We start from the raw sequence: 42,363 nt of genomic DNA, 5'->3' as shown, positions 1-42,363 counted from the left end.
AACGGGTTCTCGTCCTTCGTCGCGAACTGGCAGGTCGAGTGCAGCGCCTTCCCATCCACCGTCTCGGACAGTGACTTGCCGACCGGCAGGTCGCTGCTGTCATGAGCCCAGAGCACCACCGGGTTCTTTCGGTAGTTGCTGAGTTGCCAGCCCGACAGGGAGATGACGTCGTTCTCCCGGTCTTCGGAGGCGGTGGAGATGACGAAATCGACGGTGCGCGCCGCCTCGTCGGTGATCTTGGTACCGAAGGCGCCGGTCTTCACCAGCACCATGCCGGACGTGTCGGCGGCGGATTTGGCCGCGCGCTTGAACTCGCCGGCCTCAACCAATTGGGGCTTGGGCATTGAGGTTCCTCAGTCTTGCAGGTGGGGCAGCAGGATCTCGGCAACAGCCGCGGCAATGTCGCTCACGGACATGCCTGCCGCGCCGGCTGCCGCCAAGTCGCTGTTGGGCGCGGTGTTGACCGGATAGAAGAATTTTTCGCCATCCGCGTACGGGTTGAGCCCGATGCGCTCGCGGATTTCATTCGGGTTCACCGCCGCGCAGCTAAAGCCCTTCGACATCGCTTCCAGCAGGCTCTTGAGGTCTCCGCGCTCCAAGTTGGAGATGTCATGTTCGAAGAAATACTCGTCGTCATCGTCTTCAAGCAGCAGGTCCCGGTCACAGCTCTGGGCGATGTTTGCGAAGTGCTCGTTCAGGGTGAACTTGATGAAGCCGAGCGTCATCTGCTCGATGCCCGTTCCCCAACTGGTGGATTTCGTCGTGGCTCCGAGAAGGTGCGGCGGAACGCCATAGATGCGGCCAATGTCTTCGACCTGGAACCCGCGCAGCTCCAGCCACTGGGCTTCGTTCGGCGGGATTCCGATGCGCTCATACTTCGCGCCGTTGGCCAGCACGGCCGTTCTATGGGCGTTGGCTGGGCCTGAGTAGTTGACCGCCCACTGAGCCGCGATACGGCGCTGGGCGTCCTCACCGAGCTGCCCTGGCACAGACAGCACGCCGGACATCGCAGCGCCGTTTGCGAAGAACTGGCTACCGAACTGGCGCGCGGCGATGGCGTCACCGATGGCCTCGGCATGCACGGCGATGGGCGACATGCCAAGGTACGGGTTCACCGCACCCCAGCGGAGGTGAAACATGTTGTCGCCGGTAACGCGGAACCGTTCGGTGCCGTACCAGATGCTGAATTCATAGATCGGCGTGCCGTCGAAGGCTCGATAGACCCGGACCAGCGACGGATGAACCGGTAGAAGCGCCACAACGCGCCCACGCCCATCCCGCTGGATGAAGGCGTAGGAGTTGCCGTGCTGCAAAAGCCACGTCATCAGCAGGCGCCAGAACTCCAGGCGCGTCATCCATCCATTCGGGCGACGGCACACGACCCGGTAAAGAGGGTGCTTGATCGCCCGTTCCTTGCCGTTGCCGACACGGCGGTAGAGCATCAGTGGCGCCGTCGAGATCGTGCCGGACACCAGCGAGATGCTGCGCCACACCGAGGTCACCCGCATGGCCGTCTCAGCGTTCACCACCGGCCCAGCCGTGGACCCCGAACCCATTCCCGCAAACGCGAATCCAGCATGGAGGCCCGTCTGCACAGCCGGTGGAGCGGCGGGCACAGCCGGCGCTGCCGCCCTCACCACCCGCGACGGAGCGGCGACACGGATGCGTGGAAGCTCGGTCATGTGTCGTTAGCCCGCGAAAATGAGGTCTTGGGTTTCGTAGGGCGACAGCCGGCAATGTTCCGGTGGCTGCGGATTGCGCGACATCAGCGTCACCGCGTCGAAGGTCGCCATCAGAGGGTCGATCTTCCCGGCCCCGGACGCCTGCTTGGTGATCATCACCGCGTTACCACGCTGCTCGGACTTCGCATTGCCCACGGCCCAGGCCATGATCGGCTGGTCGCAGTGGACGAGCGTGAGGTCGACCAGCTTCCTCTCCGCCGTCTTGATTGCTCCATTGAGCGTGTAACCCTGCGAGACACCGACGACGCGGTTCTTGCCGGTGGAGTCCTGCTCCCCACCAATCCCCTTATCCGCCGCAGCATCCACGATGGCCCCGACGCCAGCGGGGTCCAAGCCGACCTGCGCCAGTAGCCCCGCATCATCGACTTCCTCGAGGATGCTCACGAGCTGCTCCACGTCGTCCGGAAGGCTGTCGACCAGCGTCAGGTCGCCGGTCTTCACCATGTCCATCAGCGTGGACGCCTCCGCCTTGCGCAACTCCAGCACCGACTTGTGCGCCCAGGCGTGCACCCAAAGCAGCCATTCGCGGGTCAGGCGGTCCCGGCCCAGCAGGGCAAGCGCCAGGAGGTCATCGAGACCGCCGCCGTCGATGCCGGCCACGACCACGTCCGACCGCCGCAGGATTTCATCCTTGGTCAGGCTCGGATCACCGGCCAATTCCCAATGATCGGCGCCCACCCAGCGGTTGGTGCGCAACCGCAAACCGACCTCGACATTGAAGTGCTGGGACGCCAGCAGCGCGAGTTGCGCAGGGCCTTCGCGCTCGGCCTTCACCAATTCGTTGACCAGGAAGTCAAGTCGAACCGATCGGCCCATGTTCGGGTTGACCAGCGGCCAGTATTCCGACTGCTTCCAGCCGTTCCCATCCTCGCCCATAAGCCGGTCCGGCAGCTCATAGATCACCGGCAGGAGCGGCAGCTTCAGCTTGCCGTCACGGACATCACGCGCCGTCGCCAGCTCCGACTTGAACACTCCAACCGGCGGCTCCTTCGACTGGGTCGAAATCTGGATCATGAAGCCGTCCGGCCGCGCCGCCAGCGCGCCCCGGATCTCGACGAAGATGTCAGCCGCCTTTGGCTTCTTCGCGAACACGTGCGTCTCATCGACCAGGATGCCGGTCGACTTCGATCCGGTGATGGTGTCGGTGTCGGCCGCTTTGATCTCCAGCGTCGCCTTGCTGTTGCGGTGCGTGATTTTCCGAAGATGCTCCTGCGGGTGGAATATCTTCTTCAGCTCCTCGTCCGCATCGATGATGCCCGCTGCTTGCTTGAAAGCAATGTCGGCAATCTTCTTCGTTGGAGCGATCAGAAGAAATTCCGCGTTTGGTCTTCGGTTGACGATCAGAGCGACCACCATCAGGGCGGCGGCGTACGAACTCTTCCCATTTTTTTTGGGGACCAGGAGAAACACTTCCTGGATCATCCGCCTGTTCGTCGTCGTGTCATACGACCCAAACAGCGTTTCCACGATCCGGCGAAACCAGTCGCCCGCCCCTTCGGCCATCGTCGGCGTGCCGATCACGTCGGGCAGCCGCAGGCGGTTGAAGATTCGCAGCGCCCTTTCCGCCTCCATCTGAAACAGCGGCAGTTCCGGTACCAGAGCCTTACCCAATAGCAATCGCTGCTCCCAATCCGGGCAGGACGTGTCCCAGACCGATGCAGCGACCATGGGATCGGACATCAGTTCACCCGACCGTTGAACGCGAGGTCGTCACCCCACTCGGTACCGGTCCCAGCCGTGACGGCAGCCTCCTGCGCCGCCTGCTTCTTGCCAACGGACTTCGGCTTCGTCGTCTTCACCGGCTTCTCCTCCGGCTCGTCCCCGAAGTTCGGGAAGCTCGGAACGTCCAGGCCAGCCACCTTCACCCACAGGCGCTGGGCACTGACGTTTCCAGACAGAGCCTGCTTGTAGATTGCCTGGATCACTGCCGCGTTGCGCTTGGACTTGCCGGTCTTAAGCTCCTGGGCGAAGTGCTTGCGAAGCGTGCCTCTGGCGATGTCCAGCGCCGCGGCGATGTCCACCTCAGACACCTTCGCCGCAGCCAGGATCGAAACCTGCCGACGTTGTGCCGGCGTCGGCTTGAACTCCGGACGAGCCATGACCGAACTCCGGATTCCTGTCTAAAAATCAACCGGCCGAAATTCTCAGGACGATCGGAAAAATTCTCCGCATGACACCCAGACCGGTTGGGCCCCCAAGCCGCCCTGGAGAATTGACCCCCTTACCCCCTCGGGCCAGGCCGGTACACCGTGGCCATCCGCTGCGCCCTCGCCTGTGCGGTCTTGGCGGCGTGGCACCCTCCCCGCCCACCATCCGCCCGAGGCCTGCCGTTGCCCCCCGCACGAGCACACAGCAGCTCAATGTTCGCGGGGTCCAGTTCGGCGCCGCCATCCTTCCGCTCGACCTTGTGGTCTCCGATCAGCTTGACCGAGCCGCCGTCGTCCTCGTGCGTCTTGCCACAGCGCTCGCAGCGACGCCCTCGGGTGCGGATCAGGCTGGCCACGAGCTTGCGCCACTCGATCGACAGGTAGAACCGGTCGGCTTCCTTCGGCGGCAGGGCGGCAACGCTCACATCGAGCTTGGCAACGCGCGGCGGCAGGCAGGAGAGGCGTCTTCCCATGACCGGCAACCTCCAGAAATGACAAAGCCCCGCCCGGATCTCTCCGGCGGGGCTGTGACACGAATAGCTCGTGTAGGCTGTCTACCCCTTTTTCGCGGAGCCCGTCAAGCCCCTTCACCCCATGGGCATGTAGGCGCCTTGAACCCAGTCAGTCGGAACTCCCTCAGCGGCACGCCCACGAGCTGCCCGAGCAGCATCATCATGCCGGCATGCCACTCTGCGTAGGTTTCGTTGACAGCCCGGATCTCCGTCAGGCTCGGTTCCTCCACGAGGGGGCACCAGCGCACGAACACCCGACGCTGACCGTCCGTCCCATAGTCGAACCGAAACCCGCGCTCAGCGGCATCGATCTCGCTGCGCCCGTGACGGTCCACAATCGGTCGCCCGGCGGCCATCATGCGCCGCGCAATCACCGACCGCTCGGGTGTCGGCTCCCATTCGCCCTCAATCCGGCATCTGTTCCCCCGCCCTGCTCCCGACTTGGCGGGCATCGCCACCAGCCGCTGCTTCCCGCTCTCGAAGTCCGGGCGATACCCGGCGCGGGCGTAGTGCAGCACCAGCCCCCTCCGACGCAAATCGCGAACACGGTTGACCGCGGCCATGACCGCTTCTGCGTCCGGATGGGTGCGGCTCGACAGCGTGCGGAGGAGGCCTCCGCCATCGACCTGGCAGCCGAGGTTGCCTCGACGCAGCATGGTCGCCACCCCGTCCGTCGAGACCAGCGGGCGGCGGCTCAGGTGTGGGTCAACCTCCCGCTCGATGTCGAACAGACCAACGTCGTCGCAGTCGGCGCGCTGGGTCTTCACAGCCCAGATCACTAGCGTCTCCAGGTCCACTCGGCGGGCCGTCGAGCTGGCGCTCATCGCGCACCCCCAGCCTGCGCAGGCTTGGCAACCACGCTGACCTCGACCGACTGCGCGCCCCAGGCGGTGCGCAGCTTGTCGGTCAGGTTGGCGACGATCCAGTCGTGGACGTAGCGCGTCGGTGCCTCGACGGTCACCACGCCGTCGCACTCGGCGACCCGGCATGGCGCAACCCAGGACGAGAACTCCTGCGCCGTCAGGTGCCCGGCATACGGGGTCGGCGGTTCCGGCAGTCGGCTCCCTCCCCCCGACGCGCCGCGACCGGGCCGGGCGTTGGCGATGGCCGACCGGACGTCGGCGTCGAGGACGGCGCGCAGGCTGCGGGGCGGCCCACCGTCGCGATCGGCCAAGCGCTTGAACTGGCGCTGGACCTCCGCAGCCGCGGCGTCCGCCGCCTCGGCGGGCTTGAGCCCACGGGCGGTTCCGGCGTTGATCCAGTCCGCCAGCAGTTCCTCGTCAGCCGGCGTCAACGGCCGGTCGGGCAGGTCGAACCAGCGCTCGTACGCCTCGGCCACGGAGCGGCGGATGGCGCTGACCGCCTGGGAAACCCCTGGATCATCGCCATCGGCGGGCGGGCTGGGCTCGTCTCGCGCGGGTGCGCGGGGCCTGCCAGCCGAGGATTCTACGATTCCAGTACTAGACTCCCGTCCCGTCCCGTCCCGTCCTGTCCTGTCGCGCGCAACTGTTGGGACCTCGTTACGTTGGTCGTTACGGTCATCGTCACGTTGCGCGTTACGTGCATCGTCGGCGGCATCGTCACGATCATCGTTACGGGTTTCGTCGCGGCCCTTTTTCCGTGCTTCAGTGGCCTTCTTTGTGCGGTCGTGACGTTTGGTCAGAGCCTCCCATGCGCGCATGGCATCTTCAGCGAGAACCCGGTGATAGAGCCTGCCGTCGCTACACAGGACGAACCCGCGCAGGGCCATGTCCTTGATCTTGGCCCAGCGCTGGGGCGACACGCCGGCGAAGCTCGCCAGGATGGTCGGGTTGTTGGGAAGGCTGGCCGCCGGCCGCTGTTGCCACGCTCGGCACCAGAGGGTGACCGCGGCCTTGAACTCGTCACCGCTGGACAGGGCCAGCAGCTCGGAGGAGAGGACGCGTCGCGTGTCCAGCATAAAGCCGTCGAGCTTCGCGATGTCGACCTCTGCCGGAACCAGAGGATGGGGAAGGTTCTCGGTCATGATCACGCTTCCTCCAGCTCGAAAATCCGCAAGCCCCGGACCTGCGCCCGCATCAAGGCCGCGTCATCGGGCAACGGATGGAACCCACGCCGCGCGAAGGCGGCCGGATGGGCGGTGCGGACCAACACGAAGTGGTCAGGCGCGGCGCCGTGGCGGATCTGCGTCAGCGCCGCATCGAGGAGGCGCCCACCCACGCCGTGCCCCTGATGACGGGGCGACGTGCCCCAATAGGCGATCTCCCAGCCCAGCGCCGAGATGAAGGCGGAGCGGTAGGCCACCACGCCGACGATGTCGCCGTCGACCACCGCCACCAGCACGTTGGAGCCGTGCGGGCAGATGGCAGCCGTCGCGTCGTAGAGCATCCTGCGCAGGGCCGATTCGCCGTAGCGCGAAGGCACCGTGCCGTCCGTCCGGCGGTGGCAGGACTGGAGGAGGTCAATCACCTCCGGCACGTCGTCGCGGGTCAAGGCGCGGATGGAGACGTTGCGGGTCAGCGCGGTCATGGCTCACCTCACCAGCAGCGGCTGCACGGAGCCGTCGCCATAGATCATGTCGAGGGGGACGTCGCCGGTCGGTTCGTCGGGAGATTCACCCATGCAACCGCATGAGCCAAAGTCGGTCTTGTCGAAGCCGCCGCCTGCCTCCAAACGCAGGCGGAACGCCTCCAGCGTGAGCGTCCTGGTCACGCCACCGCGCCGGTCCTTCAGGATCGACACGTCTCCCAGGATCAGCCGGATTGCCTTCTCCTTCGCCTCGTGGAAGGCGTAGACGGCTGGCCTCGTGCGCAGCAGCAGGGCAAAGAATGCCTGCCCGGCCTTGATGCAGAAGCCGCCGCAGTTGTTGTGTGGGAACCCGAGCCGGTACAGTTCGACCGCAATGCCGAGCGCAAGCAACTCGGAGTACAGATCCACCTTCCAGTCCGCCGGCAGGAAGGGCGCCTCGCACAGCGGGGCCTCGCACCGATACCCGGTTCGCGCGTAACGGGCCTGCGCCTCAATGAACCGATGCTCCTCCGTCCAGTCCATGCCCAGGTAGACGGTAGTCACCGCGGGGTCACGGTTGGCCTTGAGCCAGCGGTCGGCGACGTCCCGCTTCAGTTCCTTGCTGCACAGATCCACGCGGCTGTTGCCCAGGAACTTGCGCTCGAAGAACAGCGTCCAAGGATCGCGGCCATCGGCAAGCCAGACGAGCTGCGGCACAGCCAGAGCCATCGCCTGCCGAATTTCTTCCAACTGCTGGGCGCGACGGGCCGGGTCTTCGTGATACTCCGGCAGAGCATCGATCAGGGTCAGGATATGGGCCGCCGAGTTCGAGCCCTGCCGGTCGAACGCCGTAAACGCCGTAAGCGCGAGCAGCTTGTAGCAGTCCCGGTGCTCGATCAGCGTGTCACAGAACAGCAGCGTGAGGTGGTCGGTGCCAACGCGCTGGACGAGCCGTTGGACGGCCTTGAAGGTGCCGCCTCCACCGCTCGCCATGAAGACGTGCTGATCCGGACCGAAAATGCCGGAGAAAAATGGATGGGCTTGGGCGCGGGTCACAGCCCACCTCCCGCCAGCCGGCGCCGGGCCGAGGTGGTGAGGTCCACCGCAAGCGCCAGGGCGTCGAGCGGCTCCAGTTCGACGCCCTGCAGTTTGCCGTCGGCGCCGATCAGCGCGAGCACCAGCAGCTTACCGGGAACGTCGAGGATCACCGGGCGCGCTGCCGGTTCGGTCTGAGTTTCGCGGTGCATCACACCACCTCCAGCAGGCTGTCGGCCGGCGGCGTCGGGCGGCGCCGAGCCGCCGGCTTGGCCGATGTCGTCGCCTTCAGCTTCGCCGGCAGGGCCTCAGCCTCCATGAGGTCGAAGAGGGACGGCATGGACACCTCCCGCTCCATGGCCTGGAGGTACTTCACGCCGTCGAGGAAATAGCCCGTGTGCAGCTCGGACGCCCGGCCCCGACGCTTCAGCTTCAGCGCGCGGTAGGGCACCGTCATCAACCCGCCGAAGGGGTCGAACACCTCGTCGCCGGGGTTGCTGTAGCGGACAATCAGCCGGTCCACGATGTCGAACTGGAGCGGGCAAACGTGCATCTCCAGCCCGCGCTTGGACTGCTCGCCGTTCAGCGTCAGCATGCGATTCACGTCGTGCCAGATCGCATCCGACCAGCTGCCCGGCGCGAGGCTCATGAAGCTGCTGGGCAGGGCGCCACGCGCCGCTAGGGCCTCGCCGATCCGGACGTGGGCCTCGAAGTCGTAGACCGCCTGCAGGGTCGCATCGGTGAAGGCCTTCGCCAGCACGTCCGGCCCGAACCCCTCCAGCTCCTCCGCGGTCAGGAAGCGGTTTCCGCTCGACCGCCAGAAGGCGTGCGCGTCAACCTGCCAGCGGGCGAGGCTGTATTCCTCCAGCGTCTTCGTCACCGGGGAGTCCGCGTAGCCCTTGGATCGGTCGCTCTGCGGCTTGCGGAAGATCAGCACGTATTCAGGGCACCCCTGCCCCATCTTCGTGCCGTCCTTGCGAAGCTCCTTATACGTCAGGCGATAGGTCTGGTTGTTCTCCCGCACCACGTCGGTCAGGACGATGTGCATGCCCAAGTAGTCGAAGCCGTGCCGCATGTAGTGGAAGATCGCCTCGGCATGGAACGGGCTGACCGTAGGCACGCCCTTGCCTGTGACATTGCCGAAGACGATCCGGTCCTTGACGTGGATGCAGGCCAGCCGGCCCGGCTGCAGGACGCGCAGCAGCTCCGGGGTCAGGTGGTCCATCTGCTCCCAGAAATGGCCGTTATTGTCCGTGTGGCCGAAGTCGTTGTAGCTGGCCGTGTATTCGTAGTGGTTGCTGAAGGGGATGGACGTCACGATCAGCCCAACGCTGTCGGTCGCCATGCGCCGGGCCTCGTCCACGCAGTCGTTGTTGGCGACGGTCCAGCCCTGGCCGGACACCTCCAGCCGCTCGACGCCGATGGAGCGCGTCAGCGCCTCGACCATGGACAGGCTGTTCAGCCCATGCTGTTTGATGATCTCGCTCATCTGGTCCGCCAATTCGTTATGGCGCGCCCATTTGGCCTGGAGGTCCCGGACGATCTCGCGCTCCGTCTCGGTGTGGATGATGTCGATCTCCACGGTGCGGGGCTGGAGAAAGCGGTGCAGCCGGTGGACGGCCTGGATGAAGTCGTTGAACTTGTGGGAGACGCCGGCGAAGACGGCCCAGGCGCAGTGGCGCTGGAAGTTGCAGCCGCTGCCGGCGATGACGGGCTTGGTGGAGAGCCGGGCGATCCGACCCTCGCTGAAGTCGATGATGGCGGCCTCGCGCTCGTCGAGATCCTGCGTCCCGTAGACGGACCGGAGTTCGTTGGTTGGACGCACCTCAGGAACTTCACAGCCCGGCAATGCTTCCAGAACGAGAAGGCCGCCCTTCGTCCAACCGGCTTTCGTCCAGCCGGCCATCTGGAAGCAGTATCCGGGATTGGCGGACCGCACCTTGCGGGGATCGACGTAGGTGTAGAGCCGTTCGCCCGGCCAACGAGCCCACGCGATTGCCATTGCTTCGCGGATCAGTTCTGACGACGTGCCAGACCCTTCGTTGCGGAAGACCGCGCAGTTGATGCCCTGCTGCCCGGAGTCGTCGATGAACTTCCGCCAGACGAAGAGGGCCTTACGGTCGCGGGAAAGCAGAACCGTCTTGAAGCCGGGGCCAGCGAAGAGGTTGCGCTCGCGACCGTCTGCATACCGATGAGCGGAATAGTGCCGCTCGTAGAGTTCGATGCCGGTCGGATGGCCGTCGCGGAACTCGTCCCACATCCCGAAGGATCGGATCGGCAGAGCCTCCTCGATGGCGCGCCGCTCGGCCTCAAGGTCGTGCCAGATCACGACGTGATCGTCCGGGCGCGCCTCGATCAGGTCGCGCAGCTTGGCGATGCGGGCCGGCAGGGAGTCCCGCCGCTCCTTCGCCTCGCTGGCCAGCCCGACGGCGCCGGCCCGGAACAGGATGCCCTGCCCGTCCCGCTCGTAGCCGGCGGCGGCGATGTCGCTGGGCACCTCGTGCCACCGCACCACCAGCTCGGGCAGGTCATAGCCTTCGTCGCTGAAACCCAGATCCGATGGCCGCTGAAGGAAGATCGCCCAGCTGTGCAGCCAAGCCCAGAACTCCTGCTCCTTGTGCGGGAACAGGGTCAGGTCGTTGGCCTGCTCGCTGTTGCGCTGGAACCATCGCGTCAGAGCCTGCCCGGTGTCCATGATGCCGAGGAAGCCGGCATAGTGGATCAGCTCCTTGTACCGGTTGGGCGACGGGGTGGCGGTCGCGACGAAGCGGAACCGAACCCGGTCGAACAAGGTCAGGAAGGTCTGGTAGGTTTTCGAGCCGAAGGAGCGCAGCACGCTCGCCTCGTCCAGGCTGGCCGCGGTGAACTCGTTCGGGTCGAGCTTGCCGTCCCGGACCGTCTCGTAGTTCGTGATGTAGAGGCCGTTGGCGTCCGCCTCGTCGATGGTGCGGATGAACCGAATGGAGATAATCCGCTCCGGATGCCCGGCCTGCCACCGGCGCAGCGCGGTGCGCTGTTCGTCGGTGAAGGCGGGATCGTCCCCGGTGTTCAGCTTGTGCACGTCCTGCATGAACTCCAGCCGGACGCCAAGCGGGGCGACGACAAGCCCCCGCCCGCCGGCACGGGCCAGGATCAGGCGCAGCACCTCCAGCTGCATGACCGACTTGCCCAGGCCGAACTTGGCGAAGATGGCCCGGCGACCGCCCTGGACAGCCCAACGGACGATCGCGCGCTGATGCGGCTTCAGCAGCGGGTTGATTTCGGCATCGTCCACGGTGAAGCCCATGGCGACGGCCGTCTTGATCTTCCGCTCCAGGAAGGAGCGGTAGGCGTCGGGGACCATCATGTCCGCCTCCGGTCGTTCTGCCGTTCGCGCATGCGGAGGGTCGCGTGATGAACCCATCCCGGATTGAAGCCCCTCACCCGTGCGATGCGGCGAAGGTCCATCTCGTTGGTGGCGATGCGTTCCAGGTCTGAAAGCGTCATGTTGCGGATCATGCTGTCGGCCAGGGTGGACAGCAGCGGCACGGCGGGCCGGTCCCAATAGCGGAACTCGTGGCGACAGCTCGGGCAGAACGGGCCGGGGGCGAAGCGGCGGTGGCACTTCGGGCACCGGATCGTGCGGTGGACCTGCGGGACCAGCCCGCTCTCCAGCGTCCACACCCGATCGGCCTCCGGTAGGCCGTGGAGGTCGACGTTGCCGGCGATGTCGATGATGCAGGCGCGGGTTTTGCCGTGGCAGATGCGCAGGACGCGCCCGACCTGCTGCATGTACTTCAGGACGCTCTTAGTCGGGCGGAGGAGGATCGCGCCGGCGACAACCGGAACGTCGGTCCCCTCGCTGACGATCTCGCAGGAGGTCAGGACCTGATAGCGGCCCGAAGCCAAGCCCTGGATCGCCGCATCGCGGGCGTCGGGGTCCATGTTGCCATCCACCGAGACGGCCTGCCAGCCGGCGGCGCTGAACTGCGCGGCGACATAGCGGGCGTGATCGACAGAGACGCAGAAGGCGATGGCCGGCTCTCCCGGCATCCGGGCGGCATACTGGTTGACCGCGAGCCGAGTCACCGCGTCGTTGTTCATCACCCGTTCGAGGTCGGACGCGACATAGTCGCCCCGGCTGATAGTCACGGACGTCAGGTCGGGGGTCCAAGGCGCCCAGACCTCTGCCAGGCACAGCCACTCGGGGGTCAGTTCGGCCACGGTCGGGCCCCGCACCACCTCATCGAAAAGGGCGCCCAGCGGCTTGCCATCGCCGCGGAAGGGGGTAGCGGAAACGCCGACCCGCTGCGCATTGATCAGCATCTCCAGCAGGGCCTGCCAGCCGGGCGCCACCGTGTGGTGGGCCTCGTCGATGACGACGAGGCGGATCGTGCGCAGCCAGCCGGCCAGCCGCTTCTTGCGGGCTTTCAGCGTGTCGATGGAGCAGACGTGGACCAGCGCGAGGGGGTCCGGATCATGGTCAGGATCAACCACCGAAGCCTTGATGCCGACGCGGGCCAAGGTGCGGACGGACTGGTGCAGAAGCTCGCGGCGGTGGACGAGGAAAACGACGGGCCAGCCGAGGTTGACCACCTCACGGATCACGCCGCGCACCACTACCGCCGTTTTGCCGCCGGCTGTTGGGAGCACATAGAGGGTGCCGAGAACGCCGCGCGCCAAGCACGCCAGGATCTCGTCCGCGTTCTTCTGCTGGTAAGGGCGGAGCTTCATGCGCCCCTCCGTTGGCCGGGCCGGGGCTTGCGGGCGCGCGGAATCCAATCGCTCAGATGCTGCACGGCGTCGGCCGGGACGGCGTCACGGCCGACGCGCTCAACCTCCAGCGACCAGATGCGGTGATCACGCGGCTTACGCGGCATGACCTCGCGCGACGTCAGCACGAGATACGAGGTGCGCGCCCGCGGCCCCTGCGGAACGACGTACGAGCCGGGCAGCGGCTGGACATCGGAATGGTAGGTGATGCGTGGGAGCTTCATGCCGCACCTGCCAGCATCAGCGTCGCCTTGTAGACGGCGACCTCCACCCGCGGGCGGGCCGGATCGACGAACCCTTCCTCGTGCTTCAGCCGAATCTGACGGTCGTTGACGATCAGCCGCTTCTCGACGCGGGCCTTGCGCTCCTCGCCCTTCCCGATCCAGGTCGTGCGGTTCTGCAGGGCGTCGTAAACGAGGCTCCCGTCCAGATCGGGCCGGCGGCTGGCGTAGAAGATGCGCAGGAAGACACCCACGTCCCCGTCGTAGGGTTCTTCCAGCTTCGGGACATGCAGGCCGGCGGTCGATTCGAAGGCGAGCGCCTTGTCGCCCTTGCGCAGAGCCGCGCGCCCACCGAACTGGACGATCTCGCGGCTATTCCCCTTGGCGGCCGGTTCGCCGGGGATGACGAACCGGGCCAAGAAGTCGCCCCAGACCCATTTCTGTTGCGGGGCTGCCATCGGATCAGACCGCCGCGAACATGTTGGAGTCCGTCGGCGCCGGCCGCGGGGCCGACAGCAGGCGTCCCATCGCCAGCGTCTTCGCGACGGTGATCAGCTCGGCGCGCGGCACGTCGCCCAAGCGGTCGGCGAAGTAGCCGTTGATCTGGTTCGCCCAGGTCTCGCCCGAGTTCGGACCCGGCGCGTCGACCAGCGGCTGACGCTCCTTCAGGTCGAACATCACCCACTGGCCGGTGGCGCCGTCCTGCTGCACGCCAACGCGCCCCTGCTCGGGGTCCCAGGCCTCCGGCTCGACCTCGGCGGTGGCCTCCGCCTGCACGGTCTCATCGTCGCCCTGCTGGTCGGTCTCACCCTGTTCATTGGCAGGATCGACGGCCCCGTTCTCCGCATCGACCACGCCCTGGTCATCGAAGTTCGGCTCGGTGGCGTCCGCCTCGCCCTGCCCTTCGGTGCCCGCGGCGGCCTCAGTCGCCTCGCTTCCGGTTTGTTCCTCCACCGGAACCTTCGCGGCCGGGCGCTCGTGCTTCGGTTCGGCCCCGGCCTGCTGGTCTCGGTAGCCGGCCTCGATCTTCGCCTTCGGCTCACCGCGCCGTCCCTTGGTCAGCACCTCCAGCGGCGTGCCCGCGGCGGCACCGTCGAAGCCGAAGAAGTAGGCCTCGATACGCTGCTGCTTCGCGCTACCGGTGAACTTGACCTTCTCGACGGTCGGGGCGGCGGGCGCCTGCTCCTCCGCATCCGGCGCGAACTTGCCCTCGAACACTACGCCGAAGCTGCCCTCCGGATCGGCGAGGCAGGGGTGCACAACGTCACGGATCTGCGCTGGGGACAGCATCTCGTCCGCGGCGGCCTGCGCGGCGTTGAGCGCGTCTGCACAGCGGGCGACCAGCTCGGCATCGGCGTGGCGGAAGACGACGATGCCGCCCTCGTCCCCACACATCACCGCATGGTCGCCTGTCTCCAGGCTCTCACCGGCGAAGAAACGCGACGCCCAAGCGGCACCGGCCACCCGGCCGCGCTCCCACAGCCCATACTCCGGCGTCTCGGCGTCGTGCGGGTTGGCGTCGGGACCGTGCCCTTGCTTGCCGGCCGTCTTGCCGTTGTTGAAGGCGAAGCCCGCGCCTTCGGGCATGGCCTCTGCGGCGACCAGCGGCGGCGGGTCTTCCGAGACCGGCTCGTCGGCGGGCGCCTGGGGCGGGGCCTCGGCCACCGGTGCGTCGGACGAATCGGACTCGTCCGCATCGTCCATTTCGGGCGGCGGAGCCGGCGGTTCGACCTTGGCAAGGTTGTCGCTGGCCTGCTGCAGCGCCTTCTTCACCGCCGGCTTGATGCTGGTGGTGAAGCCGAACAGGTCGAGCTTCACCACATCGCCCAGCAGCGCGTGCATGGCGACGTGGAGCTTCTTGATGCGCTTTTGCCGCTGGGCATCATCGTCCAGGTGACGGATGCCGTGGCAGAGCCGGAAGATGTCGAAGTCGATGCCGGTGGCCTTGATGAGGCCCTTGGCTTCCTTGATCGGCGCGCGGGCGGCTTCCAAGGCCTCCTGCGCATCGACCAGATCGCTCGACGCTTGTCGGAGCGTGTCGGCGACGTCTTCGTCCGCCATGTTGGTGGGGTTGTCCTTGGCCTTGCGTGCCATGGGTGGACTCCGGTTCAGAGGGTGGGGGAACGGAGGCGGGCTGCCTGCATGGCCCACGCCTCATCGACGACCTCAGCCGGCCAGAGGCCGTACTGACCGGGCAGCGCGCGCCCGACCGCGGTCGTCTCCTCGATGATCATCAGTTCGCCCTTCATGCAGGCGATGCGGCGAACGATGCGAACAGGTCGCCCCAGCAGAAGCACGACAGCGCCCAGCGGCGCCTGCACGGCGACCTGCTGGACGATGGCGGTTGGGGCTGGGGCGAAGGGGGTGCGGATCACGTCACCCGACCTTCATTCCGCCACGGCCGAGGCCGGGCGCGGAAACGCGAATGTCTTCCAGGTAGGTGTCGGACTTGGTCCGCCCGTAGACGCGGGCATAGTGGTGCGCGCACCAGGACGAGCCCGGCTGGTGCGGTTCGGCTTGGCAGTAGGACCAGCTATTGCCGGGCTGACCGACCTCGTCTTCGATCCAGCGGCAGCCGTGCGGTTCCTTCGGGTCGAGTGCCGGGGGCTGGTGATCCTGCTCTACGGAGGCCGACTTCGCGCGGCGCCCGTGCGTGATGCGGCGCTTGTGGCCGCCAACGCCGGTGCCCTTCGTGATGCCCAGGCGCTGCGCGCGCCCAGCCACCACATTGCGGGTGGTGCCCAGCGCTTCGGCGGCCTCCTCATATGTCATGCCTTGGTCGATCAGCAGGGCGCGTAGACGGTCCGGGTCGATCTCGGCGGCGAGGCCAGTCCTCAGCTTGCGCGCCGGCCGTTTAGCCGAACCGTCGCTTCCACAGCCGCATCCGACATCTCGCCCTGCGGCGGGATGCCCAGTAGGAAGTGCAGCCGGTCCCGCAGGAAGCCGTTTGCGGCGAACACGCGGGGAACGAGCGGGCACGGCTGCGACAGGCGATCCAGCGCCGCATCCGTCCGCGTCCGCGGGCTGAAGCTGTCCAGCGGGCGCGTCGGCGGCGATTTCATCATGCGGCGCTTCCTTCTGCTGGCTGGCCGGCTCGCGGCCCTGGTCACTCTGCGGCGGGCTGCCCAGGGAATCGGTGGGGGTGGGGCGGCTCGATTGGCCTTGCTGATTCACCGGTTCGACCGCGCCAACGGCCTCTCCGACCTCCCGCAGCGGCGGCACTTCATCGAGCCCTTTCCCGACTATGGAAAGAGGCTGCCCCGTCGCTTCTCCAGGCACGGCTGCGGTTCCGGCATTTTCGCCGCTGGCGTTGCCGCCAGCCTTGGGCGCCCCGGACGGCGCCGTCTGTGCCACGGCGAGCACGCCGCGGATCTCCCGCACCGTCGCGCCGAACCATTGCGCCAGGGTCTGGACCTTTACGCGCTTGTCGGCGTGGTGCTTGATGGTCGCGATCTCGGCGGGGGTGAAGGTCTTCATGGGACGCGTCCTTCGGGAAGAAGGAGGCGGGGCAGCGCTACAGCGCCGGCCCCGCCCAGGTCGCCCGCCCACAGGGAGGAAAAGGGCGGGAAGAGGAATGCTGTCAGGTAGCGGTGTTCACGGCCCGACGGCCGGACCGCAGTCGCGGGAAACCGGCTTCAGCGAAGATTTCACTGAGGCGATAGCGGGATATGCCGTGGCGCTTGGCGATGTTGGCCGCAGTCTCCTTTCCGGAAGCCGCCAAGGCATACAGGTCAGCCACCCGCACAGCGGTATCGTTCGGACCAAGAAAGAAAGTGCGGCCTTCAGCGCTGTGCTTTCGGCGTGCCGGGCGCGGTGATGGATGAGCGCTTTCGGCGTCGGTGGAGGTCATCGCGTTGATCCTGAGATGGTACCCCTTTAGACGTCCATATTGTTTTGCTATGCCAAACCGGTCAACGAGAATCGGTTTGGCATAGGCGGAATTTTCCTATGTTCTGATTTTCCAAACAATGATAGGGTGGCCGCAACTGACCGATCATCATCAAGGATTTCGCCCATGTCCGTCGCCACGCTTGAACAGGCAGACGCACTCTCCAGCAAAGCCTTCGGCATCCGCCTTGAATCGGCACGGATCGCGCTCGGTCTGACTGCAGAGGACATGCAGGAGCTGTTTGGGGTGACGAAGGGCACATACTCCGGATACATCCATGGGCGCTTCTACCCAGGTCCGGACAAGCTATATGCGCTTGTTCAGAAAGGGATATCCGTCGATTGGCTCTATTATGGGATCGACACCGCCCTTACGGTAAAGATGGCGAACGCGCTGTCCGGTGTGTCTGCTGAGGCCGCCGAGCTGATTGCCAACCCGCAGACCGGGCGGCGGAAGGCCAAGTAACCCGACAGACCGTCGATCTCTTAGAAAGCCGCGCCTGGGCAACTGGGCGCGGCTTTTTCGTTTGCACACGCTCTTTCGCGCGAAGCCGCAAACAAGTTTTGCTACGCCAAACTTTTCCGCTTGACGGTTTTGCAATTCCAAACGAACATCTCCTCACAACCGACCGAACGGGGTAGCCCGGCGGCGGTCCTGATGAGGGAAACTGCATGTCCTCCACCGACCACTGCGCCGCCAGCCGCCTGACCCGTTGCATGGGCGCCGCTTCCCTGGTGATCCAGTCTCATCCCGAAGAAGCGGTCACGATGCTGGCCTTCATCGAAGACCCGGCCGGAAAGCAACGGTCGGTGCGCCTCCCCGTCACGCCCGACACCGCCACCAAGCTGCGGATCGAGGCCGACGGCCAGTTCTTCAACACCGCTCAAGACGCGCGCGCTTGGCTCTTTAAGCAGTCGATGGCCCTCGCCTGTCCTGCCGCCAGCAGCCGCAGCGCCGCTTAGCGCCCCCTTCCCGCCTTTTCCTTTCACCCACAGCACCGAACAGGAGCCTGCCCATGAACGCCGTCTCGTCCCGCCGGATCACCACCGAAGCCGCCCCGACCTCCGCCCGCGGTCGCAAGGGACCGAACCCCATCGACGTGCATGTCGGCTCCCGTGTCCGCATTCGCCGGACCCTGCTGGGCATGTCCCAGGAGAAGCTGGGAGAGGCCATCGGCCTGACCTTCCAGCAGGTGCAGAAGTACGAGCGCGGCGCCAACCGCATCGGCGCGTCCCGCCTGTTCGACCTCGGTCGCGTCCTGGACGTGCCGGTGTCCTTCTTCTTCGACGACATGCCGGCGGACGTGGCCACGGCGAAGGTCGAGGACGACGCGGACTCCAGCGGCCAGGACCTCGGCGCCTTCGAGCCGGACCCGATGGCGAAGCGCGAGACGCTGGAGCTGGTGCGCGCCTACTACCGCATCCCCGACGCCACGGTCCGCAAGCGCATGTTCGAGCTGGTCAAGGCCGTCGGCAAGGCCGACGCCGAGCAGCCGGCGGCCTGACCGATGGGCCTCTTCAGCAAACAGGAACGCGACCTTCTGGCCGCTCTGTGCCGGGCCTTTCCCGGCTGGTGGGCGACCGACGAGACCGCCGGGGTCTGAGCCCCCTCAACCCCGGCGCACCGGGGAGCGCCCTTCCCGTCCCTGCGGGCGCTCCCCGGGCCTCCTCCACCTCCCACAAAGAGGCCATTCGCATGTCCACCTGCCGCCAAGCCATTCGCGCCCGCCGCAAGTCCCGCATCGACCCGCGCTATCAGGCGCACCGTGACCGCAAGCGGGTCTTCAAGGGGCACGTCCAGACGAAGAAGAAGGCGTGACCGCCACACATACCCGCGCCCTGGCGCGCTCCAGCCCCTAACGGTCCGGCCGCAGGGGTTTGGGGCCGTAGAGGGGCGTGACGAGGTTCACCACGCCTGCTGGGTGTCGGCGCCGGCTAACCAGCGGAGTTTACCAGTGCGGTAGTGGGAGCGCGGCAGCGCCACCGGACCGCTAGGCCGAAAGGCAAAACTGTGGATGCCCCTCACCCTTCAAACATCCCCAGCACGAGGCCCCCATGAGCAACCCGATCACCTTCCCCTTCAGCATCGGCGACACCGTGAAGATCAAGGCCAGCGGCGAGACCGGCACTGTGCGCGGCCTCAGCATCCTCGCGAGCGGCACCACCTCCGCTCTGGTCCACTACAAGGCCGCCGACGGCCGCGCCCAGGAGTGCTGGTGGGAAACCGACGTGCTCGAAGCCGCCTGATCCGGACGGCAGCCGAACAGCCCCGTGGACGGTGAAAGCCCGTCGCGGGGCTTAAGGGCGTGAGAGAGCCGCAGCGAGTCAGCCCGCCGGGAAAACTGCGGATCGCAGGACCAATGGACGGGCATGTGGCCGGCGTCGGCGCGGAGATAGAAGCCGGCTCTCTCGCCCCCACCGCCAGCAGGGAGGTCGAGATGTCCTTATAGCCACAGCGCCCGCGCCGGGCCGGAACCGGCGCAGCACCCACGGAAACTCATTCATTCGGGTTCGTGTGAGTGCGATTCGCAGGGCCAGCGGGGCGGTCCCATCCACCGCCCCGCCGGTTGCCGAGAGCAGGGGAAACCACCTGCTGTCGCCAGCCGAAATCAGGAGATTTCCCTATGGCATACGATGACGATTACGAAGACGAAGATGGCGCGACCGAGGTCAAGGCGGATGAGCTGCCGAAGGGCGCCATCACGGTCACCATCAACGTCGACCAGTGGCTGAACGGCAGCCTTCAGGACGTGGTGGTCAAGTCGCTGGTGAACAGCCTCCAGAAGCAGATCAGCGGCGCGGTCAAGGAAGCCGTTGAAACGAAGATGCTGGAGCTGGCCGATCAGCAGTTCCAGGCGCTTGCCACCGAGAAGCTGGAAGAGTTCTTCACCAAGGCGCACCGCAAGACGAACGGCTGGGGCGAGCCGACCGGCCAGACCTACAGCGTCCGCGAACTGCTGACCGACCGCTTTCAGCAGTACCTGGGCGAGAAGGTGGACAGCGATGGGCGCCCCAGCAGCTACAGCGGCAGCTTGCCGCGGTCCCAGCACATGCTGAACACCCTCGCCCACAAGCCGCTCCAGGAAGCGCTCAACGAGACGATCAAGGCCTTCTCCACCCAGGCCAAGGCGCAGATCCAGGCGTCGGTCAGCCGGTACATCGCCGAGCAGCTCGCGCCGACCATCAGCGTTCCTGCGATCAAGGGATGACGACGATGGCCTACGCCCCGAAAGACCTCAGCGTCCTGGCCTACACAAACGGCTTCACGCTCTGGCACTACACGACGCAGCACGACCTCCCCCAGGTGGACGAGCCCGGCTATTTCGACGGCGCCGCCGATCTGGTTCACGTCGGCGACCAGATCACGATCAACGCCGGCGGGCGGAACGCCATCCGCTTCGTCGAGGCCGTGGACAGCCGCGCGGGCACCGTCCGCATCGGCAAGCCGGAGTGACGGCAATGCTGATGACCGAGGAAGAGGCACGCACGAAGTGGTGCCCGATGGCGCGGGTCGCCATCCAGAACGTCGCGTCGGACATGGCAGTGCTGACGGGAAGCTCCCCGATCCATCCGGTCGGGAACCGCGCCACGCTGATCGCTGGCCGCGCACGCCAGTGCGACACGGCGACGGGCAGCCGCTGCATCGGATCGGAGTGCATGGCGTGGCGGTGGGTGGGGGATGCGAATCTCTGGGTTTCCGAAACGTGCCCTACCTGCAATGGGAAAGGGACGGTGCCGTTTGCGAGCGGCGGATACGAGGACTGCACCACCTGCGACGGCGATGGCCGCGTCAATGGCAGATTCGAGCCGAACCCGAAGCGTGTCGGCTTCTGCGGCGCCTTCGGCAAGCCGGAGGCCTGACCGCCATGGCCCAGGTCTCCACCCGCGCCACCTTCTTCTGGCTCTGCGCCACGGCCCTCCGCCACGGTGGCCCGGTGGCGAGCAGCTACGTCCGGGACAGCCTCCTCCACATGGCCCAGAACGGCGCCGATCCGCTGATCCAGCGGCGTGCGGCGCTCGCGCTCGGCCTGCAGGCGGGGTGACCAGCCATGGACCCGATCGACGAGGCTGAAGCCGCCGACGACATGGCCCATACCCGCGGACTGGTGAAGGCGCTGGAGCGCTGCGGCTACACCACCGATGCGACGGCGGCGGCCGACCGCTGGGCGGAGCGGGCCGAGCGGTTCCGCAACACGGCCCTGCACATGGCCATCGTCTGCAAGCTGCTGCGCGCCTACCCGAAGTCCTCGCCCTACGACGATCCCGAACTCGGGCGCTCGTACACGCTCCCCGAGGCACGGAAGGAGCTGCATTTCCAGCACGAGCAGCACGTTCGGGCGCGGGAGCAGGAAGCGAACTGGCGCCGGATGGCCGAGCAGGACGCTGAAGCTGAAACCTCCGGCGATAAGGACACTTCCAATGCCCAAGGGTAACCACAAGAACCACGCGCGTGGCAGTCAATCGCACCGCTGGAATGATGGCAAGATGCTCTCGCCGCATGGCTACGTGAAGGTGCGTATCGGGCGCTCACATCCTCTGGCTGACCCGAACGGCTATTGCTACGAGCACAAGCTGGTTGTGGCTGCAGCCGGTATCGCCGTTCCTGACGGACACGTCATCCATCATCGAAACGAGGACAAGACCGACAACAGGTTGGAGAACCTGGAGGTCATCCCCCGCATCGACCACAGCATCCAGCATTCAGGCGGCGCGCTCAGTGACAACGACGTGCGCGCAATCCGAGATGCATATGCTTCTGGCTTCGCCGACACGACGACTCTGGCGGAAAAGTACGGCGTCCCGCACCAGCGGGTCTGGAAAATCGTCAAGGGTATGGTCCGCAAATCCGCTGGCGGCCCGATCTGTAGTGGATCGCTCCGCGGCAAGCACGACGCCCTGCCGACGGTGCGGTCATGACCGGGCGCCCTTCCTCCAATCCGTTCGCCACCGCGAAGCGGAACGCCGCCCCGGACCTGCTGACCGCTCCGCTGGAGCAGGCCTGCACCCTCTTCGCCCGCAAGCCGACGCTGCCGATCGAGGCACGCGATCGGCTCAAGCTCGCCTACGTCGCTGCCCACGGACGCTTCGCGCCGGGCAACCGCGTCGGGTGGATTCTTCGGAAAGGCCGCTGACCATGCCCTCCACCTACGTCATCGAACCCGCCGACGCACAGTTCGACGCCGCGCTGATCCGGCGCAACGGCGCCTCCCTGCTGATCACCGGCCTGAACTGCGACCACCCGGACGGACACAACCGCCTCGCCCAGCTGCTGGTCGACATCCTGGCCCGGCCGGAGATGGATGCGCTGATCGCCGAGGTGCTGGGCGACCGTCCCGCGTCGCCTCGCGAGGACGAGCCCGAGCAGGTGCCCACGGTCGAAATCCTGCATGAATCGCCGCCATGCGCCCTTCTGGCCTATCACGGTCCCAGCGTCTCGGTGGATCTTCTGGACCTAATCGCCCGGCGAGCCGCCGACCGGGAGGGAAAGCTGTTCGGCTGCCTGATGCCGCGGGAACAGAATTCCTTTCTGCAGGAGGCGCAAGAGCGTCTGCAAATCACCGCCGTCTTCACCTACGAGAGTTCTCCTGCCGCCGAGATGATGCCAGCCACCTTTGGCGGCCTCCATCTGCTGATGCGCGCGGCGCGCTCCACCGCATCCTTCCATGACCGCATGGCGCATCGGCTGCGCCAGCTCGTCAGCAAGCTCGATCCGGTGGGCTGAAACATGGCCGAAACGCTCCCCACCATGCCCGCCCTCAAGTGCCCGGACTGCGGCGCGCCGATGCGGCTGCAGCCCACCCCCCGCACCTTCAAGACGCCGAATCCCTTCGTCCACCTGTGCGACCGCCGGGCCGCCGGCTGCGGCGGGCTGATGAGCGCGCACCCCGATGGCACGCCGCAGGGCGCGCCCGTCGCGGCCGAGCTGCGCCGCGCCCGCCGGATGACCCATCAGGTGTTCGACCGGCTGTGGCAGACGGCGCCGCACTATTACCCTGTCGCCGAAACGGGCGCCGCCCGCGTGGCCGCCTTCAAGCGCATCCAGGATGCCGCCCGGAACCGGGCCTACTCCTACGTCGCCGCGCATCTCGGCATGAGCCGGGATGCCTGCCACATCGGCAAGATCACCGACATCGAAACGCTGCGCGCCTTCTACGGCATCGCCCGGCGCGCCACGCCCCTGATCGTTCGCGACTGGTGGAAGAAGCTGCAGGCGGAGGAGGCGAAGTTGAAGCCGATCCCCCCTGACGCGCTTCCAGCAATGGTCGGCCAGCCCATCCGCCTGAAGGGCGCCGGGACCTGGATCCTCGAACGGATCAAGGGCGACACGCTGTTCCTGCGCTCCCCCAACAACAACCGCAAGCGGATGGCCTGCGCCAATCAGGCGCTGTACCCGCACGCGGCCCAGCCCTCCGAGGCCCCATGACCACCTCCACCATCACCAAGCCCGGCGTCTACCAGCTCGACGCCGAGGTCTACCACGGCAATTGCACCCCCACCCCTGCCCTGTCCGCCGGGTTCGCCTGGAACATGCTGAAGGACGGTGGCTGCCCGGCCAAGGCGTGGTTCAACAGCTCGCTGAACCCCGACTACGCGCCGGAGGACAAGAAGGAATTCGACATCGGCAAGGCCGCCCACCTCCTGTTCCTGGAGCCGGACTCCTTCGATGTCAGCGTGTCGGTGATCGACGCCGCCGACTATCGCACCAAGGCGGCCCAGAACGCCCGGGACGATGCTCGAAACGCCGGGAGGATCCCGCTCCTGATCCATCAGGCCGAGATGATCGCAGGCATGCGCCGCGCCATGCGCAACGAGATTCCGGACCTGCCCTTCTCGACCGCGCCCAAGTTCGCCGATGATGCCTTCTCCGGCGGGCAGGCCGAACAGTCCTATTTTTGGCGAGACGAGCGGTTCGGCATCTGGTGCAAGTGCCGACCCGACTACGTCAAGCCCGGCCATGTCGTGGACTACAAGACCTCCACGACCGCCGACCCGGCCGACCTGAAGCGCGTCGCCGCCAACATGGGCTGGCACGTCCGCGCCGCGCACTATCTCGAAGGCCACAAGGCCCTGACCGGCGAGAACGCGACCTATTGGTACGTCGTCCAGGAGAAGGACCCGCCGTATCTGACGACGGTCGGCAAGGTCGCGGGCGCCGCCCTGGAGTGGGGCCGCATCATGCTCCCCGCGGCGCGCGCCGTCTTCGCCGGATGCCTCCGCTCCAACCGCTGGCCGTCCTACTCGGAAGACGCCGTGCTGGTGGAGCTTCCGGCTTGGGCCGAGCGCCAGCTTCAGGACCGGCACGACGCCGGCGAATTCGACCCCTCCCGCTATTTCGACCTCGCGCGCGCCTGGCAGGCGCCGCTCTGAAGGATTCCCGTCATGAAGATCATCAGCCTCGAAGCCGAGAACCTGAAGCGCATCAAGGTGGTGCAGATCACCCCGACGGGGCCGCTCGTGCAGATCACCGGCAAGAACGCGGCGGGGAAAAGCACCGTTCTGGACGCCATCTGGTGGGCGCTGGACGGCGGGAAGAACATCCAGTCCCGTCCGATCCGGGATGGGGAAACCGAAGCCCGCGTGCGGCTGGACCTCGGCGAGATCATCGTCACGAGGAAGTGGAAGCGCCGGGAGGCCGGCGACGTCACCACCTCCATCACCGTCGAGGCGGCGAACGGCGCGCGCTTCCCGTCGCCCCAGCGGATGCTGGACGACCTGCTGGGCAGCCTGACATTCGACCCGCTGGCCTTCAGCCGCATGGACCCGAAGAAGCAGCTGGAGCAGTTGCGCGGGCTGGTGAAGCTGGACGTGGACGTGGATGCGCTGGACGCGGCCAACCGGGCGGATTTTGAAAAGCGCACCGACGCGAACCGGCGGGCCAAGACGCTCCGGACCCAGGCTGCCGCCATCGCGGTTCCAGACGACCTTCCCGAGCAGCCGGTCGACGTCGCGGCGCTGATGGACCGCATGACCAAGGCCGCCGACCACAACGCTTCTATCGAGCGGCGCCGCGCCAACCGTGAGCGTGTCGGAGACGAACTGTCCGAGCTGTCCGCCGAAGCCCAAGAAATCGAATCCTCCATCAGCCCTGCGCTCTCGGCGATCCGGTCGAAGGCCACCACCGAGCGGACCCGCCTCCGCGACGAGATCGCCCGGCTCCAGCTTCAGATCGAGCAACTGGACCTCGACGAAGCGGCCGATCTGGATGCCACCGAGAAGCGCCTGCGCGATCAGGTCGCCGAGAAGCGTGGTCAGGCGAACGAGCGTGCAGACAAGCTGGCCAACGCCGAGCCCCTGCCCGATCCCGAGGACGTCGCCATCCTGCGCGGCGAGATCGACAGCGCCAACGCCATCAACGACGGGATCAAGCTGCGCGACCGGCGCATCGCCCTGGAGAAGGAAGCCGCTGCCGCGGAATCCGAGAGCAAAGCGCTCACCGACTACATGGCCGATCGTGAGCGGGAGAAAGCCGAGGCAATCGCCGCCGCCAAGATGCCCATTCCCGGCCTGTCCTTCGGCGACAGCATGGTCCTGTTCAACGGCATTCCCTTCGACCAAGCCAGCAGCGCCGAGCAGCTGCGGGTGTCGGTGGCCATCGCCATGGCGACCAACCCCAAGCTTCGTGTTCTGCGGATCAAGGACGGATCTCTGCTCGATGAGGACGGCCTGCAGATGCTGTCCGAGATGGCGGATGCCAGCGACTACCAGGTCTGGGTGGAGCGCGTGGACAGCTCCGGCAAGGTCGGCGTGGTGATGGAGGACGGCACCGTCGCGACCGTGCCGTCCGGGTCGGCTCCGGCCGGCGACCTGTTCGCGGCGCAGTGAGGGAGGCGACGATGGGATTGCTCAACATCGTCCCGGCCAACCGCGCCGGTATGCGCTTCCTGATCTCACTCTATGGCCTGTCCGAAACCGGCAAGACACTCTCCGCGCTACGGCTGGCCGCGGGCATGGAGCCCGACCCGGCCAAGCGGATGCTGCTGGACACCGAGGGCGGGCAGCGTGGGCGGGCCTACGTGGACAAGATTCCCGGCGGTTACATGTACGCCTCCCTCACGCCTCCGTTCACGCCCGACCGCTACATCGAAGCGCTGAACGAGATCGAGGCGGCCGGCATCAACGTCCTGGTGATCGACAGCATCAGCCACGTCTGGTTCGCTGAAGGTGGCGTCCTCGATATGGTCGAGACCGCGACCGAGCGTAACGACATAGCGAAATGGGCCAAGCCCAAACGCCGCCTCGGCAAGATGACCAACCGCCTGCTGCGCTCCGACATGCACATCATCCTGTGCGCCCGTGCCAAGCAGCCGCTGGTCGAAGAGATTGTCGACGGTCGCAAGAAGCTCATCCCCGGTCCTGTCGTTCCGGTGCAGGAGAAAACGCTGCGCTACGACATGACCGTCATGGGCCAGATGCTGGGCGACGGCAAATTCACGGTCACCGCGCCGGCCGGTAAATGCCCGGGTCCGCTGCGCGAGGTCTTCGCCGCCGGCGAGGTCATGACCGAGGAGATGGGCAAGCGCCTGATCGCGTGGCTCGGTGGCGCTGACCTGCGAAGCACTGAGCAGCGCAAGCTGGAGGTCGACGCGACCGCTGCAGCCGAGGAAGGTGCGCAGAGCTTCCGGGAGTTCTGGAGCGAACTCAGCTCCGATCAGCGGAATCTGCTGAAGCCCAAGATGGAGAATTACGCCTCCATCGCCAAGGCCGCCGACGCCGAACGCGAACGCGTCGAGCAGGAGCGGCGCGACCAGCAGAACCTCGACAACCCGTTCGGCGCGCAGGCCCAGCAGCAGGACGCGGCTCCGCCCGACGATAAGCCCCTCACCCCGGCGGATGAAGCCTTCAACGAGGCCTTGGACGCGGCCAAGCAGGGCTCCGCCGCTCTGCGCGCGTGGTGGGATGGCCCTGCCGGCAAAGCGTCCGCGCTGGGCAGCGACACGGCCAAGAAAATCCTGATCAGCGCCCGCAAGCGCGAACTCGACGAGATCGCGGCGAAGGCCGATGCGAATGGAGAGTTCTGATGGACACCACCTCCAGCACACCCGCGACCGCCGTCCCGGCCGCCGAATGGGCGAAGGTCGAGTTGCTCGGCCATCGCTCCCGCTACGGCCTGGCACGCGAGGTCGAGCGGTTCGGCGTCAAGATGCTGCGGATCGACGTGTTCGGTCCGGGCGCCGACACCCCGATCCTGACCGAGTTCTATCCGGGCTCGTCCCTCTTCGGCTACCGGCCCTGCACCGAGGAATGCGCCAGGACCTGGGCCAGCGACCGCTGGAACCTGCCGGAGGAGGTCCGCCCGGCCCTGCCCGGCCCCGAGACGACGGTAATCGACGGCGACGATCCCGACTTCGCCGATGTCGGCGGCGAATGGATCGAACCCGCTCCCAACCACGCCCAAGACTGAAGGTGCCGATGATGATGGACGAACTGACCCACCGCACCGGCATCACCAAGACCGGGCGGCTGATCGAAAGCTCCTTTCCGCCTGCGCCGCAGCAGCGGCACACCAACCGCCACGTCCGCGCCTGCGCCACCATGGCCCCGCCGCCCGGCCCGCAGACTGTCGAGGAACTGATCACCGCCGACGGCCGCGTCGCCTTCCCCGACATCGTGCAGTACCGGCTGAAGCGCTGGGACCCGGCGGCGCAGGCCTACATGCCGGCGGAACTGGTAGACCTGCCACCGACCTTCGAGACGCACCCGGACGAACACGCCCACGAACTCGCGCGGAAAGCTGGCCAGCAGCCTCGCCCGGCCACCCTGCCCTATCTGGCGGTGGTGTACGACCTGGACGCCTACGACTCGCTGAAGGCCACGGGCGTCCTGCATGCCGCGCACATGACGTCGCCGATGGACGAGCGCGTGGCGGTGGACAACCGCACTGCGCCGGGGGCGTGACGAGCTATGCCCAATCGTCCTTTTTCGCCCGACGCCAAGCCCCTGAATTCGGCTGCCATCGGCCACCGCACCTGGACCGACGCCGAGTACCGCATCATCACCACAAAGGGGTGGGTGACAGTCTCCGGTCAGACCCGCGGCTTCTTCGGCGTCCACCATGACCAGGATACCTGGCGGCATGTGCTGACCCACCTGCCGACCGGCGTGTCGCTGGGCGGCGCCCTGGTGCCGGAAGCTCCCCGGCGCGCCGCGACCGCGGTCAAGAACATGTGGGACTGGCGCTTCACCGACTACAGCGGGCAGCCGACGGCGGAGTCCATGATGGCGATCCGAATCGTCCTGAAGAGCCACGGCCTGACCCACCCCGACAACGCGCCGCGATGGAACGGCCCGGACGTGATCGAGCGGCTGGCGGCTGGTCAGCTTGAAACGGTGGAGGGCTGAACAATGCTGAAGCTGCGCATCGAGAACGAGCCGGGCGGCTTCTGGCTCTGGCTGTGCCGGTTCTCCTACCGTCGCGTCAAAGCCATGGCGTGGGAGAAGATCCCGGTCGGTCTGCCTGGCATGCGGGACCCGCACGCGCCGTGCATCGCTTACGCCCCTCGCCTCCGCCTCAAAGGCGAGATCGGTGAGTGCCTGTCGGACGGACACTACCAGTGCGCTGACTGCGCACACCTGAAGCGCTGCCCGGACTGCGGTGACCGGGTAAGCAACTGCGAATGTGACGACAACAGCCGAACCGATGCTCCCACCAGAGAGGCGCTTTGATGAACAGCAGCCTAGGCCATAACACGCTTTCGCGTTGTTCGATTGGGAGGCTCGACCGAGGCCACGGCATACTCAAAATGCAGGATTGCCTCACCCAGAGCCTCGTTGATGTCCTTGCCATCCGCGCCATGATGGATACGTCGATGGCAGGTTGGGCATACCCCAGCAACGTAGCGAGGATCGTCTGGACCACCGTCGCTCACGCGTCGGATGTGATGTGGCTCCAGGTATGGTTCACCATTAGCTCGCATGAATGGAGCAGGCGACTTGCAGCACTCGCAGATGCCGGCGGCACGCGCGAGCACATATCGGCGCACCACCTCGCTGCGCTGGTAAACACGCCGCCGAGCGCCTTCGGCTGGCTCCTCTTCACCAGTAGACGCAGCTTCCATTGCGGCACTCCTAAGTGCAGCCAGATCGAGCCCACTGGCGCTGTGGTCACCCTCCGTTTCCGCAGCGTCAGCCTCCTGGAGCCCCTCCACCGGAACCAGGTTGAAGACGATCCCACTCCTCATGTTCCCACGACGATCTGGTGTCGGTTCTCTGGTTGTGCTCACACAGACGAATTGGCCGAGAAACCTCAGCATCCCAGAACGATGCTGCTTCTGGAAAAGGAGCAAATCCTCTCCCTCGGCGACATGATCGCGGATGGCTTTGTTCCCAGAGGTGAAGGTCATATCGCCTTCCTGGCCTTCGCCGAAGTAGCGGAAAACCTGGCCATCTTGGGTCCAACCATCGAGATAGCCGTGCTGGACGCCGCTTACCCCGGTGATCGCAAATATGACTGGGTACTTCGACGGCGTAATGATGCCGCCCTGGCGTTGACCGCCGTAGGGATCATGGAGATCGCGCCGGCGATTGTAACGACGATCACGGACGAAGTTCCCAAAGGTCATGTACGAAGCCTAGAACTTGGATTGTGCGGACACGCCTCCTCTACCATCCCGTGTTGCGCTGGGGTCCGCAAGCAGGAATGTACCAGACCCCTCATAGTGCAACTCGACCACTGGGCCATTGCCTGGAGCCTTGTCGCGCCCCATAGGGCACAGGCGCAGATCAACCATGGCCAGACCCTGGAACGGCTGGCCGAGCGCGGCAGCCTCGCCCCCTGCGAGCTGCTGGCCGTGCTGGAGGATCGTCCTCATCGCCGAATGCACCTGGAAGACGCCATCCGGCAGATCCGGGGGCTGATCGAGGCGTTCGAGTTGGGCGCGGCGAGCGTCGGGGGCGGCGCCGAGCAAATGGAGGACGCCGATGCGTGACGTCCCGATCATCTTCAGCGCGCCGATGGTCCGCGCGCTCCTCGACGGCAGGAAAACGCAGACGCGCCGCCTCGCCACATCGCCGCTCGCCAAGGTCCAGCCGGGCGACCGGCTGTGGGTGCGGGAGAACTTCGCCACCTCTGACGCCTACGGCGATCCGGCCATTCTTGGCGTTGAATATGCTGCCGACGGATCGACACTGGCCTATGCCAACGGCGAACTGCACTACAAGGAGCACGGCTGCGCCCAATACCCCGGCCCGTGGAAACCCTCCATCCACATGCCCCGCTGGGCCAGCCGGCTCACGCTGGTGGTGGAGAGCATGAAGGTCCAGCGGTTGCAGGACATCAGCGAGGAAGACGCGCGGGCGGAAGGGGCGACGCAGCGCGACACCGGTTTCCGCGAATGCCAGATGTCGGTCGATGGTGGCCAGACATTCCAGACCGCACGTTGGCCTGCTGACTCTTGGCCCATGAATTGGGAGGAAGCCGAGCACAGAGCCCGCACCAGCCCGTACGCCAAGCGCCTCGCGGACTGCGCCCTCGGCTCTGCGCGCATGGCATTCGCCAACTATTGGCGGCGCCTGCACGGAGATGACGCCTGGGCTGCTAACCCGTTCGTCGTCGCCCTGACCTTCACCGTCCACCGCTCGAACATCGACAAGCTGGAGGCGCGGGAGGTGGCGATTGGCTGAACCCCAGCCTCATCACTCTGAACCGCCCAAACCTCATCTCATAGAGACCAGATCATGAACCACATCACCCCCCTGAATTTCGAGGGAATGACCGTTCGCATCATCGCCATGGACGGGTCGCCAAGATTCGTGCTGGCCGACGTGTGCCACGTTCTGGAGATCGGCAACAACCGTGACGCCGCCAGCCGTCTGGACGATGACGAGAAGGGTGTCGGTATTATCGACACCCCTGGCGGCGAACAGCAGTTGACCATCATTAACGAGTCAGGCCTCTACAGCCTGATCCTGACCAGCCGCAAGCCTGCGGCGAAGCGGTTCAAGAAGTGGGTGACCGCCAAAGTCCTGCCGTCCATCCGCAAGACCGGCTCCTACACCATGGGAGCGAAGGACGAGACGGACTCTGCGCCGGCAGAGCAGCCCTTCCATCAGCGTCTCGGCGCCGTTCGCACCGGCACCCACCTTTGGGGCAAGGAGGCCGGAAGGCAGTTTTGGGTCGAGATGAACCTTCCCATCGTGCCGGGCATGCGCCTTCCGCCGCGGCAGCGCGACCTGTTCAGGAAGCCTTCGGAGGAAGGTGGGAAGGGCGAAGACGATCCGGAAAAGGGCGATGGTGGCGGGAGTGACGGCGATGCGTGACGCTCAGGATTGCGGCCCCGTACGCTTGGCCGCGGCGCCGTGGGAGAACCTGCAGCCGCTGGTGGGGGTGTAGATGGACCACCCCGGGGCCGAGCGTATCCGCGCCGATCGCGTCGCCGCCATCACCGGCCTATCCAAACGCTCTGTGCAGCTGCTCGCCAAACAGGGCAAAATCCCCAGTGCCGCACAACTCGTCGAAGGGGGTACCTGGACCTTCGTCGAGTCTGAGGTGCGGCGTTGGATTAAACTTCGTGAGGATGCTACGACATGCCTAAGCAGCCAACGGCTGCCGACGACAGGAACCTATACCAAGTCGACGGGACTTGGTACCTCAGGCTCAAGATCGATGGCCAGCCAATACGAGAAAGTCTACGAACAAAGGATCAAGCGGAAGCGGTCTCCCGCCGCGACCGTCGCTTAGCGGAGCTGCGCGGCCACCTCCACTCCTGGCCCGAGGCGGTGGGCAAATGGCTGAAGGAGTACCTGCCCGACAACGTCGACGACACGACGGCACAGCGCTATGCCGTCTCCATAGGCCAGATCGCGGCGGCTGTCGTCACCGATTCGACGGCGGGCAAGCGCGTGCCTCTGGAGGAACTGCCGGTCGAGCGAATCGCCCATAAGACGATCGGCGAGATCGTAACTTGGTCGAAGCAGCGTCGGGCCGCGACGAACGCGACCCTGCGTCGCGACCTGACGGCCCTGTCGAGCGTTCTGCATGCCTGCGTCGGCTGGGGTTGGCGCGACGACAACCCGGCCCGGACTTGGGATCGGTCGCACATCAAAGAGCGGCGGGAGCCCATCACCTTGCCGACCGCGGCCGAGATCGAGCGGTACTGCGCCAACGTGAAGCCAACGTGGGCCGCCCTGATTCGCTTCCTTGCCGCCACCGGCATGCGGGAAGCGGAGGCGGTCGGCCTAACACGCCCACAGATCGCCACCGACGGGTCCAGCATCATCCTCACCAGGACGAAGGGTCGGCGCGCGAGGGTGGTTCCCTTGAGCCATCAGGCCGGTGTCATACTGGGTGTCATACCCCACCACATCAAATCCCAGTACGTTTTCTGGCACGACGACGGCCAGCCGTTCCGAAACGTAGCGTCCCGCCATATCCAAATCCGGAACAGGATCAACGCAGCAGCCAAAAAAGCTGATAAGGGCTTGGAACCACTGTCGTTTCGCCTGCACGACCTACGGCACCTCTTCGCGGTGAACTACCTGCGCGACGGGGGGAGCATCTACGATTTGCAGCTTATCCTCGGCCATTCATCAGTGAAGGTGACCGAGATGTACCTCGACTATGTCGACCCTGCGACCCGGCAACGGGTGATGCGCATCGGGGGAGGGGTGTCACAGAAGTTGGCATAGCTGCAACGGTTTCACGAAGGTTGTAGCCTTCGAAATGCCGGCTGAACTATCGCTAACTTATTGATGCGAAAGGAAGTGGCGGAGGGGATGGGATTCGAACCCACGATAGGGGTTTGAGCCCCTATAACGGTTTAGCAAACCGCCGCCTTCAGCCTCTCGGCCACCCCTCCTACCGGGTCGGCGCTCTGTGGCGCCGCTGGCGTGGGTGCGTTCTAACGATCCGGGTGGGGCCTGTCAACGCTTACTCGCCAAAAATTTGGAACAAGGCCGAAAGGAACGAAATCTATATAAAATTTTATATACTTTTTAGAAAAATGGAGGTAGCTTACCACCTGAACGCGATAGCAATCCTTGGTCAGGGGGACGCCATGAGCTTGTCACGCCGCTGCGCCGAAACGCTGATCGATCTGGTCGAGATCAAGCTGAGCTGTCTGGAGATCACCGACCGTGAGGACCTGCGCGAAAAGGAACTGCTGTTGCGTTGCGTTCAGGAACTGAAGGCCGAAGTGCAAGGCGAAAGCGGCGCTTCCGCCTCCTTCGCCGCACCCAAGCGGCGCGGCCGCCGGCCCAAGCATCTGCAGTTCCAGGACCTCCACGCCTGAGGCGGTCCTCTGGTCCCCAGCCTCCGTCAGACTGGAAACGCCGGCCCCGGTTCGGGCAGCAGGACCGCCGTCAAGGCGGACTCCCGCGCGATGCGGCGCGGCAATCGCAGGGTGAAGCCCGTGCCCTGCCTGGTCACCGACCGCACCGCGACCGTACCGCCCAGCACGCCCGTCACGGTGCTGCGCACGATGTGCAGCCCAAGCCCCGAACCGCCCTCCCCACGCTTGGTCGTGAAGAAGGGGTCGAAGACTTTCGGCAGATGGTCTTCAGGAATGCCGGACCCGTCGTCGGAAAAATCGATGACGACATGATCGTCGTCGTCGGTACGGATCGCGATCCGGATGGTTCCCCGCTGGTCCTCGCCATAAGCATGGATCAGCGCGTTGATCACGAGATTGGTCAGGACCTGGCTCAGCGCGCCGGGGAAGCTGTCCATCTCCAACCCCTCCGGACAGTCCACCTCGACCGTCACCAGCGTGCGCTTCAGCCGAGGCCGTAGAGAAAACAGCACCTCGTCAACATAAGTCCGCAGATCGAAGGAGCGGCGCTCGCCCGAGGTTTGATCCACGGCCACCTGCTTGAAGCTCTGCACCAGCGCCGCCGCCCGGTTCATGTTCGACACCAGCAGACGCGCGGCTTCCGTCACGGTGTCCAGATACTCGGCCAAATTGGTTTTCTTCAGCGTGCCCGAATCGAAACGGACGCGCAGGTCGCGGGCCTGTTCGGCGATGTGGCTGGCCGCGGTGAGACCGATGCCGACGGGCGTGTTGATCTCATGCGCCACCCCGGCAACCAACTGCCCCAGCGAGGCCATGGCCTCCGCCTGGATCAGGCTCTCCTGGGCGGCGCGCAGTTCGGCGAGAGCGCGCTCCGCCTCGTCGCGGGCGGCCACCATCGCGGCCTCCGCCGCCTTGCGGTCGTTGATGTCGTAGAGCCAAGTCAACAGCGCCGGCTCCCCGTCCATCTCGATCTCCCCCCAGCTCGACAACACCCAGACAATCGTTCCGTCCGGCTTGCGGAAGCGCACCTCGGCGTCGCGGAAGGGGCCTTCCCGTTCGAAACGGTCGATCAATGCCTGACGGTCCGCCGGATCGGCGTACAGCCGCTCGGCGGGCATCGGCAGCAGGTCGTCGCGCGATCGACCAAGGATGATTTCCGACTGCGTGTTGCAGAACACCAGCAGGCCGTCGCGGCGCGTGATGTTCACGGCGATGGGGCTGGCCTCCAGGATTCGCAGCAGCCGCTCCTTGCCGGCGCGGACCTCCTCCTCCTGCCGGCGGCGCTCGGTGATGTCGCTCATGATGCCGACGTAGCGCACCGCCTGCCCGGCGGCGTCGCGAATCGCCCGTCCTTGCGCGGCGATCCACATCCAGCCGCCATCGGCACGGCGCAGCCGGTAATCATAGGCGTAGGCCGCGGTCTCGCCCCGCAAGTGGGCGTCGATGGTGGTCAGCACGCGCTGCCGATCCTCGGGATGCAGGCGCGCATCCCAAAAGTCGGCGGGCATCTCCGGCGGCTCGGCGTAGCCCAGCATGCGTGGAAAGCTGTCGGACCACCAGCAGGTTCCCCGTAGAATGTCGGTGTCCCACACCGCCGCGCCGGTGGCGTCCAGCGCCATTTCCAGACGGTCGGCCAGATCGCGGCGAACCGCGTCGGCCTTCTTCTGCTCCGTCAAATCGTAGAACCAGCTGATGTGGCAGCGCTGCCCCTCGAAGTCGATGACGGTCGAACTCAGCGAACCCATGCAGGTCTCGCCGTCGCCGCGGCGCAGCAACACCTCCTGTCCGTCGAAGAGGCCATCGGCGTAAAGTCGATCGATGGCGGCCCGGCGGTCCCGCGGGTCATGATAGAGCGGCCACATGCCGTCGCGCTGGAGCTGCTCGCCGCTGACTTTGAAACAGGTGGCGGCGCTGGGGCTGTGGTAGAGGTTGTCCCCGTCGCGCGTGTTGATGAGAACACCGATGGGAGCGGTGTCCAAAATGGCGCGCAACCGTTCTTCCGTCGCGACGGAGGGGAGTGCCGGGTCCCTCACTGGGGGCCTTGGCCCCATGCGCCGCGCCGCCAGCAAGCCGGCGAGAAATCCGGCCAGGAGACCGGAGAACAGCGCAAGCAGCGCCACCGTCAGCGAATCTGCAATCATTGGGCCTCCCGCCGGCCTCACTTGAAACCGACGGGAGAACAAAATCAATGGTTATGACGCCGCACCATCCCCTGGTATGGCGTCACAACCGTTGTGCATCAGCCTTTCAGCTTGGTCATCAGGATTTCGTTGACCAGGGCCGGGTTGGCCTTGCCCTGGGTCGCCTTCATGACCTGACCGACGAAGAAGCCGAACAGCTTGTCCTTGCCCGACCGGAACTCCGCCACCTTGTCGGCGTTGGCGGCCAGAACGGCGTCGATGGACGACTCGATGGCCCCGGTGTCGGTGACCTGGCGCAGGCCCTTCTTCTCGACGATGTCGGCGGGCTTCTCACCCGTTTCGAACATCGCCTCGAACACCTCCTTGGCGATGCGGCCGGAGATGGTGTTGTCGGCGATCAGGTCGATCAGGCCACCGAGGTTTTCCGCCGAGACGGGGCTCTCCTCGATCTCCTTGCCGGCCTTGTTCAGATAGCCGAACAGCTCGCCGGTGACCCAGTTGGCGGCCAGCTTCGGATCGCGGCCCTTGGCCACCGCCTCGAAGAAGTCGGCGCGGGCCTTCTCCGACACCAGCACGTTGGCGTCGTAGGGCGACAGCTTGTACTCGCTGATGAAGCGGGCCTTCTTGTCGTCCGGCAGCTCCGGCAGGGTGCGCTTGATGTCCTCCACCCACGCCGGATCCAGCTCCAGCGGCAGCAGGTCGGGATCGGGGAAGTAGCGGTAGTCGTGCGCCTCTTCCTTGGAGCGCATGGAGCGGGTCACGAACTTGGTCGTGTCCCACAGACGCGTCTCCTGGTCGATCTTGCCGCCTTCCTCGATGATCTCGATCTGGCGGCGCGCCTCGTACTCGATCGCCTGCATGACGAAGCGGATCGAGTTGACGTTCTTGATCTCGCAGCGCGTGCCGAAGGGCGCGCCCGGCTTGCGCACCGACACGTTGACGTCGCAGCGCATGGAGCCTTCCTCCATGTTGCCGTCGCAGGTGCCGAGGTAGCGCAGGATGGAGCGAAGCTTGCGCACATAGGCGCCGGCCTCCTCCGCGGTGCGCATGTCCGGCTCCGACACGATCTCCATCAGCGCCACGCCCGACCGGTTCAGGTCGATGTAGGTCTTGGCGGGGTGCTGGTCGTGCAGCGACTTGCCGGCGTCCTGCTCCAGATGCAGGCGCGTGACGCCGACCGTGCGCGAGGAGCCGTCCGGCAGGTCCAGAACGATCTCGCCCTTGCCGACGATGGGCTGCAGATACTGGCTGATCTGATAGCCCTGCGGCAGGTCGGCGTAGAAGTAGTTCTTGCGGTCGAACACCGAGTGCAGGTTGATCTGCGCCTTCAGCCCCAGGCCGGTGCGCACCGCCTGCTCGATGCAATGCTCGTTGATGACGGGCAGCATGCCGGGAAAGGCGGCGTCGACGAAGCTGACCTGGCTGTTCGGCTCCGCGCCGAAGGCGGTGGCGGCGCCGGAGAACAGCTTGGCGTTCGAGATGACCTGGGCGTGGACCTCCAGCCCGATCACGATTTCCCAATCGCCCGTTTCGCCCTGAATGTACGACATCGGTCTCTTCTCTCGTCCGGCTCAGGCCATGAACGGCGGGGTGGCGGTGACGGCGGCAGCCTTCTCGATGACCTGACCGACGCGCAGGACGGTCTCCTCATCGAAGGGCCGGCCCAGGAGCTGGAGCCCCAGCGGCAGCCCGTCCGACCCGACGCCCGCCGGAACCGACATGCCCGGCAGGCCGGCCAGCGAGGCCGGGACCGTGAACACGTCGTTCAGGTACATCTGGATCGGATCGTCCATCTTCTCACCGATGGCGAAGGCGGTGCTCGGCGCCGTCGGCGTCAGGATGACGTCACACTGCTTGAACGCCTCGTCGAAGTCCCACTTGATGCGCGTGCGCACCTGACGGGCCTTGTTGTAATAGGCGTCGTAATAACCCGCCGACAGCACGTAGGTGCCGATCAGGATGCGGCGGCGGACCTCCTTGCCGAAGCCGGCGCCGCGGGTGTTCTCGTACATGTCCTTCAGGCTGGCGCCCTCGACCCGCAGGCCGTAGCGCAGGCCGTCGTAGCGCGCGAGGTTCGACGACGCCTCGGCCGGAGCGACGATGTAGTAGGTGGCGAGCGCGTATTTGGTGTGCGGCAGGCTGATCTCCACCGGCTCGGCGCCGGCCTGCTTCAGCCATTCGATGCCCTGGTCCCAGATCGCGGCGATCTCGGCGGGCATGCCCTCCACCCGGTATTCCTTCGGAATGCCGACCTTCAGGCCGCGGATGTCGCCGGTCAGCGCGGCGCGGAAGTCCGGCACCGGCAGGTCGACCGAGGTGGAGTCCTTCGGATCGAAGCCGCACATGGAGCGCAGCATGATCGCCGCGTCCTCGACCGTGCGGGTCATCGGGCCGGCCTGATCGAGCGAGGAGGCGAAGGCGACCACGCCCCAGCGCGAGCAGCGGCCGTAGGTCGGCTTGATGCCGACGATGCCGGTGAAGGCGGCGGGCTGGCGGATCGAGCCGCCGGTGTCCGTGCCGGTGGCGCCCAACGCGGCGCGCGCGGCCACCGCCGCGGCGGATCCGCCCGACGAGCCGCCGGGGACGAGCTGGCGCGACCAGTTGCCGGCCTCGCCCGGGCTCCACGGGCTGACCACGTTGCCGTGGTAGGAGGTGATGTTGGCCGAGCCCATGGCGAACTCGTCCAGGTTCACCTTGCCCAGCATGACGGCGCCGTCGCGCCACAGGTTGCTGGTGACGGTGGACTCATACTCCGGCTTGAAGCCGTCGAGGATGTGGCTGGCCGCGGTGGTCGGCACGCCCTTGGTGCAGAACAGGTCCTTCACCGCGATGGGCAACCCCTCCATCGGGCCGGCTTCGCCTTTGGCGCGGCGGGCGTCGGAGGCCTTGGCCATCGCCAGCGCCTGCTCCGGCGTCTCGGTGATGAAGGCGTTCAGGGGGCGGATCGTCTCCACCGCCTTGACGTGGGCCTCGGTCAGCTCGACCGCGGTGAACTCCTTCTTGGCGAGGCCGTCGAGGGCCGCCGCCATGGTCAGATGCGTAAGACCGGTCATCACTCGACCACCTTCGGAACGACGTAGAAGCCTTCGGCCGTCTCCGGGCCGTTGGAAAGGACGGCGTCGCGGTAACCGCCATCGGTCACCTCGTCCTTGCGGCGGCGCAGCGTTTGCGCGGCCACGCTGGTCATCGGCGGCACGTCCTGCGTGTCGACCTCGCCCAACTGTTCGACGAAGGTCAGGATTTGGCTCAGCTCACCCGCCAGGTGATCCAGTTCATCGTCCGGCACCTTGATGCGGGCCAGATGCGCGATCTTGGCCACGGTGGCCTTGTCGAGCGACATGCCTTCCACTCTCTTCCGAAACGTCTGGAAAAACGGCTTGGAAGCTATCACCCGAATTCTATCACCGCAATGATTCAGGGCTATCCGCCCGGGGTCATCGCGTTTCGCCCGCCCGACCTTCTCCCCTTCGGGAGAAGGAACGGCGCGTGCGGCAGCCCTGCCCGACACCTCCGCCGGGCTTGCCGTTCCGGCCTGCGGCTTCTATGGTTCGCGGCATGATCCACACGCTTCCCGAACTGGCCGCCCGCTTGGGCCGGGGCCAGCGCCTGCTCGGCCTCGACGTCGGCACCAAGACCGTCGGCATGGCCGTGTCCGACCCGAACTTCGTCGTCGCCTCGCCGATCGGCACGCTGAAGCGCACGAAGTTCACCCAGGACGCCCGCGAACTGTCGCGGACGCTGCGCGATTACGGGATCGGCGGGCTGGTGATCGGCCTGCCGCTGAACATGGACGGGTCGGAGGGACCGCGCGCCGAGTCCACCCGTGCCTTCGCCAAGAACCTGATGGAGCGGTCCGACCTGCTGGGCTGGGACGCCGAGATCGCCTTCTGGGACGAGCGGCTGTCGACCTCCGCGGTGGAGCGTTTCATGATCGGCGAGGCCGACATGACCCGCAAGCGCCGGGACGAGGTGGTGGACAAGATGGCGGCCGCCTACATCCTGCAAGGCGCGCTGGACGCGCTGGCCCACATCCGCCGCATGGAGCGGGAGCAGCGGGAACGCGACGAGGAAGACGGCGGCGGCGACAGCGACGGGGACGCCTGACGGCGCCATGCTGCCCATCGCTGGGGCGCTGGCCCCGATCTTCCTGCTGATCCTGTTCGGCCAGGGGCTGCGCCGTCGCGCCGTGATTCCCGAGGCCGCTTGGCCGTCGCTCGATCGGCTGACCTATCTGCTGTTCTTTCCCTGCCTGATCGTGGACGAACTGACGCGGACCGATCTGCGCACCCTGTCCATGGGTCCCATGGGAGGGACGATGGCGGTGGGGATTTTTGCCGGCGCCGCCCTGGCGCTCGCGGTCCGGCGCCCGATCGGGCTGGATGGTCCGGCCTTCACCTCGGTCTTCCAGGGGGCGATCCGACCCAACACCTATGTGGGTCTGGCGGGGGCAAGCGCGCTCTACGGGTCCGCCGGGCTGACGCTGACGGCGGTGGGCATCGCCGTGGTGGTGCCGCTGGTCAACCTGCTCTGCGTCACGGCGATGGTGCGCTATGGGTGCGTGGCGGACGGAGCGCCGCAGCGCAGCGGCGTCGGCGCGGTCGTCTCCGGCATCCTGCGCAATCCGATCATCATCGCCGTCGCCATCGGCGCCGCCCTGAACCTGAGCGGGATCGGCCGGATTCCAGTGATCGCGGACGTGGTGGGCATTCTGGCGCGGGCCGCCCTGCCCATGGGTCTGCTCTCGGTCGGTGCCGGTCTGGACCTCGCCGCGGCGCGCGGCGCCGGGCTCGGCGTGGCGCTGTCCAGCGTCCTGAAGCTGCTGCTGGTCCCCGCCGCGACGGCGATGACCGGGCTGTGGCTGGGGGTGGACGGGCTGCCGCTGACCATCGCCGTGCTGTTCAACGCCCTGCCCTGCTCGGCCAGTTCCTACATACTGGCCCGGCAGATGGGCGGCGACCACGCGCTCGTGGCCGGCATCATCACCGTCCAGACGCTCGCTTCCGCCGCCACGCTGCCGCTGGTCGTCGCCCTGGCGGGGTGAGGCCGCCGCTTTTTAAGGGTTCGCTAGGCGCCACCCGCTCCCCTTCAGGGCCTTATTGCATAACTCAAAAATACATGCCGCGACTTCGTCACGGAGCGGCACCAGGACAGGATGACTTCCGCATCGGACACCACGCCTCCATACGCATTCAGATAGATGCATTTTTATTAGTTAGATACATAACTGATTAGTTTTTTCTTATTAACAATTCGTTAGGACATTCGTTTAATTCTACCCACGATAGATATTCTTTGCAATCGAGGTAACCATGAGCATCAATGCCACCTCGGGATACACCCAATCTCCGCTGCAGATCGGTGCTGGAAAAAGCTCAGGAAATGCCCAGGTTGCAGGCGCCTCGTCTTCGGCCACTCCGCCACAGAGCGGAGCCCCCGCCTCCGAGCCGCAGGACACCATCAGCCTGTCGGCCGAAGCGCAGTTCAAGATGAACGGCGCGACCAAGTTTTCCGTGACCGCCGACTCGCTGGCTCAAGCCGCGACGGCAGCAAAGAATGTACCGGGACTGAACGCGGATGCGGAACTCTTCACACCCGAAGCGTTGTCGGCCCATGCCGAGTGGCGGGAAAAGCACACCGAATACCGGGGGAAGGTGCGCAGCCTCGTCAACCAGACTTTCGGTTTGAGCGCAGACGGGAACAGTTGGGCGGCGGGCGGAGCCGCGCTGACCGCCATAAAGAATCTGGCGGAAAAGAACGGATTGATCGAACCGGAAATGCCGCCGGCCGTAGCCAAAATGCTGCATACGACCGGTGAAAGCATGTGGACGAATAAAAGCGGCGGGTCCACCGGCATGTTCGATATCGTTTTCACGAAGAAGGGCGCGGAAAGTGGCGGAAATCTTCGCATCCTGTTTGATGGCAGCATGAAGCCCAGCGTAAACAGCTCTCCGGTCGATTTGAAAGATGGAAGCACGAATGCTCAAAGTGCTCTGTCCAAAATCAGGAACTCGGCGCTTGGCAAGCAGTTGGACACGGTGGGCGGCTGGAATCCGGGCAGTGCGGCCAATGCCTACGCCCTCACAAGTGGCAAGAACGGCGGCGACGCTGGGGTCTTTGGCATGGTCTTAACCAACAACACGGATGCTTATGCCAAAGCCAACGCCTCAAAAATACTCGAAACCATATACAAGTATCTATAGAACACGCCAGGCCATTACCGCATTCACTCACCACTGCATGAATTAACAAAACCAGAATCATGAACAGCGTCGCCAGGGCACATCCTCTGGCGACGTCACCGCTTTTAACTTTCCAAGAATAATGCAATTTTATTAGATAGCTAATAAACTAAAATATATATTTTTATTTTGTTTTACGAGGCCAAGTTTTTTGATAAAACATAATCTCTGCCTAAAGGTGGAAAATAACAGACCGCCAAGTACACAAAGGAATGAAAATGATTCACGTCCCCTTATCGAATGGAAACGATCTTTACCCTGGCTATTCATGGCCCTCGCCGCCCAACGAGGCGTGCTATATTGATGGTTTTGATGGAGACGATACAATCGCTGGCACGCCGTACAGCGATGTAATCGATGGCGGAAACGGTCACGATAACCTGTTCGGGGGAAGTGGCAATGATACCATGTACGGTGCCAACGGCAACGATCGCCTTGATGGCGATTATGGCAACGATGAATTGTGGGGTGAGGCCGGATCGGATACTATCTACGGCAGCTTTGGAAACGACACCCTGATCGGTGGCGGTGCTCCGGCAGGTACAGCGGATTACCTGTACGGCGGGGAAGGGAATGACGTCTATCTTCACAACGCCAACCTGGGGGGCGTCTCTTATATTTATGACACCGACAATTACAGCCCAGGAACACAGGATCTCCTAATATTTTCAGGAGCCTCGTCAATCTACGATCTCCAGTTTTTCCAAGTTAGCAACGTCGATCTGTACATTATGACAGCCACTGACGCCGCCGATTCTGTGAATGATAACGGAGTCATCATTCACGGATATTTTAACAACTCTGGAACACCGTCGGGTATTTCCGAAGTCGAATACCTCAGGGTTGGCAGCTCAACGTATGATCTGTCCGCGCTTCTCGGCTTCGGAGCCTGATTGCCGAACCTGCGGGCGCCCTGCGGGGGGAGGGGGGGTCCCCCCCGGGGGGCCTGCGGGCCCGCCCCCTCCCCCACCCC

The 42,363-nt window shown here is 65.7% G+C and carries 53 protein-coding genes, 1 tRNA gene and 1 pseudogene; 31 read left to right on the top strand and 24 right to left on the bottom strand.

Translation table 11 applies throughout. The features are described from left to right. From H0B54_RS13270 to H0B54_RS13180, 18 genes are all read right to left on the bottom strand, one after another. The coding region (locus H0B54_RS13270) for a hypothetical protein (RefSeq protein WP_425490032.1) at nucleotides 1-344 on the bottom strand (344 nt) is incomplete at its 3' end. Nucleotides 345-353: 9 nt separating this feature from the next. Then, nucleotides 354-1,556 (bottom strand): phage portal protein, encoded by a 1,203-nt coding sequence (locus H0B54_RS13265; RefSeq protein WP_281390043.1) that lies wholly within the window; start codon nucleotides 1,554-1,556, stop codon nucleotides 354-356. A gap of 132 nt (nucleotides 1,557-1,688) precedes the next feature. Next, nucleotides 1,689-3,422 carry a terminase large subunit gene (locus H0B54_RS13260; protein ID WP_188260715.1) on the bottom strand — a complete coding sequence of 578 codons (1,734 nt, stop codon included), beginning with the start codon at nucleotides 3,420-3,422 and terminating at the stop codon, nucleotides 1,689-1,691. Further along, nucleotides 3,422-3,841: a hypothetical protein gene (locus tag H0B54_RS13255; protein WP_188260714.1), complete on the bottom strand. Its 420-nt coding sequence runs from the start codon at nucleotides 3,839-3,841 to the stop codon at nucleotides 3,422-3,424. The genes H0B54_RS13260 and H0B54_RS13255 overlap by 1 nt, the downstream gene beginning before the upstream one ends. 122 nt (nucleotides 3,842-3,963) lie before the next feature. Further along, nucleotides 3,964-4,362: an HNH endonuclease signature motif containing protein gene (locus H0B54_RS13250; RefSeq protein WP_188260713.1), complete on the bottom strand. Its 399-nt coding sequence runs from the start codon at nucleotides 4,360-4,362 to the stop codon at nucleotides 3,964-3,966. A 104-nt stretch (nucleotides 4,363-4,466) separates the two neighbouring features. Next, on the bottom strand, nucleotides 4,467-5,225 hold the full coding sequence (locus tag H0B54_RS13245; RefSeq protein ID WP_188260712.1) for a hypothetical protein: 759 nt from the start codon (nucleotides 5,223-5,225) through the stop codon (nucleotides 4,467-4,469). Continuing rightward, on the bottom strand, nucleotides 5,222-6,406 hold the full coding sequence (locus H0B54_RS13240; protein WP_188260711.1) for a DnaA N-terminal domain-containing protein: 1,185 nt from the start codon (nucleotides 6,404-6,406) through the stop codon (nucleotides 5,222-5,224). Before H0B54_RS13240 ends, H0B54_RS13245 begins: the two co-directional genes overlap by 4 nt. A 2-nt stretch (nucleotides 6,407-6,408) precedes the next feature. Then, nucleotides 6,409-6,909 (bottom strand): GNAT family N-acetyltransferase, encoded by a 501-nt coding sequence (locus tag H0B54_RS13235; protein ID WP_188260710.1) that lies wholly within the window; start codon nucleotides 6,907-6,909, stop codon nucleotides 6,409-6,411. 3 nt (nucleotides 6,910-6,912) lie between these two features. Further along, nucleotides 6,913-7,944, bottom strand: a complete 1,032-nt coding sequence (locus H0B54_RS13230; RefSeq protein WP_188260709.1) for a hypothetical protein — start codon at nucleotides 7,942-7,944, stop codon at nucleotides 6,913-6,915. Further along, nucleotides 7,941-8,135 (bottom strand): hypothetical protein, encoded by a 195-nt coding sequence (locus tag H0B54_RS13225; protein WP_188260708.1) that lies wholly within the window; start codon nucleotides 8,133-8,135, stop codon nucleotides 7,941-7,943. Before H0B54_RS13225 ends, H0B54_RS13230 begins: the two co-directional genes overlap by 4 nt. Continuing rightward, nucleotides 8,135-11,269 carry a DNA methyltransferase gene (locus H0B54_RS13220; protein ID WP_211109364.1) on the bottom strand — a complete coding sequence of 1,045 codons (3,135 nt, stop codon included), beginning with the start codon at nucleotides 11,267-11,269 and terminating at the stop codon, nucleotides 8,135-8,137. Before H0B54_RS13220 ends, H0B54_RS13225 begins: the two co-directional genes overlap by 1 nt. Next, on the bottom strand, nucleotides 11,266-12,636 hold the full coding sequence (locus H0B54_RS13210) for a DEAD/DEAH box helicase (RefSeq protein ID WP_188260707.1): 1,371 nt from the start codon (nucleotides 12,634-12,636) through the stop codon (nucleotides 11,266-11,268). Before H0B54_RS13210 ends, H0B54_RS13220 begins: the two co-directional genes overlap by 4 nt. Next, complete coding sequence (locus H0B54_RS13205; protein WP_188260706.1) at nucleotides 12,633-12,899, bottom strand: hypothetical protein; 267 nt, start codon at nucleotides 12,897-12,899, stop codon at nucleotides 12,633-12,635. The genes H0B54_RS13210 and H0B54_RS13205 overlap by 4 nt, the downstream gene beginning before the upstream one ends. After that, on the bottom strand, nucleotides 12,896-13,354 hold the full coding sequence (locus H0B54_RS13200; RefSeq protein WP_188260705.1) for a RusA family crossover junction endodeoxyribonuclease: 459 nt from the start codon (nucleotides 13,352-13,354) through the stop codon (nucleotides 12,896-12,898). Before H0B54_RS13200 ends, H0B54_RS13205 begins: the two co-directional genes overlap by 4 nt. 4 nt (nucleotides 13,355-13,358) lie before the next feature. Next, the gene (locus tag H0B54_RS13195; protein ID WP_188260704.1) at nucleotides 13,359-14,990 is read right to left on the bottom strand and encodes a hypothetical protein; all 1,632 of its coding nucleotides are present in this window, start codon (nucleotides 14,988-14,990) and stop codon (nucleotides 13,359-13,361) included. A gap of 14 nt (nucleotides 14,991-15,004) precedes the next feature. After that, complete coding sequence (locus tag H0B54_RS13190) at nucleotides 15,005-15,271, bottom strand: hypothetical protein (protein WP_188260703.1); 267 nt, start codon at nucleotides 15,269-15,271, stop codon at nucleotides 15,005-15,007. 1 nt (nucleotide 15,272) lies between these two features. Beyond that, nucleotides 15,273-16,373: a hypothetical protein gene (locus H0B54_RS13185; protein ID WP_188260702.1), complete on the bottom strand. Its 1,101-nt coding sequence runs from the start codon at nucleotides 16,371-16,373 to the stop codon at nucleotides 15,273-15,275. Nucleotides 16,374-16,476: 103 nt separating this feature from the next. Further along, nucleotides 16,477-16,746, bottom strand: a complete 270-nt coding sequence (locus tag H0B54_RS13180) for a hypothetical protein (RefSeq protein ID WP_188260701.1) — start codon at nucleotides 16,744-16,746, stop codon at nucleotides 16,477-16,479. A gap of 165 nt (nucleotides 16,747-16,911) precedes the next feature. Here H0B54_RS13180 and H0B54_RS13175 point away from each other — a divergent pair, with 165 nt between their 5' ends. From H0B54_RS13175 to H0B54_RS13080, 21 genes are all read left to right on the top strand, one after another. After that, nucleotides 16,912-17,250: a helix-turn-helix domain-containing protein gene (locus H0B54_RS13175; protein ID WP_188260700.1), complete on the top strand. Its 339-nt coding sequence runs from the start codon at nucleotides 16,912-16,914 to the stop codon at nucleotides 17,248-17,250. Between the two features lie 206 nt (nucleotides 17,251-17,456). Next, on the top strand, nucleotides 17,457-17,747 hold the full coding sequence (locus tag H0B54_RS13170; protein ID WP_188260699.1) for a hypothetical protein: 291 nt from the start codon (nucleotides 17,457-17,459) through the stop codon (nucleotides 17,745-17,747). 53 nt (nucleotides 17,748-17,800) lie between these two features. Continuing rightward, the gene (locus tag H0B54_RS13165) at nucleotides 17,801-18,289 is read left to right on the top strand and encodes a helix-turn-helix domain-containing protein (RefSeq protein ID WP_188260698.1); all 489 of its coding nucleotides are present in this window, start codon (nucleotides 17,801-17,803) and stop codon (nucleotides 18,287-18,289) included. A 191-nt stretch (nucleotides 18,290-18,480) separates the two neighbouring features. After that, nucleotides 18,481-18,603: a hypothetical protein gene (locus tag H0B54_RS30220; protein WP_281390042.1), complete on the top strand. Its 123-nt coding sequence runs from the start codon at nucleotides 18,481-18,483 to the stop codon at nucleotides 18,601-18,603. Between the two features lie 236 nt (nucleotides 18,604-18,839). Next, the gene (locus tag H0B54_RS13160; protein WP_211109363.1) at nucleotides 18,840-19,031 is read left to right on the top strand and encodes a hypothetical protein; all 192 of its coding nucleotides are present in this window, start codon (nucleotides 18,840-18,842) and stop codon (nucleotides 19,029-19,031) included. 377 nt (nucleotides 19,032-19,408) lie between these two features. Then, nucleotides 19,409-19,993, top strand: coding sequence for a hypothetical protein (locus H0B54_RS13155; protein ID WP_188260697.1), 585 nt, complete (start codon nucleotides 19,409-19,411; stop codon nucleotides 19,991-19,993). Between the two features lie 5 nt (nucleotides 19,994-19,998). Beyond that, a complete protein-coding gene (locus H0B54_RS13150) occupies nucleotides 19,999-20,238 on the top strand; it encodes a hypothetical protein (RefSeq protein WP_211109362.1) in 240 nt (79 codons plus the stop codon). Between the two features lie 5 nt (nucleotides 20,239-20,243). Beyond that, nucleotides 20,244-20,645 carry a hypothetical protein gene (locus H0B54_RS13145; protein WP_188260695.1) on the top strand — a complete coding sequence of 134 codons (402 nt, stop codon included), beginning with the start codon at nucleotides 20,244-20,246 and terminating at the stop codon, nucleotides 20,643-20,645. A 5-nt stretch (nucleotides 20,646-20,650) separates the two neighbouring features. After that, complete coding sequence (locus tag H0B54_RS13140) at nucleotides 20,651-20,827, top strand: hypothetical protein (RefSeq protein WP_188260694.1); 177 nt, start codon at nucleotides 20,651-20,653, stop codon at nucleotides 20,825-20,827. Nucleotides 20,828-20,833: 6 nt separating this feature from the next. Beyond that, nucleotides 20,834-21,217, top strand: coding sequence for a hypothetical protein (locus H0B54_RS13135; protein ID WP_188260693.1), 384 nt, complete (start codon nucleotides 20,834-20,836; stop codon nucleotides 21,215-21,217). Further along, entirely contained in the window at nucleotides 21,204-21,701 is a 498-nt protein-coding gene (locus H0B54_RS13130) for an HNH endonuclease (protein ID WP_188260692.1), read from the top strand. The genes H0B54_RS13135 and H0B54_RS13130 overlap by 14 nt, the downstream gene beginning before the upstream one ends. Then, complete coding sequence (locus H0B54_RS13125) at nucleotides 21,698-21,916, top strand: hypothetical protein (protein ID WP_188260691.1); 219 nt, start codon at nucleotides 21,698-21,700, stop codon at nucleotides 21,914-21,916. Before H0B54_RS13130 ends, H0B54_RS13125 begins: the two co-directional genes overlap by 4 nt. A gap of 2 nt (nucleotides 21,917-21,918) precedes the next feature. Beyond that, nucleotides 21,919-22,506 (top strand): hypothetical protein, encoded by a 588-nt coding sequence (locus H0B54_RS13120; protein WP_188260690.1) that lies wholly within the window; start codon nucleotides 21,919-21,921, stop codon nucleotides 22,504-22,506. Between the two features lie 3 nt (nucleotides 22,507-22,509). Further along, nucleotides 22,510-23,208 (top strand): zinc-finger-containing protein, encoded by a 699-nt coding sequence (locus H0B54_RS13115; protein WP_188260689.1) that lies wholly within the window; start codon nucleotides 22,510-22,512, stop codon nucleotides 23,206-23,208. Continuing rightward, on the top strand, nucleotides 23,205-24,152 hold the full coding sequence (locus H0B54_RS13110) for a PD-(D/E)XK nuclease-like domain-containing protein (RefSeq protein ID WP_188260688.1): 948 nt from the start codon (nucleotides 23,205-23,207) through the stop codon (nucleotides 24,150-24,152). The genes H0B54_RS13115 and H0B54_RS13110 overlap by 4 nt, the downstream gene beginning before the upstream one ends. A 12-nt stretch (nucleotides 24,153-24,164) precedes the next feature. Next, a complete protein-coding gene (locus H0B54_RS13105; protein ID WP_188260687.1) occupies nucleotides 24,165-25,607 on the top strand; it encodes an AAA family ATPase in 1,443 nt (480 codons plus the stop codon). Between the two features lie 11 nt (nucleotides 25,608-25,618). Beyond that, nucleotides 25,619-26,803, top strand: a complete 1,185-nt coding sequence (locus H0B54_RS13100; RefSeq protein ID WP_188260686.1) for an AAA family ATPase — start codon at nucleotides 25,619-25,621, stop codon at nucleotides 26,801-26,803. Continuing rightward, on the top strand, nucleotides 26,803-27,186 hold the full coding sequence (locus H0B54_RS13095; protein WP_188260685.1) for a hypothetical protein: 384 nt from the start codon (nucleotides 26,803-26,805) through the stop codon (nucleotides 27,184-27,186). The genes H0B54_RS13100 and H0B54_RS13095 overlap by 1 nt, the downstream gene beginning before the upstream one ends. An 8-nt stretch (nucleotides 27,187-27,194) precedes the next feature. Next, nucleotides 27,195-27,680: a hypothetical protein gene (locus H0B54_RS13090; RefSeq protein WP_188260684.1), complete on the top strand. Its 486-nt coding sequence runs from the start codon at nucleotides 27,195-27,197 to the stop codon at nucleotides 27,678-27,680. Nucleotides 27,681-27,686: 6 nt separating this feature from the next. Then, entirely contained in the window at nucleotides 27,687-28,124 is a 438-nt protein-coding gene (locus tag H0B54_RS13085) for a hypothetical protein (protein WP_188260683.1), read from the top strand. A 3-nt stretch (nucleotides 28,125-28,127) separates the two neighbouring features. Next, complete coding sequence (locus H0B54_RS13080) at nucleotides 28,128-28,448, top strand: hypothetical protein (RefSeq protein WP_188260682.1); 321 nt, start codon at nucleotides 28,128-28,130, stop codon at nucleotides 28,446-28,448. 11 nt (nucleotides 28,449-28,459) lie between these two features. On the opposite strand, the gene H0B54_RS30615 is transcribed toward H0B54_RS13080, so the two are convergent. Beyond that, the gene (locus tag H0B54_RS30615) at nucleotides 28,460-29,344 is read right to left on the bottom strand and encodes an HNH endonuclease (RefSeq protein ID WP_188260681.1); all 885 of its coding nucleotides are present in this window, start codon (nucleotides 29,342-29,344) and stop codon (nucleotides 28,460-28,462) included. Between the two features lie 96 nt (nucleotides 29,345-29,440). Here H0B54_RS30615 and H0B54_RS30515 point away from each other — a divergent pair, with 96 nt between their 5' ends. The 5 genes and pseudogenes from H0B54_RS30515 to H0B54_RS13050 all read left to right on the top strand — a co-directional run bounded on the left by H0B54_RS30515 (nucleotide 29,441) and on the right by H0B54_RS13050 (nucleotide 32,408). Then, nucleotides 29,441-29,710, top strand: coding sequence for a hypothetical protein (locus H0B54_RS30515; protein ID WP_188260680.1), 270 nt, complete (start codon nucleotides 29,441-29,443; stop codon nucleotides 29,708-29,710). Next, the gene (locus H0B54_RS13065) at nucleotides 29,703-30,404 is read left to right on the top strand and encodes a hypothetical protein (protein WP_188260679.1); all 702 of its coding nucleotides are present in this window, start codon (nucleotides 29,703-29,705) and stop codon (nucleotides 30,402-30,404) included. Before H0B54_RS30515 ends, H0B54_RS13065 begins: the two co-directional genes overlap by 8 nt. A gap of 54 nt (nucleotides 30,405-30,458) precedes the next feature. Further along, nucleotides 30,459-31,040 carry a BRO-N domain-containing protein gene (locus tag H0B54_RS13060; RefSeq protein ID WP_188260678.1) on the top strand — a complete coding sequence of 194 codons (582 nt, stop codon included), beginning with the start codon at nucleotides 30,459-30,461 and terminating at the stop codon, nucleotides 31,038-31,040. A gap of 73 nt (nucleotides 31,041-31,113) precedes the next feature. Continuing rightward, nucleotides 31,114-31,275, top strand: a pseudogene (locus tag H0B54_RS30510) (helix-turn-helix transcriptional regulator); the annotation flags it as partial. A 32-nt stretch (nucleotides 31,276-31,307) separates the two neighbouring features. Beyond that, nucleotides 31,308-32,408 (top strand): tyrosine-type recombinase/integrase, encoded by a 1,101-nt coding sequence (locus H0B54_RS13050; protein WP_246472515.1) that lies wholly within the window; start codon nucleotides 31,308-31,310, stop codon nucleotides 32,406-32,408. Nucleotides 32,409-32,484: 76 nt separating this feature from the next. Here the strand turns inward: H0B54_RS13050 and H0B54_RS13045 are convergent. Beyond that, nucleotides 32,485-32,578, bottom strand: a tRNA-Ser gene (locus tag H0B54_RS13045). Nucleotides 32,579-32,776: 198 nt separating this feature from the next. Here H0B54_RS13045 and H0B54_RS13040 point away from each other — a divergent pair. Then, complete coding sequence (locus tag H0B54_RS13040) at nucleotides 32,777-33,010, top strand: hypothetical protein (protein ID WP_188260675.1); 234 nt, start codon at nucleotides 32,777-32,779, stop codon at nucleotides 33,008-33,010. 26 nt (nucleotides 33,011-33,036) lie between these two features. On the opposite strand, the gene H0B54_RS13035 is transcribed toward H0B54_RS13040, so the two are convergent. The 4 genes from H0B54_RS13035 to gatC form a co-directional block, all read right to left on the bottom strand. Continuing rightward, nucleotides 33,037-35,151, bottom strand: coding sequence for a PAS domain S-box protein (locus H0B54_RS13035; RefSeq protein WP_188260674.1), 2,115 nt, complete (start codon nucleotides 35,149-35,151; stop codon nucleotides 33,037-33,039). Nucleotides 35,152-35,249: 98 nt separating this feature from the next. Then, a complete protein-coding gene (gene gatB, locus H0B54_RS13030) occupies nucleotides 35,250-36,701 on the bottom strand; it encodes an Asp-tRNA(Asn)/Glu-tRNA(Gln) amidotransferase subunit GatB (RefSeq protein WP_188260673.1) in 1,452 nt (483 codons plus the stop codon). A 21-nt stretch (nucleotides 36,702-36,722) separates the two neighbouring features. Further along, nucleotides 36,723-38,204 (bottom strand): Asp-tRNA(Asn)/Glu-tRNA(Gln) amidotransferase subunit GatA, encoded by a 1,482-nt coding sequence (gatA, locus tag H0B54_RS13025; RefSeq protein WP_188260672.1) that lies wholly within the window; start codon nucleotides 38,202-38,204, stop codon nucleotides 36,723-36,725. Continuing rightward, nucleotides 38,204-38,491, bottom strand: coding sequence for an Asp-tRNA(Asn)/Glu-tRNA(Gln) amidotransferase subunit GatC (gene gatC, locus H0B54_RS13020; protein ID WP_014198426.1), 288 nt, complete (start codon nucleotides 38,489-38,491; stop codon nucleotides 38,204-38,206). Before gatC ends, gatA begins: the two co-directional genes overlap by 1 nt. A 215-nt stretch (nucleotides 38,492-38,706) precedes the next feature. Between gatC and ruvX the strand changes: the two genes are divergently transcribed. The 4 genes from ruvX to H0B54_RS13000 all read left to right on the top strand — a co-directional run bounded on the left by ruvX (nucleotide 38,707) and on the right by H0B54_RS13000 (nucleotide 42,283). Further along, nucleotides 38,707-39,255, top strand: a complete 549-nt coding sequence (gene ruvX / locus H0B54_RS13015; RefSeq protein WP_188260671.1) for a Holliday junction resolvase RuvX — start codon at nucleotides 38,707-38,709, stop codon at nucleotides 39,253-39,255. 7 nt (nucleotides 39,256-39,262) lie between these two features. Further along, nucleotides 39,263-40,192 (top strand): AEC family transporter, encoded by a 930-nt coding sequence (locus H0B54_RS13010; protein ID WP_188260670.1) that lies wholly within the window; start codon nucleotides 39,263-39,265, stop codon nucleotides 40,190-40,192. A 268-nt stretch (nucleotides 40,193-40,460) separates the two neighbouring features. Next, nucleotides 40,461-41,351 carry a hypothetical protein gene (locus H0B54_RS13005; protein WP_188260669.1) on the top strand — a complete coding sequence of 297 codons (891 nt, stop codon included), beginning with the start codon at nucleotides 40,461-40,463 and terminating at the stop codon, nucleotides 41,349-41,351. Nucleotides 41,352-41,608: 257 nt separating this feature from the next. Continuing rightward, nucleotides 41,609-42,283 (top strand): calcium-binding protein, encoded by a 675-nt coding sequence (locus H0B54_RS13000; protein WP_188260668.1) that lies wholly within the window; start codon nucleotides 41,609-41,611, stop codon nucleotides 42,281-42,283. Nucleotides 42,284-42,363: the final 80 nt, after the last annotated feature.

The sequence above is a fragment of the Azospirillum tabaci genome (genome assembly GCF_014596085.1).
In the GTDB taxonomy this organism is placed as follows: domain Bacteria; phylum Pseudomonadota; class Alphaproteobacteria; order Azospirillales; family Azospirillaceae; genus Azospirillum; species Azospirillum tabaci.
This window is presented reverse-complemented; position numbering and strand designations above follow the sequence as displayed.

Bases quoted from the DNA above. Each gene is read 5' to 3' on its own strand.
- H0B54_RS13265 (WP_281390043.1), bottom strand. From the start codon at position 1,556: ATGGGTTCGGGGTCCACGGCTGGGCCGGTGGTGAACGCTGAGACGGCC.
- H0B54_RS13260 (WP_188260715.1), bottom strand. From the start codon at position 3,422: ATGTCCGATCCCATGGTCGCTGCATCGGTCTGGGACACGTCCTGCCCG.
- H0B54_RS13255 (WP_188260714.1), bottom strand. From the start codon at position 3,841: ATGGCTCGTCCGGAGTTCAAGCCGACGCCGGCACAACGTCGGCAGGTT.
- H0B54_RS13250 (WP_188260713.1), bottom strand. From the start codon at position 4,362: ATGGGAAGACGCCTCTCCTGCCTGCCGCCGCGCGTTGCCAAGCTCGAT.
- H0B54_RS13245 (WP_188260712.1), bottom strand. From the start codon at position 5,225: ATGAGCGCCAGCTCGACGGCCCGCCGAGTGGACCTGGAGACGCTAGTG.
- H0B54_RS13240 (WP_188260711.1), bottom strand. From the start codon at position 6,406: ATGACCGAGAACCTTCCCCATCCTCTGGTTCCGGCAGAGGTCGACATC.
- H0B54_RS13235 (WP_188260710.1), bottom strand. From the start codon at position 6,909: ATGACCGCGCTGACCCGCAACGTCTCCATCCGCGCCTTGACCCGCGAC.
- H0B54_RS13225 (WP_188260708.1), bottom strand. From the start codon at position 8,135: ATGCACCGCGAAACTCAGACCGAACCGGCAGCGCGCCCGGTGATCCTC.
- H0B54_RS13220 (WP_211109364.1), bottom strand. From the start codon at position 11,269: ATGATGGTCCCCGACGCCTACCGCTCCTTCCTGGAGCGGAAGATCAAG.
- H0B54_RS13210 (WP_188260707.1), bottom strand. From the start codon at position 12,636: ATGAAGCTCCGCCCTTACCAGCAGAAGAACGCGGACGAGATCCTGGCG.
- H0B54_RS13205 (WP_188260706.1), bottom strand. From the start codon at position 12,899: ATGAAGCTCCCACGCATCACCTACCATTCCGATGTCCAGCCGCTGCCC.
- H0B54_RS13200 (WP_188260705.1), bottom strand. From the start codon at position 13,354: ATGGCAGCCCCGCAACAGAAATGGGTCTGGGGCGACTTCTTGGCCCGG.
- H0B54_RS13195 (WP_188260704.1), bottom strand. From the start codon at position 14,990: ATGGCACGCAAGGCCAAGGACAACCCCACCAACATGGCGGACGAAGAC.
- H0B54_RS13185 (WP_188260702.1), bottom strand. From the start codon at position 16,373: ATGAAGACCTTCACCCCCGCCGAGATCGCGACCATCAAGCACCACGCC.
- H0B54_RS13180 (WP_188260701.1), bottom strand. From the start codon at position 16,746: ATGACCTCCACCGACGCCGAAAGCGCTCATCCATCACCGCGCCCGGCA.
- H0B54_RS13175 (WP_188260700.1), top strand. From the start codon at position 16,912: ATGTCCGTCGCCACGCTTGAACAGGCAGACGCACTCTCCAGCAAAGCC.
- H0B54_RS13170 (WP_188260699.1), top strand. From the start codon at position 17,457: ATGTCCTCCACCGACCACTGCGCCGCCAGCCGCCTGACCCGTTGCATG.
- H0B54_RS13165 (WP_188260698.1), top strand. From the start codon at position 17,801: ATGAACGCCGTCTCGTCCCGCCGGATCACCACCGAAGCCGCCCCGACC.
- H0B54_RS30220 (WP_281390042.1), top strand. From the start codon at position 18,481: ATGTCCACCTGCCGCCAAGCCATTCGCGCCCGCCGCAAGTCCCGCATC.
- H0B54_RS13160 (WP_211109363.1), top strand. From the start codon at position 18,840: ATGAGCAACCCGATCACCTTCCCCTTCAGCATCGGCGACACCGTGAAG.
- H0B54_RS13155 (WP_188260697.1), top strand. From the start codon at position 19,409: ATGGCATACGATGACGATTACGAAGACGAAGATGGCGCGACCGAGGTC.
- H0B54_RS13150 (WP_211109362.1), top strand. From the start codon at position 19,999: ATGGCCTACGCCCCGAAAGACCTCAGCGTCCTGGCCTACACAAACGGC.
- H0B54_RS13145 (WP_188260695.1), top strand. From the start codon at position 20,244: ATGCTGATGACCGAGGAAGAGGCACGCACGAAGTGGTGCCCGATGGCG.
- H0B54_RS13140 (WP_188260694.1), top strand. From the start codon at position 20,651: ATGGCCCAGGTCTCCACCCGCGCCACCTTCTTCTGGCTCTGCGCCACG.
- H0B54_RS13135 (WP_188260693.1), top strand. From the start codon at position 20,834: ATGGACCCGATCGACGAGGCTGAAGCCGCCGACGACATGGCCCATACC.
- H0B54_RS13130 (WP_188260692.1), top strand. From the start codon at position 21,204: ATGCCCAAGGGTAACCACAAGAACCACGCGCGTGGCAGTCAATCGCAC.
- H0B54_RS13125 (WP_188260691.1), top strand. From the start codon at position 21,698: ATGACCGGGCGCCCTTCCTCCAATCCGTTCGCCACCGCGAAGCGGAAC.
- H0B54_RS13120 (WP_188260690.1), top strand. From the start codon at position 21,919: ATGCCCTCCACCTACGTCATCGAACCCGCCGACGCACAGTTCGACGCC.
- H0B54_RS13115 (WP_188260689.1), top strand. From the start codon at position 22,510: ATGGCCGAAACGCTCCCCACCATGCCCGCCCTCAAGTGCCCGGACTGC.
- H0B54_RS13110 (WP_188260688.1), top strand. From the start codon at position 23,205: ATGACCACCTCCACCATCACCAAGCCCGGCGTCTACCAGCTCGACGCC.
- H0B54_RS13105 (WP_188260687.1), top strand. From the start codon at position 24,165: ATGAAGATCATCAGCCTCGAAGCCGAGAACCTGAAGCGCATCAAGGTG.
- H0B54_RS13100 (WP_188260686.1), top strand. From the start codon at position 25,619: ATGGGATTGCTCAACATCGTCCCGGCCAACCGCGCCGGTATGCGCTTC.
- H0B54_RS13095 (WP_188260685.1), top strand. From the start codon at position 26,803: ATGGACACCACCTCCAGCACACCCGCGACCGCCGTCCCGGCCGCCGAA.
- H0B54_RS13090 (WP_188260684.1), top strand. From the start codon at position 27,195: ATGATGATGGACGAACTGACCCACCGCACCGGCATCACCAAGACCGGG.
- H0B54_RS13085 (WP_188260683.1), top strand. From the start codon at position 27,687: ATGCCCAATCGTCCTTTTTCGCCCGACGCCAAGCCCCTGAATTCGGCT.
- H0B54_RS13080 (WP_188260682.1), top strand. From the start codon at position 28,128: ATGCTGAAGCTGCGCATCGAGAACGAGCCGGGCGGCTTCTGGCTCTGG.
- H0B54_RS30615 (WP_188260681.1), bottom strand. From the start codon at position 29,344: ATGACCTTTGGGAACTTCGTCCGTGATCGTCGTTACAATCGCCGGCGC.
- H0B54_RS13065 (WP_188260679.1), top strand. From the start codon at position 29,703: ATGCGTGACGTCCCGATCATCTTCAGCGCGCCGATGGTCCGCGCGCTC.
- H0B54_RS13060 (WP_188260678.1), top strand. From the start codon at position 30,459: ATGAACCACATCACCCCCCTGAATTTCGAGGGAATGACCGTTCGCATC.
- H0B54_RS13050 (WP_246472515.1), top strand. From the start codon at position 31,308: ATGCCTAAGCAGCCAACGGCTGCCGACGACAGGAACCTATACCAAGTC.
- H0B54_RS13040 (WP_188260675.1), top strand. From the start codon at position 32,777: ATGAGCTTGTCACGCCGCTGCGCCGAAACGCTGATCGATCTGGTCGAG.
- H0B54_RS13035 (WP_188260674.1), bottom strand. From the start codon at position 35,151: ATGATTGCAGATTCGCTGACGGTGGCGCTGCTTGCGCTGTTCTCCGGT.
- gatB (WP_188260673.1), bottom strand. From the start codon at position 36,701: ATGTCGTACATTCAGGGCGAAACGGGCGATTGGGAAATCGTGATCGGG.
- gatA (WP_188260672.1), bottom strand. From the start codon at position 38,204: ATGACCGGTCTTACGCATCTGACCATGGCGGCGGCCCTCGACGGCCTC.
- gatC (WP_014198426.1), bottom strand. From the start codon at position 38,491: ATGTCGCTCGACAAGGCCACCGTGGCCAAGATCGCGCATCTGGCCCGC.
- ruvX (WP_188260671.1), top strand. From the start codon at position 38,707: ATGATCCACACGCTTCCCGAACTGGCCGCCCGCTTGGGCCGGGGCCAG.
- H0B54_RS13010 (WP_188260670.1), top strand. From the start codon at position 39,263: ATGCTGCCCATCGCTGGGGCGCTGGCCCCGATCTTCCTGCTGATCCTG.
- H0B54_RS13005 (WP_188260669.1), top strand. From the start codon at position 40,461: ATGAGCATCAATGCCACCTCGGGATACACCCAATCTCCGCTGCAGATC.
- H0B54_RS13000 (WP_188260668.1), top strand. From the start codon at position 41,609: ATGATTCACGTCCCCTTATCGAATGGAAACGATCTTTACCCTGGCTAT.